General features: G+C 59.3%; 52 protein-coding genes (1 of these 52 running past the window's edge). 21 read left to right on the plus strand and 31 right to left on the minus strand.

Going from position 1 to position 57,553, the window contains the following annotated elements:
- The first annotated feature begins 11 nt into the window (after positions 1-11).
- The 7 genes from ACEN2R_RS03235 to ACEN2R_RS03265 all read left to right on the plus strand — a co-directional run bounded on the left by ACEN2R_RS03235 (position 12) and on the right by ACEN2R_RS03265 (position 6,763).
- Entirely contained in the window at positions 12-1,358 is a 1,347-nt protein-coding gene (locus ACEN2R_RS03235) for an MFS transporter (RefSeq protein WP_442039120.1), read from the plus strand.
- Positions 1,343-2,242: a penicillin-insensitive murein endopeptidase gene (gene mepA / locus ACEN2R_RS03240; protein WP_442039122.1), complete on the plus strand. Its 900-nt coding sequence runs from the start codon at positions 1,343-1,345 to the stop codon at positions 2,240-2,242. Before ACEN2R_RS03235 ends, mepA begins: the two co-directional genes overlap by 16 nt.
- A complete protein-coding gene (locus tag ACEN2R_RS03245) occupies positions 2,215-3,108 on the plus strand; it encodes an esterase-like activity of phytase family protein (RefSeq protein WP_442039124.1) in 894 nt (297 codons plus the stop codon). Before mepA ends, ACEN2R_RS03245 begins: the two co-directional genes overlap by 28 nt.
- An 88-nt stretch (positions 3,109-3,196) precedes the next feature.
- A complete protein-coding gene (locus ACEN2R_RS03250; RefSeq protein ID WP_442039126.1) occupies positions 3,197-3,817 on the plus strand; it encodes a queuosine precursor transporter in 621 nt (206 codons plus the stop codon).
- Between the two features lie 275 nt (positions 3,818-4,092).
- The gene (gene arfB / locus ACEN2R_RS03255) at positions 4,093-4,515 is read left to right on the plus strand and encodes an alternative ribosome rescue aminoacyl-tRNA hydrolase ArfB (protein ID WP_442039128.1); all 423 of its coding nucleotides are present in this window, start codon (positions 4,093-4,095) and stop codon (positions 4,513-4,515) included.
- On the plus strand, positions 4,512-5,786 hold the full coding sequence (locus ACEN2R_RS03260) for an aspartate aminotransferase family protein (protein WP_442039130.1): 1,275 nt from the start codon (positions 4,512-4,514) through the stop codon (positions 5,784-5,786). The genes arfB and ACEN2R_RS03260 overlap by 4 nt, the downstream gene beginning before the upstream one ends.
- A complete protein-coding gene (locus tag ACEN2R_RS03265; RefSeq protein WP_442039132.1) occupies positions 5,783-6,763 on the plus strand; it encodes a phosphotransferase enzyme family protein in 981 nt (326 codons plus the stop codon). The genes ACEN2R_RS03260 and ACEN2R_RS03265 overlap by 4 nt, the downstream gene beginning before the upstream one ends.
- Here the strand turns inward: ACEN2R_RS03265 and pncB are convergent.
- Positions 6,760-8,052, minus strand: coding sequence for a nicotinate phosphoribosyltransferase (gene pncB, locus ACEN2R_RS03270; protein ID WP_442039134.1), 1,293 nt, complete (start codon positions 8,050-8,052; stop codon positions 6,760-6,762). The genes ACEN2R_RS03265 and pncB overlap by 4 nt on opposite strands.
- A 79-nt stretch (positions 8,053-8,131) precedes the next feature.
- Complete coding sequence (pncA, locus tag ACEN2R_RS03275) at positions 8,132-8,731, minus strand: bifunctional nicotinamidase/pyrazinamidase (protein ID WP_442039136.1); 600 nt, start codon at positions 8,729-8,731, stop codon at positions 8,132-8,134.
- A gap of 99 nt (positions 8,732-8,830) precedes the next feature.
- Here pncA and trhO point away from each other — a divergent pair, with 99 nt between their 5' ends.
- Complete coding sequence (gene trhO, locus ACEN2R_RS03280; RefSeq protein WP_442039138.1) at positions 8,831-9,748, plus strand: oxygen-dependent tRNA uridine(34) hydroxylase TrhO; 918 nt, start codon at positions 8,831-8,833, stop codon at positions 9,746-9,748.
- Here trhO and ACEN2R_RS03285 read toward each other — a convergent pair.
- The 22 genes from ACEN2R_RS03285 to ACEN2R_RS03390 all read right to left on the minus strand — a co-directional run bounded on the left by ACEN2R_RS03285 (position 9,745) and on the right by ACEN2R_RS03390 (position 37,248).
- On the minus strand, positions 9,745-10,125 hold the full coding sequence (locus ACEN2R_RS03285; RefSeq protein ID WP_442039140.1) for a carboxymuconolactone decarboxylase family protein: 381 nt from the start codon (positions 10,123-10,125) through the stop codon (positions 9,745-9,747). The two genes, trhO and ACEN2R_RS03285, sit on opposite strands and share 4 nt — an antisense overlap.
- A 75-nt stretch (positions 10,126-10,200) precedes the next feature.
- The gene (gene urtE, locus ACEN2R_RS03290) at positions 10,201-10,896 is read right to left on the minus strand and encodes an urea ABC transporter ATP-binding subunit UrtE (protein WP_442039142.1); all 696 of its coding nucleotides are present in this window, start codon (positions 10,894-10,896) and stop codon (positions 10,201-10,203) included.
- Between the two features lie 3 nt (positions 10,897-10,899).
- Positions 10,900-11,640: an urea ABC transporter ATP-binding protein UrtD gene (gene urtD, locus ACEN2R_RS03295; RefSeq protein WP_442039144.1), complete on the minus strand. Its 741-nt coding sequence runs from the start codon at positions 11,638-11,640 to the stop codon at positions 10,900-10,902.
- Positions 11,637-12,806: an urea ABC transporter permease subunit UrtC gene (gene urtC / locus ACEN2R_RS03300; RefSeq protein ID WP_442039146.1), complete on the minus strand. Its 1,170-nt coding sequence runs from the start codon at positions 12,804-12,806 to the stop codon at positions 11,637-11,639. Before urtC ends, urtD begins: the two co-directional genes overlap by 4 nt.
- Before the next feature lie 3 nt (positions 12,807-12,809).
- Positions 12,810-14,762, minus strand: a complete 1,953-nt coding sequence (gene urtB / locus ACEN2R_RS03305) for an urea ABC transporter permease subunit UrtB (RefSeq protein WP_442039148.1) — start codon at positions 14,760-14,762, stop codon at positions 12,810-12,812.
- A 60-nt stretch (positions 14,763-14,822) separates the two neighbouring features.
- Positions 14,823-16,097: an urea ABC transporter substrate-binding protein gene (gene urtA / locus ACEN2R_RS03310; RefSeq protein WP_442039150.1), complete on the minus strand. Its 1,275-nt coding sequence runs from the start codon at positions 16,095-16,097 to the stop codon at positions 14,823-14,825.
- A 494-nt stretch (positions 16,098-16,591) separates the two neighbouring features.
- On the minus strand, positions 16,592-18,013 hold the full coding sequence (gene cysG / locus ACEN2R_RS03315) for a siroheme synthase CysG (RefSeq protein WP_442039152.1): 1,422 nt from the start codon (positions 18,011-18,013) through the stop codon (positions 16,592-16,594).
- Between the two features lie 12 nt (positions 18,014-18,025).
- On the minus strand, positions 18,026-19,000 hold the full coding sequence (locus tag ACEN2R_RS03320) for a glycosyl transferase family protein (RefSeq protein WP_442039154.1): 975 nt from the start codon (positions 18,998-19,000) through the stop codon (positions 18,026-18,028).
- Positions 18,997-21,603: a nitrate reductase gene (locus ACEN2R_RS03325; protein ID WP_442039156.1), complete on the minus strand. Its 2,607-nt coding sequence runs from the start codon at positions 21,601-21,603 to the stop codon at positions 18,997-18,999. Before ACEN2R_RS03325 ends, ACEN2R_RS03320 begins: the two co-directional genes overlap by 4 nt.
- Positions 21,600-21,935, minus strand: coding sequence for a nitrite reductase small subunit NirD (gene nirD / locus ACEN2R_RS03330; protein WP_442039158.1), 336 nt, complete (start codon positions 21,933-21,935; stop codon positions 21,600-21,602). The genes ACEN2R_RS03325 and nirD overlap by 4 nt, the downstream gene beginning before the upstream one ends.
- Positions 21,932-24,376 (minus strand): nitrite reductase large subunit NirB, encoded by a 2,445-nt coding sequence (nirB, locus tag ACEN2R_RS03335; protein ID WP_442039495.1) that lies wholly within the window; start codon positions 24,374-24,376, stop codon positions 21,932-21,934. Before nirB ends, nirD begins: the two co-directional genes overlap by 4 nt.
- Entirely contained in the window at positions 24,376-26,046 is a 1,671-nt protein-coding gene (locus ACEN2R_RS03340) for an ABC transporter ATP-binding protein (RefSeq protein WP_442039160.1), read from the minus strand. The genes nirB and ACEN2R_RS03340 overlap by 1 nt, the downstream gene beginning before the upstream one ends.
- Positions 26,047-26,051: 5 nt before the next feature.
- On the minus strand, positions 26,052-27,134 hold the full coding sequence (locus tag ACEN2R_RS03345) for an ABC transporter permease (RefSeq protein WP_442039162.1): 1,083 nt from the start codon (positions 27,132-27,134) through the stop codon (positions 26,052-26,054).
- A gap of 71 nt (positions 27,135-27,205) precedes the next feature.
- Positions 27,206-28,570, minus strand: coding sequence for a CmpA/NrtA family ABC transporter substrate-binding protein (locus ACEN2R_RS03350; RefSeq protein ID WP_442039164.1), 1,365 nt, complete (start codon positions 28,568-28,570; stop codon positions 27,206-27,208).
- Between the two features lie 249 nt (positions 28,571-28,819).
- Positions 28,820-29,995 (minus strand): CmpA/NrtA family ABC transporter substrate-binding protein, encoded by a 1,176-nt coding sequence (locus ACEN2R_RS03355; RefSeq protein WP_442039166.1) that lies wholly within the window; start codon positions 29,993-29,995, stop codon positions 28,820-28,822.
- Complete coding sequence (locus ACEN2R_RS03360) at positions 29,992-30,576, minus strand: ANTAR domain-containing response regulator (RefSeq protein WP_442039168.1); 585 nt, start codon at positions 30,574-30,576, stop codon at positions 29,992-29,994. Before ACEN2R_RS03360 ends, ACEN2R_RS03355 begins: the two co-directional genes overlap by 4 nt.
- Positions 30,577-30,748: 172 nt before the next feature.
- The gene (locus tag ACEN2R_RS03365; RefSeq protein ID WP_442039170.1) at positions 30,749-32,641 is read right to left on the minus strand and encodes a bifunctional sugar phosphate isomerase/epimerase/4-hydroxyphenylpyruvate dioxygenase family protein; all 1,893 of its coding nucleotides are present in this window, start codon (positions 32,639-32,641) and stop codon (positions 30,749-30,751) included.
- A gap of 81 nt (positions 32,642-32,722) precedes the next feature.
- On the minus strand, positions 32,723-33,571 hold the full coding sequence (locus tag ACEN2R_RS03370; RefSeq protein WP_442039172.1) for a shikimate dehydrogenase family protein: 849 nt from the start codon (positions 33,569-33,571) through the stop codon (positions 32,723-32,725).
- Positions 33,568-34,863, minus strand: a complete 1,296-nt coding sequence (locus ACEN2R_RS03375; protein ID WP_442039174.1) for a TRAP transporter large permease — start codon at positions 34,861-34,863, stop codon at positions 33,568-33,570. The genes ACEN2R_RS03370 and ACEN2R_RS03375 overlap by 4 nt, the downstream gene beginning before the upstream one ends.
- The gene (locus ACEN2R_RS03380) at positions 34,860-35,363 is read right to left on the minus strand and encodes a TRAP transporter small permease (protein ID WP_442039176.1); all 504 of its coding nucleotides are present in this window, start codon (positions 35,361-35,363) and stop codon (positions 34,860-34,862) included. The genes ACEN2R_RS03375 and ACEN2R_RS03380 overlap by 4 nt, the downstream gene beginning before the upstream one ends.
- 24 nt (positions 35,364-35,387) lie before the next feature.
- Entirely contained in the window at positions 35,388-36,383 is a 996-nt protein-coding gene (locus ACEN2R_RS03385) for a sialic acid TRAP transporter substrate-binding protein SiaP (RefSeq protein WP_442039178.1), read from the minus strand.
- Between the two features lie 202 nt (positions 36,384-36,585).
- The gene (locus tag ACEN2R_RS03390; RefSeq protein ID WP_442039180.1) at positions 36,586-37,248 is read right to left on the minus strand and encodes a GntR family transcriptional regulator; all 663 of its coding nucleotides are present in this window, start codon (positions 37,246-37,248) and stop codon (positions 36,586-36,588) included.
- Between the two features lie 155 nt (positions 37,249-37,403).
- On the opposite strand from ACEN2R_RS03390, the gene ACEN2R_RS03395 reads away from it, so the two are divergent.
- From ACEN2R_RS03395 to ACEN2R_RS03415, 5 genes are all read left to right on the plus strand, one after another.
- Entirely contained in the window at positions 37,404-38,117 is a 714-nt protein-coding gene (locus tag ACEN2R_RS03395) for a GntR family transcriptional regulator (protein ID WP_442039182.1), read from the plus strand.
- Positions 38,118-38,165: 48 nt separating this feature from the next.
- On the plus strand, positions 38,166-38,606 hold the full coding sequence (gene aroQ, locus ACEN2R_RS03400; RefSeq protein WP_442039184.1) for a type II 3-dehydroquinate dehydratase: 441 nt from the start codon (positions 38,166-38,168) through the stop codon (positions 38,604-38,606).
- Positions 38,603-39,640 carry a Gfo/Idh/MocA family protein gene (locus ACEN2R_RS03405; RefSeq protein ID WP_442039186.1) on the plus strand — a complete coding sequence of 346 codons (1,038 nt, stop codon included), beginning with the start codon at positions 38,603-38,605 and terminating at the stop codon, positions 39,638-39,640. The genes aroQ and ACEN2R_RS03405 overlap by 4 nt, the downstream gene beginning before the upstream one ends.
- A 77-nt stretch (positions 39,641-39,717) precedes the next feature.
- On the plus strand, positions 39,718-40,491 hold the full coding sequence (locus ACEN2R_RS03410; protein WP_442039188.1) for an HpcH/HpaI aldolase family protein: 774 nt from the start codon (positions 39,718-39,720) through the stop codon (positions 40,489-40,491).
- Complete coding sequence (locus ACEN2R_RS03415) at positions 40,488-41,210, plus strand: transporter substrate-binding domain-containing protein (RefSeq protein WP_442039190.1); 723 nt, start codon at positions 40,488-40,490, stop codon at positions 41,208-41,210. Before ACEN2R_RS03410 ends, ACEN2R_RS03415 begins: the two co-directional genes overlap by 4 nt.
- Positions 41,211-41,244: 34 nt before the next feature.
- On the opposite strand, the gene ACEN2R_RS03420 is transcribed toward ACEN2R_RS03415, so the two are convergent.
- The 3 genes from ACEN2R_RS03420 to ACEN2R_RS03430 are packed head-to-tail and all read right to left on the minus strand — an operon-like array spanning position 41,245 to position 45,302.
- On the minus strand, positions 41,245-43,365 hold the full coding sequence (locus ACEN2R_RS03420) for a GumC family protein (protein ID WP_442039192.1): 2,121 nt from the start codon (positions 43,363-43,365) through the stop codon (positions 41,245-41,247).
- Between the two features lie 15 nt (positions 43,366-43,380).
- Entirely contained in the window at positions 43,381-44,787 is a 1,407-nt protein-coding gene (locus tag ACEN2R_RS03425; protein ID WP_442039194.1) for an O-antigen ligase family protein, read from the minus strand.
- Complete coding sequence (locus tag ACEN2R_RS03430; RefSeq protein ID WP_442039196.1) at positions 44,784-45,302, minus strand: hypothetical protein; 519 nt, start codon at positions 45,300-45,302, stop codon at positions 44,784-44,786. Before ACEN2R_RS03430 ends, ACEN2R_RS03425 begins: the two co-directional genes overlap by 4 nt.
- A gap of 338 nt (positions 45,303-45,640) precedes the next feature.
- Here ACEN2R_RS03430 and ACEN2R_RS03435 point away from each other — a divergent pair, with 338 nt between their 5' ends.
- Positions 45,641-46,060 carry a hypothetical protein gene (locus tag ACEN2R_RS03435; protein WP_442039198.1) on the plus strand — a complete coding sequence of 140 codons (420 nt, stop codon included), beginning with the start codon at positions 45,641-45,643 and terminating at the stop codon, positions 46,058-46,060.
- A gap of 28 nt (positions 46,061-46,088) precedes the next feature.
- Here ACEN2R_RS03435 and ACEN2R_RS03440 read toward each other — a convergent pair whose 3' ends face one another.
- On the minus strand, positions 46,089-46,592 hold the full coding sequence (locus tag ACEN2R_RS03440; protein WP_442039200.1) for a hypothetical protein: 504 nt from the start codon (positions 46,590-46,592) through the stop codon (positions 46,089-46,091).
- 164 nt (positions 46,593-46,756) lie between these two features.
- On the opposite strand from ACEN2R_RS03440, the gene ACEN2R_RS03445 reads away from it, so the two are divergent.
- Genes ACEN2R_RS03445 through ACEN2R_RS03460 form a run of 4 tightly spaced genes read left to right on the plus strand, consistent with a single transcriptional unit; the run spans position 46,757 to position 52,404 of the window.
- Positions 46,757-47,665, plus strand: coding sequence for a glycosyltransferase (locus ACEN2R_RS03445; RefSeq protein ID WP_442039202.1), 909 nt, complete (start codon positions 46,757-46,759; stop codon positions 47,663-47,665).
- Positions 47,631-49,052: an O-antigen ligase family protein gene (locus tag ACEN2R_RS03450; RefSeq protein ID WP_442039204.1), complete on the plus strand. Its 1,422-nt coding sequence runs from the start codon at positions 47,631-47,633 to the stop codon at positions 49,050-49,052. The genes ACEN2R_RS03445 and ACEN2R_RS03450 overlap by 35 nt, the downstream gene beginning before the upstream one ends.
- A gap of 14 nt (positions 49,053-49,066) precedes the next feature.
- Positions 49,067-50,380: a lipopolysaccharide biosynthesis protein gene (locus ACEN2R_RS03455; RefSeq protein WP_442039206.1), complete on the plus strand. Its 1,314-nt coding sequence runs from the start codon at positions 49,067-49,069 to the stop codon at positions 50,378-50,380.
- Complete coding sequence (locus ACEN2R_RS03460) at positions 50,377-52,404, plus strand: glycosyltransferase (protein ID WP_442039208.1); 2,028 nt, start codon at positions 50,377-50,379, stop codon at positions 52,402-52,404. Before ACEN2R_RS03455 ends, ACEN2R_RS03460 begins: the two co-directional genes overlap by 4 nt.
- A 65-nt stretch (positions 52,405-52,469) precedes the next feature.
- Here ACEN2R_RS03460 and ACEN2R_RS03465 read toward each other — a convergent pair whose 3' ends face one another.
- Positions 52,470-53,423, minus strand: coding sequence for a phage head spike fiber domain-containing protein (locus ACEN2R_RS03465; protein WP_442039210.1), 954 nt, complete (start codon positions 53,421-53,423; stop codon positions 52,470-52,472).
- Complete coding sequence (locus ACEN2R_RS03470; protein WP_442039212.1) at positions 53,423-53,689, minus strand: spike base protein, RCAP_Rcc01079 family; 267 nt, start codon at positions 53,687-53,689, stop codon at positions 53,423-53,425. The genes ACEN2R_RS03465 and ACEN2R_RS03470 overlap by 1 nt, the downstream gene beginning before the upstream one ends.
- Positions 53,690-53,900: 211 nt before the next feature.
- On the opposite strand from ACEN2R_RS03470, the gene ACEN2R_RS03475 reads away from it, so the two are divergent.
- From ACEN2R_RS03475 to ACEN2R_RS03485, 3 genes are read left to right on the plus strand one after another with little or no spacing between them, the layout of a single operon-like run.
- On the plus strand, positions 53,901-54,854 hold the full coding sequence (locus tag ACEN2R_RS03475) for a Gfo/Idh/MocA family protein (RefSeq protein ID WP_442039214.1): 954 nt from the start codon (positions 53,901-53,903) through the stop codon (positions 54,852-54,854).
- A complete protein-coding gene (locus ACEN2R_RS03480) occupies positions 54,851-55,558 on the plus strand; it encodes an acylneuraminate cytidylyltransferase family protein (protein WP_442039216.1) in 708 nt (235 codons plus the stop codon). The genes ACEN2R_RS03475 and ACEN2R_RS03480 overlap by 4 nt, the downstream gene beginning before the upstream one ends.
- Positions 55,551-56,342 (plus strand): SDR family oxidoreductase, encoded by a 792-nt coding sequence (locus ACEN2R_RS03485; protein ID WP_442039218.1) that lies wholly within the window; start codon positions 55,551-55,553, stop codon positions 56,340-56,342. Before ACEN2R_RS03480 ends, ACEN2R_RS03485 begins: the two co-directional genes overlap by 8 nt.
- Here ACEN2R_RS03485 and ACEN2R_RS03490 read toward each other — a convergent pair.
- Positions 56,329-57,553 carry the 3' portion of a 3-deoxy-D-manno-octulosonic acid transferase gene (locus tag ACEN2R_RS03490; RefSeq protein ID WP_442039220.1) on the minus strand. 95 nt of this gene lie beyond the right edge of the window, so only the last 1,225 of its 1,320 coding nucleotides appear in the window; the start codon falls outside the window, past its right edge; its stop codon occupies positions 56,329-56,331. The genes ACEN2R_RS03485 and ACEN2R_RS03490 overlap by 14 nt on opposite strands.

Raw genomic sequence — 57,553 nt, forward strand, 5'->3', positions numbered from 1 at the left:
AGGGACGACAGATGGCCACACCGACATTGCGCAAGCGGATATGGGGCTGGTTCTTCTTTGACTGGGCAAGCCAACCCTACAACACCTTGCTTCTCACCTTCATCTTCGGTCCTTATGTGAAATCCGTGCTTGGCGACGGGTCGCAGGCGCAGGCGGCTTGGGGCTTTGGCATCGCGGGGGCCGGCATCATCATCGCCGTCCTTGCCCCTATTCTGGGCGCGATCGCAGACAACACCGGCAACCGGATGCGCTGGATTCAGGTGTTCTCTGTCCTTTACGTTGCCGGGTCATTCGGCCTGTGGTGGTCGGCCCCCGACAGCTTCAATCTGACCTTTGTGATGTGCAGCTTTGCCATCGGCCTGATCGGTATGGAATTCGCCACGATCTTCACCAATTCGATGCTGCCCGATCTTGGCCCCAAAGAAGAGATCGGCCGCCTGTCCGGCAATGGCTGGGCCTTTGGTTATGTCGGCGGGCTGATCGCCCTGGTGATCATGCTGCTGCTCTTCGCAGAGGGGCCGACCGGCAGAACCCTGATCGGGCTGAACCCGCTGTTCGGGCTGGATGCCATTACCCGAGAAGGCACGCGGATCGTCGGCCCGCTGACCGCAATCTGGTATGCGGTCTTCATGATCCCGTTCTTTCTGTGGGTCCGCGACCCAAAACCGACACGGCTGGAAAAGGGCATGATCGGTCGCGCGCTTGCCGATCTCAAGCGCACGCTGCGGTCGCTTCCCCGCACGCCCAGCCTGTTCGCCTATCTCGGCTCGTCGATGCTGTACCGGGATGCGCTGAACGGCATGTATACCTTCGGCGGCATCTACGCGGCGGGCGTGCTGGAATGGAGCGTGGTCGACACCGGCATCTTCGGCATCCTTGCGATCATCACCGGCGCGGTCTTTGCGTGGCTGGGGGGGCGCGCCGATGCGGCCTTCGGCCCGAAGCCCGTCATTGCCGCCTGTATCGTCATCCTGACCGCCGTCGCTATCATGGTTGTGTTCATCTCTCGCGATGCGGTGTTTGGCATCCCGGTCGAGGCAACCTCAAACCTGCCCGATATCACCTTCTACGTCATGGGTGCCCTGATCGGCGCGGCGGGGGGTGCGCTGCAATCCGCCAGCCGCACAATGATGGTGCGACAGGCCAACCCGAAGCGCATGACAGAGGCCTTCGGGCTATACGCGCTGGCAGGCAAAGCCACCTCGTTCATCGCGCCGCTGTCGATTGGCGTGGTCACAACTTTGACAGATAGCCAGCAACTCGGCATTTCCCCGCTCATTGCCCTTTTTCTTATCGGCCTCTTCCTGCTATTCTGGGTAAAACCAGATGGAGACCGAGCAGTATGGTCCGCTTCCTAACCTTTATAACCCTCGTTCTGGGGCTGGCCGCACCGGCCATGGCCCAGCAAAAGGCGAACACATTGTTCGGCGCGATGCGTGCCGGATCGTCGGGCAATACCGGCGCCATCGGCACCTATGCCAAGGGCTGCATTGACGGAGCGGTAGAGCTGCCAGAGACAGGCCCGACATGGCAGGCGATGCGCCTGTCGCGGAACCGCAACTGGGGCCATCCCGATCTTGTCGCATTTCTTCAACGCCTTAGCGTGACGGCGACGCGGCAAGGCTGGGCCGGTCTTTACATCGGCGATATGGGGCAACCGCGCGGCGGGCCGATGACATCGGGGCACCAATCCCACCAGATGGGCCTTGATGCCGATGTCTGGATGCTGCCGCCCAAACGCCTGAACCTCAGCAGGTCGGAGCGCGAGAACCTGTCGTCGATATCTGTCCGCACAGATGACCAGACCCGCGTCAACGCCAACTGGACCCCCGCGCATTACAACATCATGAAGGCCGCAGCGCTTGACCCCGCCATCGACCGCATCTTTGTCGCCGCCGCCGTCAAGGTCGAGATGTGCAAAACCGCCAAACGCAGCGACAAGAAATGGCTACAAAAGATCCGCCCGCTTTACGGTCACAACTTCCACTTCCATGTACGCCTGAAATGCCCCACCGGATCGGCGGTCTGCCAAACACAAAGCCCGACCGTTTCCGAATTGTCAAAGGGCGGGGATGGCTGCGATGATAGCCTGAACTGGTGGGTCACGACCTATCTGGACCAACTGCGTAATCCGCCCAAACCCAAGCCGGGGCAAAAACCGGCGAAACCCAAACGCGGCTCTCGCGACTACACGATGGAGGATCTGCCACGCCAATGTCAAAACGTCTTGGCCTCGCGCTGATCGCCGTATTCGGCGCAGGACTGGCATTGGCCTCTACCGCCCAGACGACGCTTAATCTCGACTATATCGGCAGCTATACATGGAACGGCCCGTCGGAAGATTTCGGCGGATTCTCTGGAATAGAGGTCATGCCCGACGGGCAGTTCTTTGTGGTCATCACCGACAAGGGCAACCTCGCAAAGGGCCGGTTCACACGCGACGGCAGCAAGATCACCGATGTGTCCCTCGGCCCCCTGATCCATCTCAAAAGTTCCAAAGGCGCCCCCTTACGCCCGAACGAGGGCGACTCTGAAGGGTTGGCCATGGCTGCGAACGGGGAAATCTACGTCTCGTTCGAAGGTATCCATCGCATCGCCCGACACAAGACACCCGCATCCCCCGCCGAACTTTTGCCCCGTCACCCCGATTTCGACAGCTTCCAGAACAACTCCGGGATGGAGGCGTTGGCCATTGATGCGGACGGCGCGCTTTACACGCTGCCCGAACGCTCCGGCGCTGTGACGCGACCCTTTCCGGTCTACCGGTTCAAAGACGGTGCCTGGACACAGCCGTTTTCCGTTCCGCGTCAGGGGATGTTCCTGCCAACCGGCGCCGATTTCGGGCCGGACGGTCGGTTCTACCTGCTGGAACGGCATTTGAACGGCGTCTTCGGCTTTCAATCGCGCATCCGCAGTTTCCGCCTCGACGGCGACACGCTAAGCGATGAAAAGCTGCTGCTGGTCAGTTCCACCGGAACCCATGACAATCTCGAAGGTCTCGCCGTCTGGCAGGACGAGGCGGGCAAAATCCGCCTGACGCTGGTTTCCGACGATAATTTCCAGTTCTTCCAGCGCACCGAGATTGTAGAATACAGCCTGATCAACTGACTTGCTCTCGTTTTCATTAGCCGTTACGACGCGCCGTCCCCAATAATGGGGCCAAGTGTCCGCTACCTTGTAAAAACGGAATATGAATATGACCCGACACCTACCTGGCATTCTTGCCATGGCGGCCATTGTTGTCGCCTCGAATATCCTCGTGCAATATCTGTTCGGCCAATGGCTGACATGGGGCGCGTTCACCTATCCCTTCGCCTTTCTCGTCACCGATGTGATGAACCGCGTCTACGGCGTGCAGGCCGCGCGGCGTGTCGTTCTGGTCGGCTTTGTCGTTGGTCTCGTCTGCTCGCTCATCGGCACCCAGATCATCGGTGAATTCGGCCCGCTTGTGACATGGCGCATCGCGCTTGGCTCCGGTCTTGCCTTCCTCACAGCCCAGATGCTGGACGTGACAATTTTTGACCGACTTCGGGGCGGAACCTGGTGGCGCGCGCCGCTGGCCTCGACACTGGTTGGCTCGTCGATCGACACAATCCTGTTCTTCACAATCGCGTTCTCGGCATCGCTTGCCTTTATCGAACCCGCGAATGATGTGTCCTGGGCCAATTACGCGCTACCGCTTCTTGGTTATGGTCCGGTTGCCCCGCTTTGGGTGTCGCTGGCAATCGCGGACTGGAGCGTTAAACTTTCGCTCGCAATTGTCGCACTTGTGCCGTTCCGCATCATCGTACGAAAACTTGTAGCAGAGATTGCGTAAAAAGTTTTGACAAACACAAAATATGTGCCAACCTTCTAATATCGGAAACAGTAGAAAGGAGGTGCCCATTGTCTAGAGAGCAACTGGAGCGAGGTGTCGGGACAAATCAGGAGGTGTGCGTCTAGGGCAGCCCTTGGACGATACGCAAACCTGATTGGGCCATCGGTCTAACCGACCCCAACCTCCTAAATCTCGGAAGGGTCGCCATGCTTGGCGGCCCTTCTTAGTTTGAAACCATGCTTATGATTTGCGCGTGGATTGTGTATGACATGTGCATGCTGAAAATCACCGAAACCATATCCATCGAAGACTGGGAACTGACCGAGAGCTTTATCCGCTCGTCCGGTCCGGGTGGCCAGAACGTGAATAAGGTGGAAACCGCCGTTGAACTGCGATTCGAGGCCGAACGCAGCCCCAATCTGCCCCCCGCCGTCAAGACACGTCTGCGCCGCCTTGCCGGGCGTCGCTGGACCAAGGACGGCGCGATTGTCCTTCAGGTGCAAGACACCCGTACCCAGACCCGCAACAGAGAGCTTGCGCGCGAACGTCTGGCAGAGTTAATCCGTCAGGCAACCATAAAGCCCAAACCCCGCATTGCCACCAAACCCACACTGGGGTCCAAGCGCCGCCGACTGGCCGCCAAGACCCAAAGGGCAGAGGTCAAGACCCTGCGCGGCGCGGTAAAGGACACCGAATGACCGACATGATCGCCCGCCGTGCCCGCCTGATGGGGCCGAACGTGCCCACCTTCTACGACACCCCCGTGCACATCGTTCGCGCCGCTGGCGTGCATATGTGGGACGCGGGTGGCAGGCAGTATCTGGACTGCTACAACAATGTTCCCCATGTCGGCCATTGTCACCCCAAAGTGGTCGCGGCGATTGCGCAACAGGCGGCAGTCCTGAACACGCACACCCGCTATCTGCACGACAATATTCTTGATTATATCGAACGGCTTACCGGAAAATTCCAGCATGATCTCAGCCAGATGATCATGGTCTGCACAGGGTCCGAGGCGAACGATATCGCCCTTCGGATGGCGCAGGCGGTGACCGGAAAAACCGGCATGATCGCCACCGACAACACATATCACGGCAACACCGCCGCTGTCTCTGCCCTGTCCACGCGGCGCCCGCCCATCGGCGGGTATCCCGGCCATATCCGGCTGGTTCCCGCCCCCGACAGCCTGCGCCCCGTTGGCGGAACGCTGCACGGGCAGGCGCAAGCCTTCGCCGCCAATGTCGCCCGCGCGATTGAAGATCTGGAGGCGTCAGGCTTTGGTTTTTCCGGTTTCATGCTGTGCCCTTCCTTCGCGAACGAGGGGTTTCCGACGTTGGAAAAGGGCTTTCTTGACCCGACCATCGACGTGATCCGCCGCGCGGGTGGCATCGTGATCGCCGACGAGGTGCAGCCGGGCTTTGGCCGCATCGGCAGCCATTGGTGGGGCCACGAGGCGCTGGGGTTCGCCCCCGATGTCGTGACCATCGGCAAGCCCATGGCAAACGGCCACCCCACCGCCGCGGTCATCGCGCGCCCCGACGTCATGGCCGCCTTCCGCGAGGCATTTGGATATTTCAACACCTTCGGCGGCAACCCCGTCAGTTGCGCCGCCGCCCTTGCCACACTGGATGTGATCGAAGACGAAGGGCTGGTTGAAAACGCCCGCATCGTCGGGGCCTATGCGCTGGACCGGATGAAGGAACTGAAGCATCCGATGATCGCCGAAGTGCGCGGTCAGGGTCTGTTCTTCGGGGCAGAATTTGTTCTGGACGACGCGATGACCCCAGCCACCGATTTTGTCGCCACCCTTGTCGAGGAAATCGTGAAACGCGGGGTTCTGCTGAACCGGATCGGTCGCCACATGAACACCCTTAAAATTCGCCCCCCGATGCCATTCAGCAAAGAAAATACAGACCAGATGATAGACGTGATCAAAGACGCGCTTGCCGCGACGCCGGTGCCCGCATGACCGACCTGACCCTGCGCGCAGTTCAGGCGTTGACCGCTTGGGGTGGTTCCGATGCGCCGCCCCGCCTGATCAGCCACCGCGAAAATGCCGTGTTCGAGGTTGTCCTGAAGACCGGCGAACGGGCCGCGCTTCGGCTGCACCGGCCCGGCTATGTGACGCGCAACGATATCGTCTCTGAACTTGTCTGGACCCAAGGACTGCACACCGCCGGATCGGGCGTGCCGACGCCCGTGCCAACCACCGCCGGCGATCTGGTGCACAGCCTGCCCGACGGCCAAAATGTGTCCGTCATTTCGTGGCTGGACGGCACCCCGATCGGTGCCGGTGAAACACCTTTGGCCGGAACGCTGGCCGATCAGGTCGCCCTTTATACAGAGGTCGGAAAGACCCTTGCGCAGCTTCACACCGCGACCGATGCGTTGATCCTGCCACCGGATTTCAGCCGCCCAAGCTGGGGCGTTGACGGTTTTCTGGGGCCAAACCCGCTATGGGGCAGGTTCTGGGATCATCCGATGCTGGACGAGGACGACCGCGAACTGTTGCAGGTTGCCCGGATGATGGCGCGGTCTTCGATGAAGGAATACCTGCCCAAGGCAGACTTTGGCCTGATCCACGCCGATGCTCTGCGCGAAAACATCCTTGCGACCGACAAGGGCCTAAGCCTGATCGACTTCGATGACAGCGGCTTTGGCTTTCGGTTGTATGACATCACCACGGCGCTGACACAAAGTCTGGAAGACGAAAACCTACCCGATCTTTATGCGGCCATCGTCGAAGGCTACGACAGCCTGCGCCCGCTATCGCCAGAGGACCGCGCAATGATGCCACTGTTTTCGATGATGCGGTCGTTCGCCAGCCTTGGCTGGATCGTGCCGCGACTGCCTGACGATCATCCCAAAATTCCGGTTTACTTCGATCGCGCCCTGTCAGCCGCCGAGGCGTTCATGGACGGGTATGACTTTCTGGCCGAAGGCTAGACAATCACTTCTATAGGCGTCTGTTCCCCGACGCCAAAGACCCGCTTGTAGCGCGCGATCTCGTCCTTTGGGCCCATCGCCTTTTCAGGGTTGTCGGACAGCTTCACTGTCGGGCGGCCATTTGCGCTGACCGCTTTGCAGACCAGACTGAACGGTGCAAGCGCGTCATTCGGAACAAGCCCGCGAAAGTCGTTGGTCAGCAAAGTGCCCCAGCCAAAGCTGGGTTTGACGCGCCCCTGAAACTGGTTTTGCAGCTCGACAATCTTGTCGACGTCAAGCCCGTCGGAAAAGATCACAAGCTTTTTCCGGGGGTCTTCGCCGCGGGATGTCCACCAGTCGATCGCAATCTCGGCCCCTGTCGCCGGATCGCCGCTATCAACACGGATGCCCGTCCATTTGGCCAGCCAATCGGGCGCATGTTTCAGGAACCCTTCGGTGCCATAGGTGTCGGGCAGGATAATCCGCAGATTGCCGTCATGCTCTTCCTGCCAATCCGCCAGCACCTTGTAGGGCGCCTGACGCAGCTCGTCGTCACTGTCGGCCAGCGCGCTATAGACCATCGGCAATTCATGGGCGTTCGTTCCGATCGCCTCGACCTCGCGGCGCATGGCGATCAGGCAATTCGAGGTGCCGACGAATTTCTCGCCTAACCCCTCTTGCATCGCCTGCACACACCAATCCTGCCACATGAACGAATGCCGCCGCCGCGTTCCGAAATCGGCAAGCCGCAAGTGATCGACGGTGCGCAGGGTCTCTACCTTTTGCCACAGCTTTGTCATGGCGCGGGCATACAACACCTGCAACTCGAACCGGCCCATATCGCGCAGAACCGCCCGCGAGCGAAGCTCCATCAGCACGGCAAGCGCGGGAATTTCCCACATCATCACCTCGGGCCATTTACCCTCGAACGTCAGTTCGTATTGGCCGTCGCGCTTTTCCAGATGGTAGGCGGGCAGGCGCATCCCCTCGAACCACTCCATGAAATCGGGGCGGAACATCTGGCGCTTGCCGTAAAAGGTATTGCCGCGCAGAAACGTGCTTTCGCCGCGCGATAGCGACAGCGACCGGATGTGGTCCAGCTGCTCGCGCAACTCTCCTTCGTCGATCAGATCGGCCAGACGGATGGATTTGGTGCGGTTGATCAGGCTGAAGGTGACATCGGTGTCGCGCTTGTTGCGGAAGACGGACTGGCACATCAACAGCTTGTAGAAATCGGTGTCGATCAAAGAGCGGACAATCGGGTCGATCTTCCATTTGTGGTTATAAACGCGGGTGGCGATGTCGACCATTATGCTCTCCTGACTGCCCGATGGTTAGACCAAGGGGGGCGGCGCATGGCAAGGGGCGGCGGCGTGTTAAATGCCGGTCCTAATCCTTAAGCTTTACCCCTGCGGCCCCCATCGCGGCCCGCGCGGCATCCAGCGATCCGTTCAAATCAATCGCGCGGCAGGCGCTTTGCAGAACAGCCACATCAAAACCCAGCTTGGCGGCATCCTGTGCCGAGTAGTTCACGCAAAAATCAAGGGCAAGCCCGACCAGCGTCAGCGAGGAAACACCGCGAGTGCGCAGATACCCGTCCAGCCCGGTGGGTGTGGTGCGGTCATTCTCGAAAAAGGCGGAATAGCTGTCGATCCGGGGCCGGAACCCCTTGCGCAGGATCATATCGGCAGGTTCGGTCAACAGCCCCTTGTGGATCTTGGCGCCCTTGGTGCCCTGAATGCAGTGATCGGGCCAAAGCGTCTGACGCCCATAGGGCATTTCGATCTCGTCGAACGGCACCTTGCCCTTGTGACTGCTTGCGAAGGACGAATGCCCCTTGGGGTGCCAGTCCTGCGTCAGGACCACGACCTCAGAGGATAGCATCAACGCATTGATCTCTCCGACAATCTCGTCGCCACCCGCCACAGCCAGCGCGCCGCCAGGGCAGAAATCATTTTGCACATCAATCACGATCAGGGCGTTGGTCATAGGGCTCTCCTTGGTGTCGGCATCGGGTCGATCGCGCCCGAAGGTGCGTCAACGGGTGGCACTTGCAGCAGGGGCACAGGATGGGGTAAACCGCGTCCCATGTATACAATCGCCGCCCTATATCACTTCACCCGTTTCGACGATCCTGCAACGATTCGCGGGCCGCTGTCCGACATTTGCATCGCCAATGGCGTCAAGGGGTCGTTGCTTCTGGCACGCGAGGGCGTCAACGGAACGATTGCAGGCACCCGCGCCGGACTGGATGCGGTTCTGGCCCATCTGCGGGCGTTGCCCGGATGTGCGACGCTGGAGCATAAGGAAAGCACGGCATCCGATGCCCCCTTTATCCGTATGAAAGTTCGGCTGAAGAAGGAAATCGTGACGATGGGCCAGCCCGATGTCGATCCGCGCGCGGCTGTCGGTAACTATGTGTCGCCTGCCGAATGGAACGACCTGATCACCGCGCCCGATGTGGCCGTTATTGACACGCGCAACGATTACGAGGTGGCGATTGGCACCTTTGACGGCGCCATTGATCCGCAAACCAGAACCTTCGGCGAATTCCCCGCATGGTGGCAGGCGAACAAACACCGCTTTCACAACAAGCGGATCGCGATGTTCTGCACCGGCGGCATCCGCTGCGAAAAGTCGACGAACTATCTTCTGGGTCAGGGCGTCGAGGACGTCTACCACTTGAAAGGCGGCATCCTGAAGTATCTAGAAGAGGTGCCAGAGGCGGCAAGCACATGGAAAGGCGACTGTTTCGTCTTCGATGCGCGGGTTTCTGTCGGTCACGGACTGGCCGAGGGTCCGCACGAACTGTGCCACGCCTGCCGCCGCCCGATCCTGCCAGACGACAAAGCACGACCCGAGTTCGAGGCGGGCGTATCCTGCCACCAGTGCATCGACCAACACACCGACGCCGACCGGGCGCGTTTCCGCGAACGTCAGAAACAGATGGCGCTGGCAGAGGCGCGCGGCGTCAAACACATCGGGCCAGAGGCCAGACCGGACTAAAGCAGCCCCTCTTCGGTCAGAACCTTGCGCGCCACGCGAAAGCATTCCAACGACTGCGGCACACCGCAATAAATAGCGACCACATGGATGATCGCGCGGATCTGCTCTTTTGTGACGCCGTTATTGATCGCCCCGCGACAGTGGATTTCCCACTCGTGCATCTTTCCCAGACCGCCGATCATCGCCAGATTCATCATGCTGCGGGTCTTGGCGTCGATAACCTCATCGCCCCAGCCAAAGCCCCAGCACCACTCTGTCATCGCCTCCTGAAACGGACGCGAGAAATCATCGGCGGCGGCAAGGTTTTTCTCGACGTAGTCAGCACCAAGCGTGGCCTTGCGCTGCGCAAGACCCTTTTCGAAAAGATCTTTGTCCATTGGTCTGCTTTCCCTGCTGCTGTGACACCCGATGCCGTGAACAGACATCAGCAACAAAGCGGGCGCAATGCGTTTCTAGACCGATACACCCGCCAGAAGTTTCTCGCGCGTGATCTGCGCCTTCGTTCCATCCAGCACGATTTCCCCGCGCTTCAGCACGTAGAACTGCTCTCCCAGCCCATAGGCGAAATCGAAAAACTGCTCGACCAAAATGATTGCCATATTTCCCTCGTCCCGCAGATATTCGATGACGCGGCCGATTTGCTGGATGATATTCGGCTGGATACCTTCTGTCGGCTCATCCAGCAGCAACAGCTTTGGCCGGGTGATCAGCGCGCGGGCGATGGCAAGTTGCTGCTGCTGCCCGCCGGACAGATCACCGCCCCGCCGGTTCTGCATCTCTTTCAGAACGGGGAACAGTTCGTAGATATGACCGGGGATCTTGTGCTCTGGGCCCGGCAGACAAGCGAAACCGGTTTGCAGATTTTCGGTGACCGTCATCAGGGGGAACACCTCGCGCCCCTGCGGGACATAGGCGACGCCTTTTTGTGCAAGCACATTCGGCGCGGCCCTGCCGATCTCTTCGCCGTTCAGGATCACCTTGCCCCCCGACCGCGGATGCCGCCCAGCGATGGCCTTCAGCAACGATGTCTTGCCGACGCCGTTCGTGCCCATCAGGCAGGTGATCCTGCCGGTTTCGGCGGTCAGGCTGACATCATGCAGGATCTGGCTTTGGCCGTAGTGCAGCGTCAGATTTTCACATTCGAACATTGTCTAACGCCCCAGATAGACGTCGATGACGTCCTGATTGCTCGTGACATGGTCCAGACTGCCCTCGGCCAGAACCGAACCTTCGTGCAGAACGGTCACCTTGCAGCCCAGCTTGCGAACGAAATCCATGTCGTGTTCCACGACCACAACGGCGCGGGTCTTTGCCGCCTCGCGCAGAATTTCGGTCGTGTGGTCGCGCTCTGCCGGCGACATGCCCGCGGCGGGTTCATCCACCAGCAACAGGCGCGGATCCTGTGACAATAGCATGCCGATTTCCAGCCACTGCTTTTGTCCGTGCGACAGTTCCCCCGACAGGCGGTGCAATTGATCCGACAGACCGACCTGCGCGGCAATCGCCTCGATCTTTTCGGCACCCTGTTTGTCGGGGCGAAAGAACAGCACATCCCAAGGGCTGCGCTTGTCCTTCAAGGCCATCGCCAGATTGTCATAGACCGACTGCTCCTCGAACACGGTCGGGCGTTGGAACTTGCGCCCGATACCCGCGCGGGCAATCTGGCTTTCCGACATCTTGAGCAGGGAAATGCTTTTCTCGCCCCAGATCACCACGCCCTCGTCCGGTTTTGTCTTGCCCGTGACGATGTCCATAAAGGTGGTCTTGCCCGCGCCGTTCGGCCCGATGATCGCGCGCATTTCGGCCTCGGCGATCTGGAACGACAGGTTGTTGATCGCCTTGAACCCATCGAACGAGACCGAGACGCCGGACACTTCCAGCAGCGTGCTCATGGCTTTTCCTTCCGCACAAGGTAGTCGAACAGCCCACCGATGCCTTTCGGTGCGAACAATGTGACGCAGACAAAGGACAGGCCCAGCAGCACCAGCCACCAGTCGGTCCACAGCACCGTGTAGACCCCAAGGTTGATATTCGGCGCTTGCCCGCCCGTGAACCAGCTGGACAAAAGCGACACCAGCGCCGCGCCGATGACCGCGCCGTAAAGCCGCCCGCGCCCACCGATGGCAACCCAGACCACAAGGTAGATCGAGGCAATCGGCGCGACCTCTGCGGGGTTGATGATGCCCGCCTGCGGGTAGTAAAGCGCACCTGCGATGGCCGCGATAATGGCCGTCAGGGTAAAGACGAACAGTTTGTAACCTTCGACGTTGTAGCCCAGAAACCGCACGCGCGCCTCGTCGTCGCGGATGCCACGAATGACGCTGCCGAACTTGCCCGACATGACCCAGGCCGCCAGAATATAGCCCCCGCCAAGCGCCACAGCCGAGGCCCAGAAGAACCACAGCGAGACGATGGATTGCGGCACAAGGTCCGCACCGGGGATGTTTTGCAACCCCGACAGACCGTTGTTGCCGCGCAGCCCGCTGTCGTTCTGGAACAGGTAAAGCGACAGCGCCAGCGTCATCGCCTGCGTCAGGATCGACAGGTAAACCCCCGTCACCCGACTGCGGAATGCCAGCCACCCGAAGACCAGTGCAAGCAGGCCGGGAACAAGAATGACAAACGCCAGTTGCACCGGCAGACTGCCCGCGAAAGCCCAGATCAGGGGGAAGTCATTGCCGCCAACGACGCCGAAGATCTGGCTGCCGATGGCATCGCTGATTTCCTGCGGGGTCGGCGGAAGATCGGCATTGGCAAGCGAGGCGATGACGATGCCTTTGGTGCGGGCATACATCAACCACATGCCGACCATATAGCCCCCCAGCCCGAAGAAGGCGAAATGCCCCAAGCTAAGGATGCCGCAATACCCCCAGACAAGATCCATCGCGATGGCGATCAGGCACAGGCAAAGGGTCTTTCCAAGCGTCTTGATGAAGCTGGTCGAGATCAGATCAAGGCCAAGACCCTGCGACATTACGGTGATGCCAAGGGTGAACAGCGCCAGAAGGGCAAGAAAGATCAGGACAGACGGGTTGGTGGCGATAAAGGATTTCCGCATGGTTCAATCCCCCGCCGCGCGGCCCTTGAGGGCAATGATACCCTTTGGCCGGAACTGGATGAAAACGATGATGAAGACGATCATGTAGGTTTGCGCGGCCAGCGTGTTGCTGGGGTTCATGAACTCGATCCCCTTTTGCAGGAACCCGATCAAGGATGCGCCCGCAAGCGTGGCCCAGATGTTGCCGACCCCTCCGACAACCACGGTCATAAAGCTTTGAACGATGTAGTCCGACCCCAGCTCTGACGTGACTTTGGCGAACAGACCGATGGCGACACCGGCGATGCCCGCAATGCCGGACCCAAGGCCAAAGGTCAGCATGTTGATCTTGTCTGGGTTAATGCCCATCGACGCCGCCATACGGGGGTTCTGGGTCACCGCGCGCACCTCTAGCCCAAGACGGGTGCGTTTCAGGATGAATAGCAATAGCGACAGGAACATCAGCGCAAGCACGAAAATCGCAATGCGGATATAGCTGATCGACACGATATCATTCAGCACCCACGCCCCGTCCAGCCAGGCGGGCGATGTCAGCGGCCGCGCCTGTGTGCCAAAGATATTCTTGGCAAGTTGTTGCAGCGCGATAGAGATACCGAAGGTCGCCAGAAGCGTTTCAAGCGGACGGTTGTACAGATGACGGATCACCAGACGCTCCATCGCGACACCCGCGGCAAAGGTGACGGCAAAGGCCAGCGGCAGCGCCACCAGAATGGACACCGTATAGTTCGGGATGAACTGCTGCACGACATAGCCTGTATAGGCGCCCATCATGATAAACTCGCCATGGGCCATGTTGATGACCCCCATGACGCCAAAGGTGATGGCAAGGCCGATCGCCGCAAGAAAGTAGATCGAGGCGAGTGACAGCCCGTCAAGTGCCAGATCGGCAGCGCGGTTCAGCCCGACGATGGTGTCGATAGACCGCAGCGCCGCCGTGGCGGCATTAGTCACGGCAGGCACCGGTTCGGCGTAGGTTTCAAAGAAAACATGCTGGCCAAGGATGTCCTGTTTTCGGGTTTTCGTCACCAAGGGCGGCACCGTGCCATTTACGGCAAGCCTGATATAGGCCGCGTCACGGGCATCCTGCGTGCCAAGGTCGGCCACAGGAACACCGGCAACCTGACCCTCCTTGATATTGGCAATCAGAACCGCCTTCTGGTCCGCAGCGGTGACCAATGGCGGCACCAACTGCCCTGCAACCAAAAGCGTGTAGGCTGCATCGTCGGGCAGGGCCACAGACCCGGGTTTGATCTGTCGCGCGATATTTGCCCCATCGGGAAGCGAGACCGCACCCTGAAGCCTTGTCGCAAGGATCGGGTTCAAGGCCGCACGCACATCAATCGCAAGATCGCCGTGAAAACTTTCGATCGCCGCGACCCTCGCTGCCGGATCCGGATCGAAACGGATGGTCAGCAAACGCTCCAGCCGGGATTTGCGGGCCAGAAGCGGCGCGTCGGGTTCGGCGTTGATCGCACGGCGCAGGGCGGCCAGATGCGAGGCTTGCGGGTCACGCTCGATTGCGGCAAGCGCATCAAGGCGGCGCGCGGGATCGGGATCGGACAGTTGGAACTGCACAAGGGCAGCACCGATCACACCGCGCACACCACTGTTGGGCTTTAGCTGGTTCAGGTCGGAACTGGCGGCCTGCCCCACCTCGGCCCCCGTCGAAAGATCGACAAGCGTCAGGTCGGCGCCCGCCCCCTTGCGTATGAAAAAGAACCGGCCATCGGATTTGCGCTGCCACACGTCTTTCTCGCGCCATCTCTCAAGAAATACGGGAACCTCTGGCAGGGCGCTTTCCAAAAGGGCGTCAAGCAAGGGGTCAATCGTCTTGCGAGAGGCGCTTTCAACAGCGCTGCGATTGTCCTGCAAAACGGCTTGAAGGTCGCGGGCCTGGGCGAACAGGGATGTCGTCAGACACAGCAGCGCGACACTGGCAAAGATGATGCGAAACATGGGCGTCCAATTGGCAAGAGGAAAAGGGGGGCGCGGATGCCCCCCTTCGGGATGCAACGATCAATAGTTGGATTTGATCTGAACGCAGGATTTGGTTTCGGTGTTGTACATACCGCAGCCAAGGGTCTTCCAATCGCTTTCCAGCACAGCCGATTCCGGCAGGAAGTCTGTCCAGGCGTCGCCGGGAACCTCTGCGGTCTTACTGATGATGTCGAACTGGCCATCCGCCCGGATTTCACCGATCAGGACCGGCTTGCCAAGGTGGTGGTTCACCAGCATTTCAGCAGTGCCACCGGTCAGGTTCGGGAACGTCTGGCCATACATCGCATCACGAACGACGTCGACATCGGTTGTGCCGGCTGCCGTCACGGCGTTCACCCACATGTTGAAACCGATATAGTGCGCTTCCATCGGGTCGTTGGTTACACGCGCGGGTCCGGCAAAAGCGTGCCATTTGTCGATGAACGTTTTGTTTTCCGGCGTGTCGGCGGACATGAAGTAGTTCCATGCGGCAAGGTGGCCAACAAGGTTCGAGGTATCCAGACCGGACAGTTCTTCCTCGCCAACAGAAAAGGCGACGACAGGGATGTCATCGGCGGACACACCTGCGGCAGCGAGTTCCTTGTAGAAACCGATGTTCGCGTCGCCGTTGATCGTAGAAATCACGCCGACCTTTTTGCCGTCCGCACCAAGCGCAACAACATCAGCCACGATTTTCGACCAGTCAGAATGGCCGAAGGGCGTGTAGTTCACAAAAATATCGCTTTCGGCGATGCCTTTGTCTTTCAGATATTGCTCGAGGATTTTGTTTGTTGTGCGCGGATAGACATAGTCGGTGCCCAGCAACGCAAACTTTTCGACACCCAGTTCGTCAAGGAAATAGTCGGTCGCGGGGATCGCCTGCTGGTTCGGGGCAGCGCCGGTGTAGAACACGTTCCTGGAGCTTTCCTCGCCTTCATACTGAACCGGGTAGAACAACAGGCCGTTCAGTTCTTCGATCACCGGCAGCACGGATTTGCGCGATACCGATGTCCAGTTGCCAAAGATCACGTCGACGTTCTGCACGGTCAACAGTTCGCGCGCCTTTTCCGCAAACAGCGGCCAGTCAGAGGCGGGGTCGACAACCACGGCTTCCAACTGCTTTCCAAGCAAACCGCCCTTGGCGTTCTGCTCGTCGATCAGCATCAACATCGTGTCTTTCAGCGTGGTTTCCGAAATCGCCATCGTTCCGGACAAAGAGTGTAGAACACCAACCTTGATGGTGTCCTGAGCGGCAGCGGGCAGCGCAGCGCAGCCGAAGGCAAGCGTCGCGAAAATGGTGTTTCTGATGGTCATGGATGTCCTCCAAGCAGGAATGTCCAAAAGCGTCCCGATATTGCGCATACCGTGGATCGGCCCTAAATCATTCCGTGCAGCATTAGTGTTGCAAACAGTGTGGCGGCCTTTCGGATTTCCACGTCAGCCTGGCCGTCACACACCCTTGAACGATGTTACCCGAAGGTAACGTTCGCCCCCAAAGCAACTACAGCAACGCCGCATTGCAGCATTCACACAATCTTGAACGCGTGAATTTCGTGTCGGCGGCAGCGCGTTGTCTATTTCTTAGGCGCTTCACACGCGCGCGCTCAAAAAATAGCCCCTATGATATGCCCTTACGTCACCGCGCACCCCTGCCCCCGGGGGGAGATGGATGCAGCCGGACAGGTTTGGATGATGCTAGGGCAGGAGTCTTGCCAAGGGTAAGCCGAATGCGCAGTATTCGCCTGACCGCACGAAAAATCACCGCTTCGCCTTAAGCGTGTGCGATCTGTCCGGGCAGAGTTCAAAAATTACGCGGCAAAAGGTGCCTTCGCAACATCCACAACCGCCCCGCCGTCAAGGCGCACACAAGCGACGCCAGAGACCTTTGGCGAACGGATCAGGATCATCGCCGGGTTTGACACCTTCGCCCGCTTGATATCGGACGCCATGTTCAGAACCGTCGTCGAAAGTTGCACCTGATCAGGCGTGCAGGCAGACCCGACAACCTCTACTACCGTATTCCCAGCCACGCCGGCGTTCCGCAAGTTCTGCGCAATTCCGGCTGCATTTCCGACCCCCATATAAAGGGCCAGCGTGGTTCCCGGCCTAAGGTATTGCCCCCAATCGGGGGCCGCATCCCCGGCGCGACAGGTGCCCGTTGTCAGAACCAGCGTGTCTGTCTGCCCGCGCGTCGTCAAAAACTGGCCAATGCTTGCCGCGGCACCCGCTGCTGCGGTCACGCCCGGAACAATCTCTACCGCGAAACCGGCCTCGGCCAGGGCGGCGGCTTCCTCTGCGCCGCGTCCGAAGACACCCGGATCGCCGCATTTCAAACGCACGACGCGCTTGCCCTGCCGCGCCGCCAACACCAGAAGCGCGTTGATCCGGTCTTGTGGCCAAGCGGTCGTTCCGGGGGTTTTGCCGACATAGACACGCTCTGCGTCCCGGCGCGCCAGTTCCAGAATGCCGTCGTCGATCAGACGGTCGTAAAAAATGATATCGGCCTCTTGCAAGCGCTGGACCCCGCGCAACGTGATCAAATCCCGGCTGCCCGGCCCGGCCCCGACCAAAGACACCAACCCGGCGTCGTCCAGAGGGGCGCGCCCAGCCTCTATCGCCTGTTTTATCTGGCGGGCGGCGTCCCGTTCCTGCCCTGTCGCATGTGACAGTCTGGGTGCGCCGCTGAACACCCACCGCCAAAGCGACCGCCGGTTGGCGGGCGTCATTCGTTGCGCCGCCGACGTGCGCAGCCGCCCGGCAAGTGCTGCCAGATCACCAAGGCGCGGCTCCAGGGATTCCTCGATGCGGGTCTTGATCTGGCGGGCCAGAACGGGGGCCGTGCCTTCGGTTCCGATTGCCACGACCACCGGGTCACGGTCCACGATCGACGGGGTAAGGGCGTCACAAAGGGCCGGCTGATCTACAACATTTATCAATGCCCCCGCGACTTTCGCCAACGCATGCAACGCCGCATCCGCACCTTTGCACCCTGTCGCGATGAAAACCAACGCGGTATCCGCAAAAATACCAACGGTAGGACGGTCACGATACCAGTCGATCCGCTGCGCGGCGACCAGCCCGGCAAGCTCGTCTTCAAGCTCTGTCGCGACGATGACGACCCGTGCCTCGGTCTTCAGCATCAGGCGGCATTTCTGGGCGGCCTGCTCGCCTCCGCCTGCGATCACAACGCGACGATCCGTCATGGTCAGAAACATCGGAAAAGTTTTCATGCGTCAGTCCTTTCAGGCTGCAAGTGCACGGTCACGCCGCGTCCACAGATCTTCGGCAATCGTTTGCCCGGTGACCAGATCAGGTGCCTGCCCCGCGATAAGCAGCGCCAGGGCTGCCGTTCCGGTGACACAGGCGATCGCCTCGGGGTCAGACGTGACGCCCGACCAAAGCGAAACAGGGTCAGACCCGATCTCGGACAGGCGGAACACCTCTTCGCACAACGCAGGCGCGGTTTCGGTAAAGGGCTGTCCGGCGCGCAGACCGAACAGCGTCACATTCTTGTTCGGCACGCGCTCGAACTCGCCGCCTGCACCCTTGATGACAAGCTGATTACCCTGCCCGATCAGACCCGCCGCCTGGTGTTGCAAGCCGCGATAGGACGGATGAAACACACCCTGAACCGTGGCCATTGCACCGGCAGGGTTCAGCATCCGCAGGCAGGTATTCACAATCGACCTAAGCCCCAGTTTTTCCCGCAGCCGCAATAGCCCAAGCGCCTTGGGAGACAGGGCATCCAGCGGCGCATAGCAGATCTTGCCTTCGTGCAGATGCTGCGCCGCCTCTGACGCGGTCCCGGCCACCCCGATGCCCAGACCGGGCAAGGCCCCCCGCACAGAGGCGGTAAGGGTCTGGTGCGAATTCCAACCATGGAGGAGCACCGGAACCCCCGCCTGCGCGACCAATTTGGCGGACAGCAGAAACCACGGATGACCGCGCGTTCGGCCCGCCGCATAGCTTGGCCAGTCAAGCTGCGCACCGATATCCGCCCACTCCGGCATACCCTGACGCAGCGCCTGCACGAAACCGGCCACTTCGTCTGCTGTCTCTCCGCGATAACGCATCAGCATAAGAAGAGCACCAACCGCCTCTGGCTCGGCCTCTCCCGACAGGATGATCGACATCGCCGCTTGCGCCTCGTCTTGCGTCAACGACCGGGATCGACCCGGCCCGACCCCAAGAATGCGGACATAAGGCGCAAGGGTCATTCCGCCGCCATCGATTGCAACGACGCAGAAATCAGCGCCTGAATTTCGGGGCGGCACGACCCGCAGTTGGTTCCCGCATTCAGCCTTTTCCCGATGCTGTCGAGATCCGACGCGCCTTTTGAAATCGCTGTCCGCAAGGTGTTGACGCCGACGTTGAAGCAGGAACACACAACCGCCCCGCAATCCGGTTGATCAATGCCCGGACGCCCCGCAAGCGCTGACAGCGCGTCAGCCGAAGTGCCTATCAGCGATACCACATAGCTGCGCGCGACCGCAGTCGGGCCAGCGGATGCAAAAAACACGCCCTGCAAGATTACGCCATCGTGAATGGCCACACGCGCGGTTCCTCGCACAGGGTCTGACAAAACGCTGGCGGTTCCCCCCGAAAGGTTCAGGACGGTTCGCGCCTCGGACTCCCAGTCTTTGGGCAGTTTGCATCCTGCAACCTCGGCCTGCCAGCCGGTTCTTGTTTTGGCGATCGCTGCGAACGGGCGCGTCGGTTCCATCACCGCCGTCGAGGCCGCAAACCCATACCACCCCACTTTGAACCGAGAGATTGCTACAAAGCCGCCCTTTAGCGCCGGTTGCCCCGAAACGGGATCAACGACAGGCGCAACCATGGCATTCGACAAGCCCGCAGGCGCGATGGCGCGCGTCCAATGCATCGGCACAAAGACGCTGCCCCTTTGGGCGCGTGTTGTGATCAGCACCCGAAAGACACCGCGCCCCGATGGGCTGGTCAGCTCTGCCAGTTCCGCATCGTGCAACCCGTTGGCCAGGGCATCCTCGGGGTGCATCTCGACAAACGGTTCTGCAATATGCTGGCTAAGGCGCGCGGATTTTCCGGTGCGCGTCATGGTGTGCCAATGGTCGCGCACCCGACCCGAATTCAGGCGATACGGAAATTCGGCCTGTTTTTGCACAGCGGGCGGCACAATCGGCAGCATCCGCGCCCGACCATCCGTGTGATAGTATCCACCATTGGCAAAGAACCTGCCGCCTTGGTGTCCTGCCTTTGGAACGGGCCAGACCGTCGGGCGCAGGTCGTCATAGGCTGTGTCGGTCAGGCCCGACAGGCCGCTGATGTCAAAGTCACGCCCGAACTGCGCGGCAACGCCGGACAGGGCCGCATACTCGCGAAATATCTGCGCCGGAGAGGTGTAATCGAACGCCTCTTTCCACCCCATGCGCGCCGCGACATCACAGATGATCTGCCAGTCAGCCCGCGTTCCGTCAGGCATCGCCATGAATGGCCGTTGCCGACTGATGCACCGTTCGGAGTTTGTGACAGTGCCGGATTTCTCGCCCCAGGCGGCGGCTGGCAAAAGCACATGCGCCAGATCGCCGGTGTCGGTCCGCGCCATCACGTCGCTGACGACGGTGAAGGGCACGTTGGAAATCGCGCGAGCAACGGCGTCTGCGTCCGGCATGCTGACGGCGGGATTGGTCGAAATCACCCAAAGCGCCTTTATTTTCCCCGACGCGCAGGCCTGAAACAGATCGACGGCCTTCAGCCCCGATTGCGTCGCCATTGTGGGCGCGCGCCACGCGGCCTGAACCGCGTCGCGGTGTTCGGCGTTCTCGATATCCAGATGGCACGCAAGCATATTAGCCAGTCCGCCAACCTCGCGCCCACCCATTGCGTTGGGCTGGCCGGTCACGGAAAACGGGCCCATCCCCGGTTTGCCGATGCGGCCCGTCGCAAGGTGGCAATTGATGATCGCGTTCACTTTATCTGTGCCGCAAACAGACTGATTGACCCCTTGGGAATAGATCGTAACAACCTTTTCCGCCCCGATCCAAAGATCGCAAAACGCGTCGATCTCGGCGCGGCTTAGCCCGCTGTCCACAGGATTGCTGGCGTGTGCCGCTTGCAGGGCGGCGTCGAACCCGCTGACATGGGCGGCGACATAGGCCTTATTGACCGCGCCCCGATCTGCGATCCGCGCCAGCACTGCGTTGAACAAGGCCGCGTCGCCATCGGGCCGGATGGAAAGGTGAATATCCGCCAGATCACTGGTCGCCGTGCGGCGCGGGTCGATGTTGATGACCTTCAGCGCGGGGTTCCGTTTCTTGGCAGCGACGATGCGCTGATACAGAACCGGATGGCACCACGCCAGATTGGACCCGACAAGCGTGATAACATCCGCCTGCTCGAGATCCTCGTATTGACCCGGCACCGTATCGGCCCCGAAGGCCCGTTTATGACCGGCAACCGATGACGCCATGCAAAGCCGCGAGTTGGTGTCTATATTGGCAGACCCGATGAAGCCCTTCATCAGTTTGTTGGCAACATAGTAGTCTTCGGTCAGCAACTGACCTGACACATAAAACGCAACGCTGTCAGGCCCGTGTTCGGCAATGGCCCGACTGAACGTCGACGCGACAAGATCAAGCGCGCTGTCCCAGTCAGCCGGTTCGCCGTTGATCACCGGATGCAGCAAACGCCCGTCCAGATCAGTTGTTTCGGCAAGCGCCGATCCCTTGGAACACAAACGTCCCCTGTTCGCCGGATGATCCGGATCACCCTGCACAGCTTGTGCCGTGGCAAGCACCCCGCAACCAACTCCGCAGTAGGGGCATGTGGTCCGAACCTGTGTCATGCGGCGTTACGCTTTGCCATGCGCGACGCGTCCAACAGGATACGGCCTGCCTCGACCCGCGCGGCATAGCTGGCGACGCCACCCTCGTCTGCGCCCTGCGCCATACCGGTTTCCAGCGAGAAGACCCAGTTGTGCAGCGGGCAGGTCACGGCCTTTCCATGCACAATCCCTTCGGACAACGGCCCGCCCTTGTGCGGACAGGAATCGTCAATGGCAAAGACCTCATCCTCGGCGGTGCGAAACACCGCAACGCACCCAAGAACGGTTTTGACCACACGCGCGCCGCGCAACGGGATTTCGCCCAGCGATCCGATGTCGATCCAATTGCTCATTCTGCAGCCTCCAGTGTCAGGTCTGCCAAGGGGGCGAAGGCACGTTTTGCCTCGGCGCTGGACAGCGCATCCCAAGGATCGATTTGATAAATGGTTTGCGAATGGTCGAACCTTGCGACCAATGCCGCGCGCTGCGCCTTGTCTGCCACGATCTGCGCCCGCACCCAGTCCAACCCGACTTTCGCAAGCCATTTATAGGGGCGGTCAAGGTATTTGGCATGTTCGCGGTATAGCTGCACAAAGGCCACTGTCAGCTCTATCGCCTCGGCCTCTGTCGCGACTTTCGCCAGCGGCTGGATTTCTTTCAGGTCCATGCCTGCCGCACCGCCAACCCCGATTTCAAAACCGCTGTCGACGCAGATGATACCGACATCCTTGCAGGTTGCCTCGGCGCAGTTGCGCGGACACCCAGAGACAGCCAGCTTGACCTTATGCGGCGTCCACGAGCCCCACAGGCGCTGTTCCAGCTTGATGCCCAGGCCGGTGCTGTCCTGCGTGCCAAAGCGGCAATGGTCGGTGCCCACACAGGTTTTTACGGTGCGCAGGCCTTTGGCATAGGCATGGCCGGACACCATGCCAGCGGCGTTCAGGTCGGCCCATATATACGGCAGATCGGCCTTTTTCACGCCAAGAAGGTCGATGCGCTGCCCGCCGGTCACCTTGACTGTCGGCACTTTGTATTTGTCGGCAGCATCGGCAATCGCCCGCAATTCTGCGGCGTTCGTAATGCCGCCCCACATGCGGGGCACAACGGAATAGGTGCCGTCCTTCTGGATGTTCGCGTGGTTCCGCTCGTTCACAAATCGCGACTGCGGGTCATCGGCATAATCGTCGGGCCAATCCGCCAGAAGGTAGAAGTTCAGCGCAGGGCGGCAGGAATGGCACCCACAGGATGTCTTCCACCCCAGTTCCTGCCAGACCCCCGGCATTGATTTCAGTTCCGATGCCTTGATCAGGCGGCGCACGTCCTCGTGGGTCAGGTCTGTGCATCCGCACATCGGCTGCGCCGCTGGCGCGGCATAGGCATCGCCCAACGAGACAGCAAGAACCTGTTCAACCAGCCCCGTGCATGTGCCGCACGACCCCGACGCCTTGGTCACGGCCCGCACCTTGCCCAGATCGATGGCTCCCGCCCCGATGGCATCCACGATTGTTCCCTTGCAAATGCCGTTACAGCCACAAATTTCCGCGTCACGCGGTAAGGCTGCAACGGCCGCCATAGGGTCCACGGGGGATCCTCCTGCAAAGGCGGGCCCAAAGATCAGGGTATCGCGCATCTCGCTGATGTCAGTGCGATCCTTTATGTGGTTGTAGAACCATGTGCCATCTGCGGTGTCGCCATACATCACCGCGCCGATGATACGGTTGTTTTCCAGCACCAGCCGCTTGTAGACGCCACGGGCCGGATCGCGGAACACAATGTCCTCGCGGCCCTCGCCTTCGGCAAAGTCACCGGCGGAAAACAGATCGCATCCGGTCACTTTCAGCTTGGTCGACACCTCTTTGTTCACAAAGGCTGCGGGCTGCCCCAGCAGGGTTTTCGCCACAACCTTTGCCTGATCGTAAAGCGGGGCAACAAGGCCGAAGATCGCGCCGCCATGTTCCACGCATTCCCCCAGCGCCAGAATGTCGGCGTCAGAGGTTTGCATTGCGTCGTCCACTTGCACACCGCGCCCGACGGCCAGATCAGCCGCCTTTGCCAGCGCCACATGCGGGCGGATACCGACAGCCATAACCAACAGATCGCAGGGCAGTTCGGTGCCATCGTCCAGCATCAAGGCGCGGACCTTGCCGTTCTCGCCACGGATTTCCCGTGAATTCGCCTTGCACAGAACGGTAATACCCTTATCCACCAGCGCCTTGCGCAACAGGTATCCTGCGGCCTCGTCCAACTGACGTTCCATCAGGTGACCCATGATATGCACAACGGTCACATCGACGCCCTGCGCGGCCATGCCTGCGGCGGCTTCCAGCCCCAGCAGGCCACCACCGATCACCACAGCCTTTGCGCCGGATACCGCGCCAAGCTGCATCATCCGCTCGGTGTCTTCCAGATCGCGGTAGGCGATGACGCCTTCCAGATCATGGCCTGGCAGCGGGATCATGAACGGGGTGGACCCGGTGCCAAGCAACAGCTTGTCATACGGAACCTCGCCATTCTCGCCGACGACCACCTTGCGGGCGCGGTCGATGCTTATCACCTTTTCACCGAACCGGCAGGTGACGCCATGGGCCTCGTACCACTCTGCGTCATGCGTCACGATCTCGGCGTAGGTCTTGTCGCCCGACAGAACCGGCGACAGCATCAGGCGGTTGTAGTTGCCGCGCGGTTCGGCATTGAAAAGCGTGACGTCATAGGCATCGGCCTGCGCCTCCAGCAGATGCTCCAGCGCGCGGCCCGAGGCCATGCCCGCGCCGACAATGACAAGTTTCTGCGCCATCATGCCGCCTCCTTCTTGGATGTCTTGGGGTCTTTTCCGTGCTCATATTCCTCAAGAAAATCGAGCACCTCCTGCCGGTAGTGGTAGTAGTCCGGATGTTCCAGCAGGGCCTTTCGGGTGCGGGGGCGGGGCAGTTTCACATCGACGATCTTGCCGATCGTTGCCTGCGGGCCATTGGTCATCATCACCACGCGGTCGGCCAACAAGATCGCCTCGTCCACGTCATGGGTGACGCAAACGGTTGTCACCTTGGTCCGCGACCAGACCTCCATCAGAACCTCTTGCAGCTCCCAGCGGGTCAGGCTGTCCAGCATGCCGAATGGTTCATCCAGCAGCAACAGCTTGGGCGACAGGGCAAAGGCCCGTGCGATACCGACGCGCTGCTTCATGCCGTTCGACATATCGACGGCCTGTTTGTCCATCGCATCACCTAGCCCGACGCGCTCCAGATAGTATTCCACCACATCCTGACGCTCCGCCTGACTGGCCGTCGGGTAAACGCGGTCAACGCCGATGGCGACGTTCTGTTTGGCGGTCAACCACGGGAACAGGCTGGGCGACTGGAACACAACCGCACGTTCCGGGTCGGCGCCCTGAATATGCGTGCCGTCCAGTTTGATCGCGCCAGAGCTGATCTCGTTCAATCCCGCCGTCATCGTCAGAACAGTTGACTTGCCACATCCTGAATGACCGATCAGGCTTACAAACTCGCCCTTCTTCAGTTTCAGGTCGAAATTCTCGACCACCGTCAGCGGCCCTTTCGGGGTCGGGTAGACCTTGTTCAGCTGGCTGTAGTCCAGATACCGATCCTCCAGCCCGCCTTCCATCGCCTTGGCAACAACCGCAGGAACCGAGTGGATCGCTGTGACATTGGGCAGGCTGCGGGTTTCTTCGACTTTGGCCGCGATCCCGACATCCATCAGATATTTGGTGACCTCTGCCCGCAAGGTCTTGAACCGCGCATCGCTGTTCATCGCCGTCCGGTCGCGGGGGCGTGACAAAGTGACGGTAAATTCCGCCCCAAGAGTGCCATCGGGGTTCAGTGCGATAATGCGGTCGGCCAGAACAATGGCCTCGTCCACATCGTTTGTGATCAGAACCACCGTCTTGCGCTCTTGCTCCCAGATCGCCTCGATCTCGTCCGCCAGGTTCGCGCGGGTCAGGGCGTCAAGCGCCGAAAGCGGCTCGTCCAGCAGCAGAACCTCCGGGTCCATCGCAAGGGCGCGGGCGACAGAGACGCGCTGGCGCATCCCGCCCGACAGTTCAGACGGGCGGCGGTCTGCGGCATGTGACAGGCCAACCATACCGATGTAATGCGCAACCTTTGCCGCGCGCTCTGCCCGGCTCAATCCGGGAAAAACCGAATTCACCGCAAGCGCAACATTGCCGGCCACCGTCAGCCACGGCATCAGAGAATAGCTTTGAAACACCAGCCCGCGTTCCGGCCCCGGCCCGGTGATAGGCTGCCCCTTGAACAGCGCGGCGCCTTTGTCTGGCGTCTCCAGTCCGGCCATCAGATTGATTAGCGTCGTCTTGCCGGTGCCAGAGAAGCCAAGAATGGCCACGAACTCGCCGTCTTTGACCTTCAGGTCGATACCCTTCAGGATATGAGAGACATTTGTGCCCACCCCGTAGGATTTGCAGGCGCCTTGAAGTTCCAGAATATCCATGATGCCTACCTGTTCGTCGAGAAGGTGAAAAGCGACTGGATCGCAAACATCATGCGGTCCAGCATGAACCCGATGATGCCGATGGTCAGAACCGCGACCATGATTTTTGCCAGCGACTGCGACGATCCGTTCTGGAATTCGTCCCAGACGAATTTCCCCAGACCGGGGTTCTGCGCCAGCATTTCTGCGGCGATCAGCACCATCCAGCCAACGCCCAAAGACAGACGCAATCCGGTAAAGATCAACGGCAGGGCCGAGGGCAATACCAGCTTGGTGATCTTGGTCCATGTGCCCAGTTTCAGAACCTTGCCGACGTTCACCAGATCCTTGTCGATGCTGGCAACGCCCAGTGCGGTGTTGATCAGCGTCGGCCAAAGAGAGCAAAGCGTGACGGTGATGGCCGAGGTCAGGAAGGATTTCGAAAACATCCCGTCGTTGGTGACATAGGTGGCCGATACAACCATCGTGACGATCGGCAGCCAGGCAAGCGGCGAGACCGGTTTGAAAATCTGGATCAACGGATTGAATGCCGCGTTGGTCGTTGGCGAAAGCCCCATGGCAATGCCCAGAGGAACGGCAATGGCTGTGCCGATCAGAAAGCCGAAAAACACGGTTTTGATCGAGGTCCAGATCTGGTCGTAATACGTCGGCTTGCCGGTGAATTCGCGGAATTTCACCTGATCTTCGTTGCCGGCGGCAACCAACTTTGCGTTGCGGTCATCCTGACGTTCCATGAACGCCGCCTTTTTCGCCCACTCGCGATTGGCGTCCGCATGCAGGTTTTCAACCTGTTCCCACACGGCCAAAGGACCGGGGATCGCACCAAGAGAGGTCTGGACCGTGGGTGCCAGCACCGACCACAGGGCCAGAAAGCCCGCGATAGACATCATCGGCACACCCAAAAGGCGCCATATGTCCTTCAGCTGTGCCCGCGGATTGTCGCCCGCCGTTGCCTTCAGAAGCGGCGTGATCCAGGCGATGCCAAAAACTTTGAACCAGGCGTCGGCCTTGTTGATGCGGGTGAACAAGCGGGCGCGGCGAGCATCCTTGGCCGCTTGCGTTGCGAAATCGGGGTCGACGGTGGTCATTTGGATATCCTCGGATGGGGGATTTGGCAAAGGGGCCAGCCCGCCGATAAATGCGGACTGGCGGCAGCGTTTCAGCCTTGAACCTTGTTCCCAACGACGGTCTGGTTGCCCTTTAGGCCAATCGGCAGGCTGTCGATGTAGGCGTTGGGCGTGCGGCCATCATAGGGGATGCCGTCGATGATATCGGCGGTCACAGGGCGGTAGCCGTCTGTATCCCAGGGAAAGTCCGCCTCGTTCGCCATGCCATCCTCAACCAGCAGCTTTGCGGCCTCGATATAGATGTCGGCGCGGTAAACCGATTTGGCGACATCGTCATACCAGGTGTCGGGCTTGCCTTCGGCAATCTGGCCCCAGCGGCGCATCTGCGTCAGATACCAGACCGCGTCAGAGGCATAGGGATATGTGGCAAAGTAACGGAAGAAGACGTTGAAATCGGGAACGTCCCGCGTGTCGCCCTTTTCGTATTCGAACGTGCCGGTCATAGAGTTCGCGATCACTTCGGCATCGGCCCCGACATATTCCGACCGGGCCAGAATCTCGACCGCCTCTGCGCGGTTCGCGTTCTGGTTTTCATCAAGCCATATCGCCGCGCGGATCAGTGCCTTTGTCAAAGCCAGCGTGGTGTTCGGGTTTTCCTCGGCAAAGGCCTTGGTGATGCCGAACACCTTTTCGGGGTTGTTCTTCCATATCTCGTAATCTGTGACCACAGGCACACCGATGCCCTTGAACACCGCCTGCTGGTTCCACGGCTCGCCCACGCAATATCCAAGGATTGTTCCGGCTTCCAAAGTCGCGGGCATCTGTGGCGGTGGCGTGACCGACAGCAATACCTCTGCGTCGATCTGGCCACTGACATTTTCGGTGCTGTAGTAGCCCGGCTTTATCCCGCCAGCCGCAAGCCAGTAGCGCAATTCATAGTTGTGGGTGGAAACGGGAAACACCATGCCCATGTTGAACGGCTTGCCCTGATCGCGGTAGCTGTCAACGACGGGCTTCAGGGCGGTCGCGCTGATCGGGTGCACCGGTTTGCCGTCCGCTTGCGACGGGATATTGGGACGCATCTCGGCCCAGACCTCGTTCGAGACGGTGATCGCGTTTCCGTTCAGGTCCATCGAGAAGGGCGTGATGATGTCCGCCTTTGTGCCATACCCGATTGTCGCCGCCAGCGGCTGGCCGGCCAGCATATGCGCCCCGTCCAGTTCGCCGTCGATGACACGGTCCAGCAGAACCTTCCAGTTTGCCTGAGGTTCCAGTGTGACGAACAGCCCTTCGTCCTCGAAGTAACCGTTTTCATAGGCAACAGCCAAAGGCGCCATATCTGTCAGCTTGATAAATCCGAACTTCAGTTCGTCTTTCTCAAGATCCAGAATTTCGGCCCATGCCGGCAATGCAACGCTTACCGACATCACCAAGGCCAGTTTCAATGTCTGTTTCATTTCGGTTTCCTTTTGCGGCGCCTGAAATCAGGCCAAAAAAAAGCCGCTCGATCCAATCCGCTGGGAGGCGCGGACAGATCGAGCGGCTTTGCTCATTTTCTCTCGTCATCGAGAGGATTACCGTATCAGACCAACATCGCCCTGACCGTGTTAAGATCAATAAACAGGAATTGCTGCCGTGCCGCGAGAACTTTCGCAGTTGCAGCAATTGCACCGGCGAAGGTTTCTTTGTTGCCCAAAAATGAAGCGCTAAATTTGGGCGATGTCGAAGATTTGGCCATCAAAAAAGGCATCGGGGCCCAGAATCATGTTCCCCCGCAAGGACGCGACCGGCTGCGCGACTTTCATCACACCTTCTATTTTCTCAGAGGCTCCGGGCATATCGGCGCCGATGCCGGTCAGGGCATCACGGTAAAGATCGGACCGGAAACAGGCCCGCGCAGTCGCAATCGCGGTCTCGCGGTCAATACCGTTGCGCGCGGCGATTTTCGTCGCGATCCACGCCGCCTGTGACCGCCACGGAAAGGTGGCTGCCCCGTCAAAGAATGTCAGGAACCGGTCAACCTGTGTTCCAAGACCCCTTGGTTTGGTTACGATATGGCCCAACAGCGCGCGTTCGATGATCTGATCGGAAATATCGACATACTGGCTGCGGCCCAACAGATCCGAGGCGACGCCGCGATTGCCGGTCTCTGCCAGCCACCTGCTGGCCCGCCAGACCGCCCGCATCAACGCGCGGGTGGTTGTGGGGTGATCCTCGGTCCAGTCGTGGCGCACCGCCAGAACCTTTTCCGGCGCAAATCCCCAGATCGCACAGCCGGGCAGGACAAGCTCTGCCACACCCGTCTCGACCGCGATTGACCCCCAGGGCTCGCCGACGCAAAACGCGTCGATCTCTCCTGCGGCCATGGCATCGGCCATGCGCGGCGGCGGAATGGTTTTCACATCCAGTTCATTCGGCGTGCTAAGGCCCAAGGCTCCCAGCCAGTGATACAAAAGTTCGGCATGCATCGAAAACGGGAACGGCACGCCAATGCGCAGCCGCCGCTTTGTGGCGTGGATCAGGTGTTGCCCGGTTCCGCGCGGGTCCAGGAACCCGCCTTGCCAGCCGCCCTGCCGCATGGCTGCGGCCAACTGCGGTGACACCCCGATCACGTTGCCGTTCACCGACAGGACCATCAGCGCGTCAAGCCGCGTCGGCAAGCCACCCAGACCAAGCGACATTGCAATAGGGACCGGTGACAGCATATGTGCCGCGTCCAGTTGCCCAAGCGCCAGCATATCGCGCAGTGCCGACCATGAGGGATGCTTGACCAGATTCAGGCGCAGGCCTTCTTCCTCGGCAAAACCCAATTCGTGGGCGACCACCAAGGGGGCGCAGTCAACCAACGGCATGAACCCGCATGTCACTTGTGTCAGGCTCATTTCAACAAATCCGCTGCTGTAACCAACGCCTCGGCCACGTCGGCCACCTTGCGGCCCTGATCCATCGCCGTCTTGCGCAACAACCCGTATGCCTCTTCCTCCGAGCATCCCTTTGCTTGCATCAAAAGACCCTTTGCGCGGTCGATTGTCTTGCGCTCTGACAGGGCGGCCTTGGCGGCCTTCAGCTCTGTGCGCATCTGCGAATACATGTGGAACCGCGCAATCGCGGCATCAAGGATCGGCTTGATCCGTTCCGGTTTCAGCCCGTCGACGACATAGGCGCTTAGCCCCGCCTGAATGGCGGCTTTGGTCAGCTCGTGATCAGACCGGTCGACAAACATCGCCACGGGGCGCTCGAACGCGCCGGATGCCAGCGTCAGCTCTTCAAGAACATCGCGGTTCGGATGCGCCACATCGATCAGCACCAGATCGGGGTTCCGGTTGGCGATCTGACGCGCAAGGCCGGTATCTTCGGCAATCACAAAGATAGAGTAATCACCTGCCTCGTGCAGACTGTCGACGATCAGCTTGGCACGATCGACGTTCGGCTCGACAATAACGATGGAAAGTTTGGGGTGCATGCTGTGCCGCCTGATACGTGCGTCCCTTTGACATCCCGCTCTGCGCAGGCTCAACGGAAAACCTGCACAAAACGCGCCTGATCCAACGGTATTGCCCTTAACGAGCCGTTATTTCGGCAATTGCCCTTGAATTAGGCGTTTCGTAAAAAGTTCGGGAATATCACAGCGCCTCCTACTTTCGTGGCATATCGCTGTTTCGTTGCGCACGCCGCTGCGCCGCAATGCGGTAGGGTGCATTGGGGGCGCCATATCCACGATAATCCCCGCGACGTTCGACGATTTCAAAGAAATGACCATCGCCATGAGACTGGCTGTAAAGCTGGTAAAAGGCGCCGCGTTCGTCACAGTCATACAGGATATTCGCAGCCTTCATCGCGGCGACATCATCTTCGGGCAAACCGAAACGGGCGGTCAGGTCGGCATAGTAATTGGCCGAAATCTGCAAGGTCGCGAACCCGTTCTTTGCCAGCTTGGCCGCCGTCGCAAAGATATCGTCGGTCGCAAAGGCCACATGCTGCACGCTTGACCCGAAGCTGTCCGCGATGAACCGACCCGCCAAGGTGCGGTGTGTTTCCGCGCCGTTCAATGTCAGTCGCAGTCCGCCATCGGGGCTTTCGATTGCTTGCGACCGGACAAGCCCGCCCGGATCGACAACATCCACCATCGGTGATTTTCCAAGGTCAAAAATCGACGTGTAGAACAAAGCCCAGGTCAGCATTTCATCGTAGTTCATCGTTTGCGCCAGATGGTCGATCCGGTGCAACCCTGCATCCTTGCCGGTGCTGGCGGCCTCGACCGGCTTGAATTCGATGTCCCATACCTTTGACAGATCGGTCTTGTCGTCGATGAAATGTATGACCCCACCCCCGACACCACGGATCGCGGGGATAGACAGTTCTCCCGGCCCCACGGGCTGCGTGAACGTCGCAGCCCCCAACGCCTGTGCGCGTTCCACGGTTGCCGCGGCGTTTTCAACGCGCAGTCCGATGTCGCAGACCGATGTTCCATGCGTCAGATACGATGAATGGGCAAAACCCTCCGGCTCGGTGTTGACGACGATATTGATTCCGCCCTGCCGCCACAGCGTCACGTCCTTGTGGATATGCTGCGCCGCGCGATCGAACCCCAACGTCTGCAACGTCAACCCAAGACCCTCGGCATCCTGCGGCGAGGCGGCGAACTCTATAAACTCTACCCCTTCGGCCCGAACGCGGTCCGGCATCGCGGGAACCTCTATCGCGATGCCCGGCTCCAGGCGCTTGACCTGATCCATCAGGAACAAAAGCGAGCGATGACCATCGATGGCAATCGCCCTGGGGCTGCCGCCGCGGAACTGGTCATTGAAAATCTCGAGGCTTAGCGGGCCGTCATAGCCGGTTGCCGCCACGGCGCGCATGAAATCCACGACGGCTAGGTCGCCTTCTCCGGGCATATTGCGAAAGTGACGCGACCAATAAAGCAGGTCCATTTCGATCAGGGGCGCGTCTGCCAGCTGGACAAAGAAGATCTTGTCGCCCGGAATGGACCGGATGCTTTCCGGCGACAACTTGCGCCCCAGCGTGTGAAAACTGTCAAGGATCAGGCCGATGTTCGGGTGATCGGCGCGGCGCACGACTTCCCATGCATCACGATGATCATTGATGTGCTTGCCCCAGGCCAGCGCCTCGAACCCGACCCGCAGACCACGGCTGGCCGCGCGTGCGCCCAGTTCGGCAAAGTCATCGGCGGTGCGATCTATCCCGCCAAGGCTGTCGGGGTGGACGGTGGAACAGACCAACACCAGATCGGTGCCCAGCTCCTGCATCAGGTCGAATTTGCGCTCTGCGCGATCAAAGGCACGGGCGCGCAGCGGGGCGGGCAGACCTTCGAAATCGCGGAACGGCTGGAACAGCATGATTTCCAACCCGTGATCGCGCACCATGCGCCCCACATCCTGCGGAGAGCCATCGAAGGCGATGAAATCCTGCTCGAATATCTCGATCCCATCATACCCGGCGGCGGCAATGGCAGTCAGCTTCTCGCGCAGGTCGCCAGCAATCGAAACGGTGGCTATAGAGGTCTTCATGATACTTCTCTGCCTTGCATTATGGGGATCGACCCCTTCATTGGCGCGCGCTCAGACGAAAGGTATCGGGTTACTTGCAAATCAACCCGGAGCGGCGAGAGTCAACAACCGTTTACGCAGCAGGTCCAAATCCTTGGGCCTGTGACCGGTAAAGATTTCGAACGCATCAATCCCCTGATGGAAGAACAGCTCGTAGCCCGAAAGGAACCGTGCGCCCGCCGCTTCGGCCTGCGCCTTGAACGGGGTTTCCACAGGGGTATAGACGGCATCGAATGCCCAGCCCCCCTTGGGAAATGCGCCCGAAGGCACCGGGCTGCCGTCATATCCGACCATGCCCAGCGGGGTGCAGTTTATCACGCCATCCGCATCGGTCAGCGCCTGAACGCCGTCCACGCGGGCGCGGGTTTTTCCCCCGCTCGCCTCGATGACCGCCTTTGCCAATGACACGGCCTTTGCAATATCATGATCCACGAATACGATCTCTTCGGCGCCAAGAACGGTCAAACCAAAGGCGATTGCCTTACCCACGCCACCAGCCCCGAACTGCACAACGCGCCCCGGCGATGTCGCACCGAACGCCGCCCGATAGGCCGACACAAAACCCGAATAGTCCGTGTTGAAGCCACGCGGCCCGTCTTTGGCGAACAAGACGGTGTTCACCGCCCCGATGCGCCCGATATTGGGGTCATCGACCTGAACCCGGCGGACCACGCGCTCTTTATAGGGCAGGGTGACATTCACACCCTGCAACCCGTCTGCACGGCAGCCATCGAACACCTGATCGAAATCCTGACCGATGAACGGCGGAATAAACAGATCATAGCTGACAGTCAGTCCCGAAAGCTCTCCGCAGAGGCGGTGCAATGCGGGCGAACGGGACGCGCGGATATTGTCGCCGATCAGGCCCAGTCTGAACGTATCGGTTTTCATCCGGGATACCCCATCAATCGTGGCAGCCACAAAACAATTCCGGGCACAAAGATCATCAGGATCAGCGCAGCAATCAGAACCGCAAGAAAGGCCCATATCTCGGCAATGATGTCGCGTAGCGGGATGTTGGTCACCGCGTTGATCACGAACAGCAGAATTCCGTAGGGTGGCGTGATCAGGCCGATCATGCAGTTCACCACAATGACAACCCCGAAGTGGACCAGATCAATTCCCAGTTCCCGGCAGGTCGGAATGAACAGCGGCACGATCACAAGGATGATCGTCGTCGCATCCAGCACACAGCCCAGCAAAAGAACCAGAAGGTTGACGCCCAGAAAGAAAACGATGGGCGAGACATCAAGCCCGACAAGCGCGCCGGCCATCATGTTCGGAATATTTTCCGAGGCGACGATATAGTTCAAGATCAATGCGCCACCGATCACCAGACCAACAGCCGCCGACGACCGCGCAGACGAAACAAAGATGTCATAAAGCGCCCGCAAAGAAACGGCGCGGTAAAAGACCGAAGCAAGGATCAGTGCGTAAAATGCCGCAACGGCGGCAGCCTCTGTCGGGGTCGTGACCCCGCCATAGATCCCGTAAAGCAGGATCGCAGGCATCAACAGCGCCGGAAAGGCATTGATCGTTTGCTTGGGCAGCTCGCGCAGCGGCACGGGTTCTTCCAGGGCAAAGCCGCGCTTCGCCGACATGTAGTAATTCATCGTCATCAGGACGACCCCCATGACAAGGCCCGGCACGATGCCGCCAAGGAACAGGTAGCCAATCGACGAATTTGAGACGAGAGCGTAAAGAACCATCGGAATCGATGGCGGAATGATCGGGCCGATCGTGGCAGATGCCGCCGTGATTGCCGCCGCATATCCCGCAGGATACCGCCCGCCTTTGGTCATCATTTCGATGATGATTTTGCCGATGCCCGCTGCATCTGCCACGGCAGAGCCCGACATCCCGGAAAAAATCAACGACGCGACGACATTCACATGCCCAAGACCGCCGCGAAAGCGGCCAACAGCCGCCACGCAGAAATTCAGCAGGCGTTCCGAAATGGTGCCCGCGTTCATGATGTTCGCGGCGACGATAAACAATGGCACGGCCAACAGAATAAAGCTGTCGTAAAGACCGGCCAGAATTTGCTCTCCCGCAAGGGCGATATCCTGCCCGGCGACCGCCAGATAGACGATGGCCGAAAGGATGATCGCAAAGGCGATAGGTGCCCCTATGCCCGCGAGAAAGAACATGGCCGCAAGGCAAAGTGTCAGCTGAAGGCTCATTCGTCCATAACCTCCAGATGGTGGTGCTCGTCCGTCACGCCATGACGCAAAACCTGAACAAAGTAGACAGCGTAGCGAACAACAACCGCCACCAGAAAGAGCGCATAGATTGAAAAGACGGTCCGCATGGGAATGTGAAGCGTCGCGCTTTTCTTGATTTTCAGAAAGTCGATGTAATCCCAGGTGGGAAGGATCGACAGGCCCAGACCGATAACAATCGCCGCCGAGGAGATAAGCGCCATGATCCGCCGCGGCCCCTTGGGAACCGCAAGATAAAGCAGGTCGAAGGTAACGTGGTCCTTATCACGGACAATAAAGGCGTTGCCCCAAAATACGATCCAGATCCAGAGGGTCAAACACAGCTCCAGCGTCCAGCCGAACGGCTCTGCCAGAACGTAGCGCGCAAAGATTTGCAGAAGAAAGGTAAGAAACATGGCGGCAAGCATTGCCGCCGCCACGCCCTCAGCCCCTCTATTCAGCCAGCGTAAAGCAAACTGCATGAGATGACCCTCTGATTCAGTGCTTTAGAGCGAGTTGATCTTGTCCAGAAGACCGGCGGGCCAATCTTTGGCAAAGTCGGATTCCAGATACATGGTCTGCACCCGTGTGCGGAACGCATCAAGATCAGGCTCGTACACCTTCAGGCCCTGCTCTTCGAGGAACGACACAAGATCGACCTCTTTTTGCAGCTGGTTCACGCGCCCGAACTCTGCGGTCTTGTCTGCCGCATCCTGCACGGTGGCTTGCTGCTCTGGTGTCATCGCATCCCAGGACGCCTTGGAAAGGGCGAGGTAGTTCAGGTCAACCAGATGCGACGTCAGAACGACTTGCTTGGTCACTTCGTAGAACTTCGCATCGACAACGGTTGGCAGCGGGTTGTCCTGACCGTCGACCGCGCCGGTTTGCAGCGCGGTGTAAACCTCGGTAAAGGCCATGGGAACAGGGCTTGCGCCCAGCGCCTTACCCAGGAACTGCCATGCGTCGGTGCCGGGCATCCGCAACTTGACGCCGGCCAGATCTTCAGGAGTTTTGACTTCTTTGTCGGTGCGCAGGTTCACCTGACGACGCCCCAGATACATCACGGTCAACAGCTTGATGCCAAGCTCGTCTTCGGCTTTTTGCTTGAAGCTATCCATCAGGGGGTCATTGAAAACCGCAACCTGATGCGCCGCGTCGCGGTGAACGTAGCCTGCCGTAAAGATCGAGAATTCAGGGAAGAAAACGGCCAGTTCCTGTGCAGATGTGATCGACATTTCCAGGTTGCCGCGCGCGATCGCTTCCAGCTCTGTGCCCTGCTTGAACAGGGTGGCGTTCCAGTGGGGTTCGAAGTCCGCGACCTCGGCCACGGCGGGGCCAAACACCTCTAGCAATGCGACAGAGCGTTGGTCGGTTTCAGACCCGACGGCAGATAGCCGCAGCTTGATCTTGTCAGCCGCAAAGGCGGGCATGCCAATAGATGCGGCCATCGTTGCAACTGCGGCGCCAGCAAGAAGCGCGCGGCGTGTGTGATTAATAGGCATGAGGTTTCCTCCCAATTCAATGCCGGAACGGGCGCTGATCGTTGCACGCCGCTGTCGAAACGTGGCATATAACTATTTTTGGATCAACCAATAATATCTTTATTGACCCCTATAGTCCATTTCATAGGTTTAACTAATAATAATCGATTATTTTACGGCCTTCCTGTGCCACGCCCAAAGTGGCCAGCTAGATCGCCCCCCCCTAGGTGGGGTTCTCCAACGAATGCTCCACTCCGCCCCTGATATGCACACGCAAGATCGTCTGGGCCTTTTCCACGTCCCTTGCCAGGGCCGCATCAAGAAAGGCGCGGTGCTCGATCGCGGCTGCATTGCCCCGAAAGGTCAGTGTCCTCATCTGATAGCGAAGATATTTGTCGAATACAGTTCCGTGGACCTTCAAAAGTTCTGCGGACCCGCAGGCCAGAATAAGGGCCTGATGGAATTCCCAGTCATAGCGCTTCCACTCTTCCCGGATGCTTGTATCGCCCGCCAGCATGCGCTGTTCCATACGGGACAGTTTGTGATGCGCGGCAACAACTTTGCCTTCCCAATCGGTATCCCCCGCCTCGAATGACAGCTTCAAGGCGTGGCACTCCAGCAAAATGCGCAAATCGGCAATCTCGCGCAGATCTTCAGGCGACATCGGTGCAACAAAAAACCCGCGCTGCCCTTCCGCAACCACAAAACCGTCGCTGGCAAGGCGGCTCAGGACTTCTCGCAAGGTCGAAACGCTGGCATGATAGCGCTCTTTTAGCGTGTCGAGCTTCAGCTTCTCATCCGGCTCCAACCGGCCAAAAATGATATCTGTTCGGATGGTTTCATAGGTATAGGTTCCGATACTTGGAATCGCGCTTGATATGGTCATGCCCTGTTGTTCTTATCCCGGATGATACGTCGCATGACACAGTGACCCAATTCTGCGAATATGTCCAATGACCTCTCAGGTAAATTATTTCATATCATCTTGCATATAATCGATTATTAACGCAAACTTCGCGCAACAATGCGGGGGGCGTCGGGGTGTCGGACAGTCAGGCCATAGGTGTTTCATCAACGAATCACAAAAAGACGACCATTTCCGGTCGTCTGTCAGGCCTGCTTCGGCTGCAAATTCTGAATGGCACATTGCCCCCCGGATCAAAGGTCAATCTGGACCGTCTGCGCGAAACGCATGGCGTCTCACTTTCGTCCGTCCGCGAGGCCGTATCGCGGCTGACCGCAGACGGGTTGGTCGAGCTTGAGGAACAGCGCGGCTATCGGATTGCCCCTGTCACGCTTGCCAACCTGATCGAAGTGACGCGGCTGCGCGCCGATATGGAAACGCTTGCACTTGGCTATGCGATCACGCAGGCCAATCTGGAATGGGAGGGCGATGTGATGGCCGCGCTTCACCGGCTTGGCCGTGCCCTACATGACCCCGCCCAACCAGACGCGATTGCCGTCTGGGAAGAGGCCCATGCCGATTTTCACATGACGCTTGTTCAGGGCAGCGGTATGAAAAATCTCTATCGTTTCTGCATCACCCTGCACAATCTGAACAGCCGCTATCGGCGGATATTCGGATCGGACGATCTCAGCGATGGGACTGTCGAAAGTGAACACAAACCAATCGCCGATGCCGCCCTTGCGCGGGATGCCGATCTGGCCTGCGCCCTGCTTCGGGGGCACATCGAACGCACGGGCGCAAAGCTGGTGGCGCGGATCGGCGATCACCTTCCTGCGGACACCCGGTAAGCCATGAAAACCCGCATCAACTTTGAAGCAAAATCTAAGGAATGATCAGTGACCAACCTTATCTACATCCTGAACGGCCCAAACCTGAACCTTCTTGGAAAACGCCAGCCCGAAATCTACGGACATGACACACTTGCCGATGTCGAGGCGAATTGTGCAGTTGTGGCCAAGGAATTCGGTCTGGAAGGGCGGCTTTTGCAGTCCAACCACGAAGGCCAGATCATCGACTGGATCCACGAAGCCCGCGAGAATGGTGCCGGCATCATCATCAACCCCGGTGCATTCACACATACCTCTGTGGCGATCTTTGACGCGTTGAACACCTTTGAAGGGCCCGTGCTGGAGGTTCATATTTCCAACGTGCACAAGCGCGAAAGCTTTCGTCACCATTCCTATGTCAGCCTGCGGGCCGAGGGCGTCATCGCCGGTTTTGGCGTCGAGGGCTACGCGCTGGCCATGCGCCGCATGGGTTCATTGGTCGGCAAATGAGCGCACCCGTTCGGATCGCCGTCGCGGGTGCCGGGATGATCGGGAAACGCCATATCGAGGCGATCAACGCGGCGCAGGGCGCGGTTCTGGCGTCCATCGTGGACCCGACGGATATGGGCCGCGACCATGCCGCCGCACTGGGCGCACCATATTTTCGGTCGCTTGCCGAGATGATCCAGTCTGGAACGGCGGATGGCGTCATTCTGGCGACACCCAATCAGGTGCATGTAAAAAACGGGCTTGAATGTGTGGCCGCCGGTTTGCCCACGCTGGTGGAAAAGCCTTTGGCAACCGATCTGGCCGGCGCGGAACGGCTGGTCGCATCCGCAAAATCGGCAGGCGTTCCGTTGCTGACCGGCCACCACCGGCGCCATAATCCGCTGATCCAGAAAGCGCAGCAGATCATCGCCAAGGGAGAGCTGGGCCGGATCACAACCGTGCAGGCGCAGACCTGGTTCATGAAGCCAGACGATTATTTCGAGGTGGACTGGCGTCGGAAAAAGGGAGCGGGGCCGGTTTATCTGAACCTGATCCACGACGTGGATCTGTTGCATTTTCTGTGCGGCGATGTGGTCAGCGTTCATGCGATGGACTCCAACGCGATCCGGGGCAACGAAGTCGAAGAGACAGCCGTTATTATCCTGCGCTTTGCCAACGGCGCATTGGGGACAGTCAATGTTTCCGACACGGTCGTCGCCCCATGGAGCTGGGAACTGACCGCGCGGGAAAACCCCGCCTATCCCGCAACAACGGAAGATTGCTATTGGATAGGGGGCACCGAGGCTTCGCTTGCCCTGCCCAATCTGGCGATGTGGAAAAACCCCGGCAAGCGAAGCTGGTGGGAGCCGATCAGTTCGACGAAGATGATCTTTGATTTCGAAGATCCGCTGATCCGTCAGATCCGCCAGTTCGCGGCTGTGATCCGTGGAGAGGAAAAACCGTTGGTGTCAGGCGAAGATGGCCTGAAGGCATTGCGGGTAATCGAAGCGGTCAAAACATCTGCCGCCACCGGAATGACGGTAAACATCGCATAGGGTGCGGCGGTCATGGTGCATGCCGCACCATGGACAATCTGGAATGACCGGCACCGGTCTTGAATGAGAGAGTGAAAATGGAACTTCCCAAGAATACGTTTAAAGCCGCGATCAAGGCGGGCAAGCAACAGATCGGCCTTTGGTGCTCGATCAACGATAGCACCATCGCGGAAATGCTGGCGGCGTGCGGCTATGACTGGGTGATGTTCGACACCGAACATGCAGCGATTGACGCGATCAGTATCGTGCCCCTGCTTCAGGCTGTTGCACCTTACCCCGTGTCGCCGATTGTACGGCCCGGATCGCTGAACCCCGTCGAAATCAAAAAGCTTCTGGACAACGGCGCCCAGACGCTTCTGATCCCCTATGTGCAAAACGCCGACGAAGCACGCCTTGCCGTTTCATCGGTCACCTATGGGCCCGACGGCATCCGCGGCGTTGCCGGCATCACCCGCGCCAGCCGTTTTGCGCAGATTCCCGATTATCATAAACGCGCCCGCGAAGAAATTTGCCTGCTGTTGCAAGTTGAAACAGCCGAGGCCCTGAACGAGATCGAGGCGATTGCCGCCGTTCCCGGCGTCGACGGCATATTCGTCGGCCCTGCAGATCTGGCCGCCAGCATGGGCCATCCGGGCAACCCGGATCATCCGGATGTAAAGGCTGCGGTTCTGGATGCCATCCGCCGTATCCGCGCGGCGGGTTTGCCTGCAGGCGTTCTGACACTTGACCCCGCCTTCCTGCCCGAGGCGATCGCAGCGGGCAGCCTGTTCACCGCCGTCGATGTCGATTCGGCTATTTTGTTGCGCGGTGCCTTGGCGCAGGCCGCAAAATGGAAGGCCCACACCGCATGAATATCGGGGAAATGCGGTCTATTCTGGCACCAAGCGGTGTGCTGCGTGTCGCGATCAATCTGGGCAACAAGGCGCTTGTTCAAGAGACGGATGGCACAGTGGGCGGCGTTTCCCCGACACTGGCGGTCGGGTTGGCAAACCACCTTGATCTGCCGATCGAATTCATCACGTTTCGTGGCGCTGGCAAGGTTGTCGATGCCGGAAAAGACGACATCTGGGATCTGGCCTTTCTGGCGATTGACCCTGCCCGGATGGACGTTGTGACCTTCACCAAGCCCTATGTTTTGATCGAAAGCACATTCGCCGTTCGAAAGGACGGGCCCGTCAGCAGCCTGGCTGATGCGGACCAGCCCGGTCGCACCATATTGGTGGGCAAAGGATCGGCCTACGACCTGTATCTGACGAAAACCGCAAGGCACGCGACGATCCTAAGGGCTGAAAATCCGGGCGCGTCCTTTCAACGGTTTCTGCAGGGCGAGGCGGATAGCGTTGCGGGCGTACGTCAAAGCCTGGAGTCGGCTTTTGCGTCACATCCCGGCATCACGATATTTAACGACAGCATCGGGACCATAGAACAGGCCATGGCTGTTCCTGTGGCAAAGGCGGGTGTTATCGGGCAGATAAACGCCTTTCTTGACGCCGCGATCAACGACGGGACGGTGCGTGCTGCGTTGGATGCGTCGGGCAAGGCAAACCTGATGGTCGCCCCCCGAGGCTGACGCAGCCACGCGACCGCGCCGCGTTTGGATTGCGTCACGCAACAATCTCGCCAGCGCCGTAGCCATTATAGTGATAGCTTTTTACCTTTGTTTCATCACGGTTCAGCACGACTATGATCGGGGTGCCCCTGCGGGCACTGTCAACCAGATCGGCATGGCCATGACGCACATCGCCCACGCTCGTCGTCACATAGCCGACGCATTGAACAATCACGTCGGCACGTCGGGCAATGTAACGCGCATCGACGATCGGAATAACAGGCGAGGTATCGACAATGACAATGTCCATTCCGTTGCAGGCGTCTTGCAGAATGTCGTCAAAGCGTTCGGAATCCAGCAGGCAATCCGTCGGCATATCGCTGCGCTCGCCACCCAGCACGACCTGCGCATCGGACAGGGGATCACCGATGTAATGAACCGGACCACCGGCCTGTTCCTTGAGGTGGTCAAGCAGCCCCGTTTGCCGTGGCAGCCCAAGATGATTGTGCAAACTCGGTTTTCGAAGATCCGCATCAATCAACAGGGTGCGCCTGCCCGCCATGGCATAGGTTCGCGCCAGGGCAAGGGCGATGGTCGTCTTACCCTCGCCCGGTATGCTTGACGAAACCATGATCACCGTGCAGGGGCCCTTGGCGTTGTGCATCTCGCCGTCGATCCTTGACCTGACCCGCCGCAGGCTTTCCGAAAAGACGCATAGGGGCGCATTCACGACCCTGTCCGCAACAGAAAGCATACCCCGCTTTTCCCGCAGTGCAGGAACCGATGCAGGCACGGTTCCGGGCACAATATTCGCCAATTGAAGGGTCGAGGTGACGCCGCCGAAATAATATTCGTTTGCAAACGCCAGCCCGACCCCGAAGCCAAGCGAAACGATCACGGCCATCCCCAGAATAGCCCCTGCCTTGGGGAAACTCGGGTCAGCGGGGGCCAGAGCACGGGACACGATGCGGCCGTCGGCAACCTGCACCAACGCCTGACTTTCTACGTCGCGAAGACGGGACAACAGCATGCTATACTGGCGCTGGGCAACATCCGCCTCCTGTTGCAGGGCGTAAATCTGGGCGACTGTGGCCGAAGACAAACTTCCCCCCAACACGGCCTGCCGGATTTGCGCGCGATAGTCGCCCGCCTCGTTCGTCAGCAGGCGAACATCGTCTTCCAACGCGCCGATCGCCACGGTTGCATAGCCCGAAATACTGTCGCCGATATCGGCAAGACGGGCACGCAGGTCGATGTCATCAGGGGTGCCCGCAACCGAAGCGCCCAGCCTGACTTCCAACTGAAACCGTTGCTGCGCCAGTTCGGCCAATGCGTCATCCCCCAGCGATTGCACCAAAGACGCAACGTCATCGCGGGCCATTGCGCGCTGTGCATTCGCCGCCGTGCTTTCGGCGGTCTGGCGGGCCTTGTTTGCCCAGGACAGTTGCTCGCGCAGATCAACCAGATCGGAACTTCCTGTTTCAAGCTGCAATCGGGTCAGATTGGCGTCGATATAGGTGTCCAGCGTATTTTCGGATGCGGCCAGTTCGCTGCGCGACCGCTCAATCTGATCCCGAAGCAGTTGACCGGCAACAAGGGAGGCATCAATCTTGGACTGGACCTGAAGATCAATGTAAGTTTGCGCAAGCGTATTGGCCAGCTCTGCCGCGCGATCCGGCAGGCGCGAGGAAACCGAAACCGCCAAAATATAGGTCAGGCCGCGCCTGCGGATCGTGGTTGCCTTGTCAAACCTGTCCAATGTCTGGCGCACCAGCATTGCGCCATCGCGGTCTTCCGGCCCCCACCCCCCTATCGCATGCATCAGCTTTTCGCCCAACCCAAGCTGTGGCCCGAATTCGGGGTCACGCATCAGATCAAGCTTTTCGGCCGTTGCCAGCGCCACGGTATCGGATCTCAGAATCTCGACTTCGCTTTCGACGCGGGCATTCTCGACAGAGCTTTGCGCAGAATACTGATCGTCGGCGCGCAGCAGGTTCTTTTGCGAAGGATCGGCAAACAACAGCGCCGTCGCAGTATAAATCGGCGGCACAACAGAGACGTAAATCAGTGCCCCCCCCACGCCCAGAACCACCGACAAAGCGATCAGTCGCGCCTGACGCCGCACCAGTGAAGCGGCCTCATACACGGTGGGAAAGGTGTTCGGAAGTTGGTCCATAAAAGCCCTCTGATACTAGACAACGTGGTTTTTTGGATGCCCTGGAACACCCGTCGGCTGCTGTGCTGGCAGGCGCGATAGACCAAGGGCGATCAGGGTCAGGAACAGGAAAACATTCGCCTCTATCTCAAGGCTGAAATCGACCATGGAATGCAACGCCGTCAAGGCGATCACCCCCATCGCGGCGACAATCTGGCCCTTGCCAGTCTCTGACCTTTGCACCGCTCGACGCAGGCGGACGGCAACACAGACCAACACAATGACCGGCAGCGACCCGAAAAGGATCCCCATCTCGACCCAAAGCGTCAGATAGCTGGAATGCGCGTAATCCCAGATCACGTCGCCGGGCAGGGATCGCTGGTGGAACAGCTCGAACGCGGGCGCAAACGCATCCAGCCCGTATCCCGACAGGGGCCGCTCGCGGATCATTGCGACAACCTGACGATACAGGTCCAATCGCGTTTCACTGTCCTTCATAATAAAGATGGATCGCCCCAGAACGCTGGTCCAGGTGCGGGTTGCCATCAAGGTCAGAACCACCAGCACCGCAATACCTGCCCGCCACATCGCCGGGCGTTTTCCGCGCAGGGCCACGACACAACCAAGGGCCGCGAATAGGCTGGCGGCGATGCCCATCCGCGATTGCGTTGCCAGTAACGCCAAAAGCATCGCCAACAGACACAACCACTGCACCAGAATCCCGACGGTTTCGGCACGCAAAAGCCGCACATCCCCGCCGCGTTTTTCCCGTGCAGACCAGCCATGATCGAAGGTGGTGCAAACACCAAGGACAAGCCCCATTCCCATGAACGTCGCAAAGGAATTGCGGTTGATAAATGTGCCCGTCGCCGACCCCAGATATGCGGTCTTGGGCCCCCAAAAGAACCCCTCGCCCAAAACGGTCAGGGACAACAAGGCCCAAAACCCGTGCGCCGTTAGCCCGGCAAACAGCCACCATGACATCCACCTGACGCGCGATGCGTTCCCCGCCACCTCTATCACCAGCACAAAAAGCGCCACGTAGGAAAACTGACGCAAAGCGCCAAGCAGGCTGGCCGTCGGCACAAGGCTGATCGTTTCCGGGAAAAGCCCGGCTGGCAAAGGCAGACGCACCCAGTCCGGTGGAAGAAACCACGCCACGGCAAGGGTTTGGAACAGCGCCGCGACGGGTATCAAAAGCGCTGGCAAAAGGACGTTGTAATGCCGTGCAATCTGCATCGGGCGTGATGGCGCGAGCCACAGCATCGCCACCACATAGCCCGTCAGAACCATGCCCAGAACTGGCGCGAACACCATCCAGACAATCGGCCTGTTCGACCCCATCGGTATCGGGGCAATCAGCACAATGGCAATCAGGACAACGGCAATCACATCATGAACCCTGCCAACGACAGCCACGCGGGAATGGGCGTTGGCCGTCATGTCTTTGCCTTGCGCGCCTGCGCCAGATCTTTGACGCTATCGACAAACCGCCGTTTCAGGGCAGGGGTCTGCCGTTCAACCACTTGCAGGATCAGGTCGCGCGCCGCAGATGTGCGAAGATATGTTTCCGCAATATATCCGGCGGTGCCGTCAGCCACCAAAAGTAGCGAAATATCCGATGCAAGGTGCGCCTTGTTTTCCGCCGACAAGGCCGCCCGCGCCGATAGGGCTAGATCCATACGCCGCGCCGCCAGCCAGCCTTCATTCGGCGCAGTAATCCATGCGCGGTCCAGCGCCTTCTGGAACCCGCCAACGGCGCCCGATTGAAAAAGGGACACTGCCACCGCATAATGCGCGACGGCAAGGGTCGGGCTGTCGGCCAGCACCGCGCGGGCAAGCCGAAGGCAATCATCGGCAAGATCCCGGCGGATTGCTGTGGGATAGACCAGAACACGCAGCGACGTCTGACTGTTCGCGCATCGTGACATCCGGGAATAGATGGATCGAACCGACAATGCCTTTCCATCCACCGGAGGCGTCTCCGCAACATCAAGGTGATGCGGCGTAACCAAGGTTTTATATTCGGCCCAGCCCGCTTTGCCCGAAACCCCTGCCAAAACAGATGCACAGACAAGTATCGCGGCTTTTGTGCATTGGTTGCGAATTGGAAAACCCCGCCATGAAAAATACAATTGTTCCGGGCCGACCTGCGCCGACACCCACAGGATTTTCACAGCAACTTTAACAAAATCTTAATTACTATAAAGCCACCTTAAGTTGTGTGAAGAAAATTGAAAACGTTGCAGCCTGTTTGTTCACTTTGCACAGGCAGCACAGCGTCCGGGAGCGTCAGATGAGAAACATTTTTGCGCCGATCACCCTGGCCGTAGGCCTTTCAGGTATCGCCGCCGGCCCTTCTTTTGCTCAAACTGCAAGGTTTGACATCAGCGAACTGGAAGCAGGCTGTGCCGGTGCCGCAAGCGAGTGCCAAGCGGTCATTGTCCGCATGATTCAGCAGTTGCAGGCCGATGCATTGGCGCCAGAGCAGTTGAACACCCGGCTTGGCATGCTGGCGTCCGGCATTATCACCGCAGCGCAGACATCACCGGGAACATCTGCCGTGCAACGGCTGGCCGGGGCCCTTAGGGCCGTTGCCGCCGCCTCGACCGACGCCGCGCAAACGGCTTCTATCCGCAGCGTGGCGCAAGAGGTCGCGCGCGGCAACGCCAGCCGGATCGACATTATCACCGCCTTTAGCGCCAGTCCGGCCTAGGCGGCGACACCAATGGCCCGAGATACAATCACGCCGGACACTCGGTCACGCCCATATGGATCAGTTCCAGACCCGAAATCGCGAAGAAACCGACAGTTACAGTTCTGCCTGTTTGCAAATACCACCGCCGCAAAGGTTCAGGGTAATAAGTGGCGATCAGCCGCGACCAGTGTTCAAAATCGGCCGTGGGTAATGCAATTCCATAGCTGCCAGAGCTTGGCCCGTGAAACCCGAATTGCGCGTCCGGTGCGACACAGGTTCGATCCAACCCCAGATACAGGGTGCATGCAGACACGCAATACCCCGCCCGGATTTCAACAACCTGCCGCGATGCCCGAAGGCGCTCGATCTGCTGCATTCTGTCCAGAACATTGCCGCCGCGGTCGTCTACAACCACGATCCTGCCAAGGCGATCAACGGCCTGTGCTGGCCCAGCCAGAAATACCGCCGCAAAAAGCGTGGCGGCCAGTCTTGTCCTTGCAGATCCGCGTAAATCGCGCGGAACCGCACCGAAAACCCGGTGACGTTGCATGACTATTCCCCAAATTGACGTTCCAACCAATGGCTGGATAAACGGCAAGCCCACCTCACCCTTTAGATTGATGACACCGCAAACCGGTAAAAGAATACTTGCCGACGGGTGCGCATTCTTCGGTGGATTTAACTGGAACTTTACGAAAATCGTGAGGGCACTGGATGTCAGGTAAAAGAAACGCCGCCAAAGCGCCAAAGCCCCCGATCTATGCCGTGCTGATGACGCTTTATGAAAAGGATAACCCGGCCCATTTCGAGATCGCGGTCGCGTCGATCGAGGCACAGGACACTGCTACAGCCGCCATCCGCATTTATCTATGTATCGACGGGCCGTTGCGGCCCTATCAAGACGACTGGATATCCGCGAACAAGGTGCGGTTTTTCAGGATTCTGCGCAATCCGAAAAACCTTGGCCTTGCCGCATCACTGAACATCCTTATCGAAAGCCTGGGGAACGAAACCCTTGTTTTCCGCATGGATAGTGACGATTTCTCCCTTCCTGACAGGTTCCGAAAACAGGCCGAATTCCTTGAAAACCATCCCGATGTTGCCTTGGTCGGGTGTCAGGCGCACGATATGGACGCAAATGGTAACTGCACCGGAACCCGCATTTTTGCAACGAACCCCGATGCGGTTGCCGACCTTTTGTACCGGATGACGCCCGTGCTGCATCCAACGTTCTGCATGCGTCGCCGCATTCTGCGCGACCCGGTCATCCGCTATCCGAAGGCCTATCTGACAGAGGATCTGGCCTTTCTGATCACCTTGGTCCGGCAAGGCCACGCAATCGCCAACCATCCCGAGATCCTGTTCCATTGGCGGACAGGGCCACATTTCTTTGCGCGGCGCAGTTCTGTTCGCCGTGGCCTTGTTGAATTGCTTTGGTTCACGCGGGCGCTTTGGCTTCGAAAAGGGGTCTTCACGCCGCACTACATTTTCCCCCTTATGCGGTTCGGGCTTCGCTGTATTCCGAACGCGGCAATGCGCCTGATCTATCGATCGGGGTTACGAGAGATTGTGATGCGCAGCGCAGACATTGACCCTTCAAACGCCGATGCCCTTCGTGAATAGCGCCAGTCACGTTCAGGCAAAAGACCCCGGTCTTCTGCTTTGTTTCCTTTGTGGGCTGTTCATTCTGACCGTTCCCTTCAGCGGGATTGTCAAAGCTGGTTTCTTTGGAAATTTCGACACTAATCTGGCGCTTATTCCCCTTTTTCTTGCCCTTCCCGCACTGGGCATATCGGGCAGGCTTAGCCATGCCTTGACCTGTGGCAGCACCCCCGCGCAATATCTTCGATGGGTGTTGGGGTTTTTTGTTCTATGCGCGCTGCTGACCGCCCTGAACGGTGTACGGCTTAGTGCGCAAGGCCTGTCCGCCTATGGCCTAGATCCGCTCTCGAAGTCATTGGTCACCATGATCGCCCCCCTGTTTATCGCAACGCTGGTGCTGGTGTCTTTCACAATAGGCACAGCCCTGCCGACGCGGGTTTTTCAGCGGCTGATCGAAGCCTGCTTTGCCCTTTTCATCGGCTACACGATCCTTCAGCTTTGCTCTGCCCTTGCGCCCAACCCGGTCTATGACGCCTTGCGCGGTTTCTTCGAGGGCGCGCGCGGGATCACGACACAGGCCTATTCGGTTCAGTTCCAGCGCCTGAACGGCCCAACCATGGAACCTGCGGAACTGGCAAAGACAGTTCTGTTGTTTTTCATTCCGTGGCTGGTCTTTCCCGCCTATGGGCCGCCCCGCACCCTGCGCCTTGTTCTGGCAATTCTGATCGTAATCGCATCTGCATCCCTGATCGGGATTTTGTCTCTGTCGCTTGTCTTCGCGCATCTTCTGTTCGCCAACGGCTCTGCACGGCGCACACGGACGTCAGTGTTTCTGGCGGCCTTTGTCATGGTTGTGACCCTGCCGCTGTATCAGGATCTGATATTTGGCAGGATGGCCGAACGGTTTGGGTCCGGCACAATCGACGAATCCGCATTGATCCGCTATTCCTACAACAAGGTTGCCCTGTCCCTCGTCCTGCAAAACCCGTTTGTCGGTCTGGGCTGGTCCAACGAGATCTTCTTTTTCCCGGACCGGATCGGCGACATCGCTGGCCTGTATGAGGTGCAACAGGACATCGCGACCGGAAACGCACTGACCGCCAAAAGCCTGGTTCTAAGACTGATGATGTATTCGGGGCTGCCGGGCTTTCTGACCCTTATCGCGGCGACCTTTGCAATGCTTCGCATGCCCGCGCAGGCATACTCGTACGACGTCAGGCGCTTGCGACTGGTGTTTCTGACGTTAGCGGTTTCGGGCACACTGGATGGCGGAATCCTCACGTCTTTCTACCTGTGGGCCGGACCGGCGCTGTGCCTTGGTGTTGCGTCAAAACAGGCGCTTCAGGCAAAGGCCGGCATGCGGGAACCAACCCAAGCGCGGCACCCGATTTTACAGGCCATCCAATAAAACCGGATCGCGCCTTGCCCGCCAAACCGCGTCTTGTCCTTGGCGCAGCCTACATGCTTGCCCTAAGGGCGGGATCAGCCGTCGCAAGTTATCTGAGCATTGTTCTGCTCGGGCGCTGGATGGCCCCGTATGACTACGGTCAATTCGCAGCGACCCTGTCGGCTCTTGCCCTGCTCACATCAGTTTTATCGCTTGGAATGCCCATGACCATCCTTCGGTTTCTGGGAGAGTATTCTGCCCGAAAAGACTTTCTTCTTGCCCGTGGGTTAATCTCTGCCGGGCTACGGCTTTCTTGGGGTGGCGGCACGGTCTTTGCTGTGGCGGGCGGAATTTCGATCAGCCTTGCCTATTGGATCAACACCCCGGGCGCCGACCCGGGTGCGGCGCTTTTGGGGCTCTTTCTGCTTCCGCCAGCAATCGCGATAGATGTGCAGGGCGCGGTTCTGCGGTCGCGGGGCGACATGTTCTGGGCCATTACCCCCAGAGACCTGATCTGGCGTATCGTTCTGATCGGATTGGGCTGGTGGGTGGCGCAGGCCTATGGCCCCGGTGCCCAGTTCATACCGCTTGTCATTGCGGCAACCCTTGCCCTTTGGGTTCTGGCGCTGGGGCAACTTCTGCTGCTGTCAAATCGCAGCCCCCTGCCCGTCACAAAGGCGAAACCGCAAAAAGACCTGCGGCTTTGGGCCAGTGTTGCCTGGCCAATCTGGATGACAAATATCGCCGGTATCGCCAGTGCCAATCTTGATACAATCTGCGTGGCCCTTCTGATGCCCGTCGAAATTACCGGCCTCTATTTCGCGGCCTCCCGCACAGCGGCGCTGCCGTCTTTTTCCCTGAATGCGGTGAACCTGATGATCGGCCCAATGATTCCGCGTGCCAATTACGCCCGGGACAGGGTCACGCTTCAGCGGCTGTTGGGCTTTGGCGCCGTTATGGCATTCGTGCCTGCGGTGCTGGCTGTTCTGGCCTGCGTGCTTTACGGCGCGCAAATCCTGAGCCTGTTCGGCAAGGGTTTTGCAGCGATGAGAACAGAGCTGATCCTGCTGTCCCTTGCCCAGATGATCAACGCTGCGACAGGCAGCGCAGAGCTCTTGCTCAACATGACCGGTCATCAACGCCAAAGCGCGCGCATCGCGGGACTGTCTATCGCGGTGGGTTGCCTGACTGTCCCCCCCGCCGTCTTGGCCTTTGGAACACTGGGCGCGGCCAGCGTCATTTGCGGCATTGTGACGACGGTCAACATCTGCCTTTGGCGATCGGCACTACGCCATACTGGCTATGATACCTCGATCATTCCCCTTCTCAAATCGGGCGCAAAACCATGACACTCATCCGCGGTATCGTCGCGCACGCCGGCCTGAATCCCTACCGCACACGCAGGCTGTCTGTGCGATCACTGATCGGTCTTACCCGATACGCTGTCGCCTCGGCACAGATGTTGGCGGTCCTGTCCGTACCGGGATATGCGGGTTTTATCCGCCGGAACATGCCCCGCCCGGTGGATATGATGGTCATCGGGGCGCAGAAATCCGGCACCACTTGGGTCCACGCGCAATTCCAGACAAACCGGCTGGCCGTTGTAAGCGACATCAAGGAATGCCACCACTTTGACCGTGGCAGACTGGGCAGCCTCCGTCACTATCTGCGGCAGTTCGGCGACCTTGCAGACGACAGGCCCATCATAGAGGTGGCACCCGACTATGGCCCGTTGTCGAAATGGCGGATCAAGGCCATTCAGCGCCTGTTCCCCGAACTGCGGCTGGCGTTCATTGCCCGCAATCCGGTGACACGGGCATGGTCGGGAACACGGATGGAAACGTCATTCGATCGTGGCATGCCCGTTGATGCGGTGCCGCAACGCGACCTGCTGGATCACCTCGGCCTTCCCAGATCGCTGCGCTATGCGGATTATGCCAAATGCCTGCAGGGCTGGGTGGATATATTCGGCTCGGACCGGTTGCGCATCTTTCCGTTCGAAATGATAGAAGGCGCGCCATCCGAATTGATCGCCGATCTGGTCGCGCACGCGTCCCGGAAAACGACACATCAACAACAGCCCCAGCAGACAGGCGGAGCAGTTTTCAATGGCAATGCCGCCAACATGCACGATGCCATCCGCCAGAAACTGCGCCGCGACTACCTGCCCTATGTGCCGTCATTCACGGCATTCGCCGCACCCATTGATGCAAGGTTCGCTTGGTCACAAATTGCACAAGACTGGACATCGGACGCTTTGGCACCGCAAGATCAACCGGAACAAAACCGTCACGCTTTGGTCGTCTGCGGTTTTTGCCCGAACCCCGATGCCAATTCCTCTGGCCAGAAGCTCGCATTTCGCCGGATCGAAGAGATTGCCGCGCGATTTGCAAGGGTCGACGTGGTCTATTTTGTCAATCGCCTTGACCGGCTTGACCACAAAAACGCCGGACCCCATTGGCCGGAAAATATCGGTACCGTCACCGCAATCAATCTGACATGGCGGCACAGAATGGCGGGAGTGATGGCCCATCCCCGCCTACCGGTGTTTGCCGCATCCCGTCGTTGCGCCGGACGAAAGGTGATCGAACGCCACCTGTCCAACCCCCGTTACAGCGACTTTTTTGCGGACTTTTCGCAGGGCCTTGCGGCAATTCCATCGCGGTCCTTTGGATTGTTCAACTTTCGCCAACACGACATCGTATCGCGGCTGTATGATCGCAAGGCACAGCACGCCACAGGCCTGCGGCGTGCGATCAACCGGATCGAATCGGCCCGGTCCCGCAGATGGGAAACGAAAGCATGGGCTGGCGCATTGCGGATTGAGACTCTGTCGGTCGATGACGCCGCGTTCATTCAACAGACATGTCCCGCCGCAGAAATCAATGCTCAGGCGGCACAGGGCACTATTACGGTTCCAGCGCACCTCAGGACATGTGCCACAATCATTCCCGGCAGATTGATCTTTTGGGGCAACCTGTCGCGCGCTGAAAATATCGATGCCGCAGTCCGCATGGCACGCGATCTTCTGCCCGAAATCCGCAAGACAATCCCCGTTGCCCATCTCTGGATTGTGGGGGCCCATCCAGCCAAAGACGTCATCGCGCTGGAAGGTGACGCCGTGCATGTGACCGGCTTTGTCGACAATCCGGTCAACGCCTTTTGCGCCGCTGCGGCGGCTGTTGTGCCGCTTCGGTTCGGGTCAGGCGTCAAGATCAAGGTGATTGAAACATTGGACGCAGGCATTCCGACCATCACATCAGAGGTTGGCTCTGAAGGAATAGCCGAAAATAAACTTCTGATCAGCACGCGCACTGACGAACAGTTTATTGCCGAAACCTGCAAGGTTTTGTTGCGGACTTTGCCGATGTAGCGCGCAACAGGAAACCGGGAATGCGACTGCAAACAGATTACCCGTTTGCAGCCGCACCCCTTGGATCAGACCAGGGCTCCTGACGGATACAGCGCAATGGATCGGATGCCGTCGCTGTCAAGGGCCGGTACCCAAGGCGCGTTGATCTGTACGGCAAAGCCATCCGCGAACGACCCATCAAAGCGGGTAATCCGGACATCAAAGGCACCATTTGGCGGTGACAGTTCCAGAACATCAGCGGCTCGCGTCGCAGCCGTCCCCGCAGTCGGAATAAGGCGGGTCGCCTTTGTCCCAACTTCGATCTGGGCACCCAGAACAACAAGTGTTTCCCCGAGAACCACACTGTCGGGTCCGATCCCAAGGCTGAGAGTGCCACTAAAGGACGGCGTGAACACAAACGCCAATCGTGTGGTCACGCCATCGGGCTGCAACACCCGCGACAGGTTCGAAACACCGCCCGCAGCGCTGGCTTCAGCCGTCATGCCGCTGACAGCACCCGCAATATGCGTTTCGGTCGACCCCACGTTATCCCGCAGAATAATCCGCGCCCTGCCAGAGCTACCCGCCCTGAGCCAGACCGTTATGGCAAGCGGACTGCCACTGCTACAGGGTGGTTTGTTCGAGTGAAGCAGCCTGTTCCACGCCGCGCCGTTGCCAACCACAGAGACACCCGGAAAGACCCCCATTGCCGCCAACGCAAGACCGGTCGCCGCCGCACCGGACGCGGTCCAACCCCCGGATACCCCTGCGACAGAATTCACCAGCAGGTTTGTGCTGGCGGCCTCAAGAATGGCGAAACGTCGCCCCTGTGACCAACCAAATCGCAGCGTATCAGGGGCGGCAATATCAAGGGTGCCCTGCTGCGACAGAAACGAGGCCGGCGACGCGCGGGACACCGAAAACGGGCGGTCATATTGACCGCTTTCAAAATCCCAAAGCGCCACAGGCACCAGCCCCGACGGCACGATATTGTCGACCTGTCTTGCCCTGTTCGATATAAATCGGACTGCGGTTTTCATCACCAACCCACCATGATGCCCGATGCCGTGGTGCCCGTCGCAAAGACGCGCGCAACTTCCATCAGATGCCATCCGGTGGCCATCTCGGGTGTGGTCAGGGTTTCGCCGCCGTTGGTCGTGATCCGCAACGTGCCCGCGACCGCAACATAAACCCAGTGCGCAACATGAGGCAGGTCCTGCGCATCATCAGGGGTTACGTTCTGCAAGTGCATCGGCCCACCAGGAAGCGTGCGCGCGTGTTTCTTGAAGGCATCAAGTGCTGGCATATTCAGATCCTTTTTGTCGAATGCTCAACCAGAGCGGATAGGCGCTAGGACTAGAAAGAAATCCTTAAGGCTTTTGAAACCGAACGTGCGCCGCTTTGGAGCCCGCCTTTGTCAGGGCTGCTGGCAGTATTGATCTGGGCTGACATTCAAACCTGCCCAATGTATGGGTTTGGGACAGGACAAAAAACGCAGTTCCAAAGGACTATATAAAATGCGGATCATGGTCGTAGGTGCAGGGTCGATCGGCAAGCGGCACCATGAAAACCTGACGTCGCTTGGCGTTGACAGCGTCCTTTGCCCCTACCGCGACTTTGCGTCGGGCGCGGGTAAAAAGACGTTGGAAAGCGGAGAATTTGACGCAATGGTCATCGCCACCGCAACGCAAATCCGGATGGAGCTTGTCGCATGCTGCGCCCGTCTTGGTCTGCCGTTCTATGTTGAAAAGCCGCTGGCCTATGACGCTGATGCACTTAGCAAAATTCTGACCTGCGCCCAGCCCGTTGCAGAGCGGTCCATGGTCGGTTTCATGATGCGGTATCACCCCGCATTCCGGTCGCTGGCACAAATGGACCTGTCCGATATTTACAGCTTTTCGTTCGTGATAGGGCATGACGTCCGTCAGTGGCGGCAGAACTGGCGCTTTTCCGAAAGCTATGCCGCCAAGCCCGAAGGCGGCGGCGTTCTTTTGGACCTGTGCCATGAACTGGATATGGCGACGACCCTGTTCCACGGCGCCACGATCACCGCCACCAATAGCCTTGGCCATGCCGCCTATCCCGGCGTCGATTTCGCCACCCGCATTTCGCTATGTGGCGGGGCCAACCGATCCGGCGTGACCGGTAACGTCGAGATGGACTACCTCTCGCCCGTCAGCACCCGCAGCGCCACCCTTCGCGGTCTAGGCAAGGTGATCCAGTTCGATTTCATCCGCGGCAGCTATAGCGTCGATGACGGAAAGGGCCCGACCCACCTGTCCCTTCCGCACAACCGGAACGACATGTTTCTGGCCGCAATGCGCGATTTCCTCGCGCTTGTCGCGGGCACGCCAACGTCCAAAGTAGAGCATTTGCCAAGGCTCGATCTTGCCGCAAAGTCTTGCGCGATCATTGCATCTGCTTGGGAGGGGCGCAAATTTCAGGGCAACATAACAGGAGAGTTCGCATGATCATCGGCCATATCGGCGCACGCAAGGGGTCCAAGGGCGTCCCGCGCAAGAATTTTCGCATGATCTGCGGCAAACCGATGATTGACTGGTCCCTTGACCAGTTGTTCGAAAGCGCCGAGGTCGACGCCGTGGTTGTATCCACTGACGACGAAGAAATCTATGAACACGCCATCGCCAAAGGTGCGTTGGAAATTGGCCTGCGCCCCGATCATCTGGCAACGGACTCGGCCGGAAAGTGGGGCGTCTGGCAACATGCCCTTGCCGCATCCGAGGCTTTGACAGGCTCCGCAACCGCGTTTCTCGACCTCGACTGCACCTCGCCACTTCGCCTGCCCGAAGACATCACAAACGCATTGGCGCTGTTTCGGTCGGATCGGCCCGATATGGTCATGTCCTGCTGCGAAGCCCGCAAGAATCCGTACTTCAATCTGGTAGAGCCCGACGCAACCGGCGCCCTGCACGTCTCGAAACCCTTGCCAGGCGGTGTCGTCGCGCGCCAACAGGCACCGGTTGTTTACGAACACGCCGCCTCTACCTATGTCGTCGCCCCCGACTATCTGCGGCGCGCCAACGCCTTGTTCGAGGGGCGCGTGATCCCCTATCTTATGCCCGCCGAACGCTGCGTCGATATCGACAGCCCCTTTGATTTCCAGCTGGTGGAATTCCTGCTGACCAACCGCCTGAAGGAACAAGCCCATGGATAAACAACTGACCGGACGCACAATTTTCATCACCGGATCGGGTGGTGTTCTTGGGTCCACCTATGTCCGGCGCATGTTGGACGCGGGCGCGCGCGTCGTCGCATCCGACCTTCAGGGGCACCGCGCCGACGCACTAAAGGCGACGCACGACGGCAATGACAATTTCCGCTTCTACGATCTGGATGTTGGCGACGAAACCGCCGTCGAAGGCATATTCAAACGCATCATCGGCGACGGCTGGGAACCGAACGTGGTTCTGAACAACGCCGCGATCACCGGCGAAATGCTGATGGGGGCCGGCAAGCCTTTTCCGGATTTCGCCAACACCTCGGTCAGCGACTGGGAGCGGACGATGCGCACAAACCTGACAGGCGCCTTCATGATCGCCCGCCAGATGGACCGCGATATTGTGGGCCGCTATCCGGCAACGCTGATCAATGTCGCCTCGATGTATGCCCTGAACGGCCCACACCACCAGATATACGAAGACATGCCGTTCAAATCCTTCTCTGCCTATTCCACCACCAAAGCAGGCATTCACGGGCTGACCCTGTGGCTGGCCGGCTATTGGGCAAAGCGGCAGGCCACGGTGAACACAATCGCGCCGGGGGCCGTGTTCAACAATCACTCGGAAGAATTTCAGCGCCGTGTCTCCGAACTTATCATGGCGGGACGGATGGCCAAACCCGACGAGATCGCAGACGCGATGCTGTTTCTCTGCTCTGCCCAATCGGGGTATATGACCGGCCAACTCGTCAACGTCGACGGCGGCTTTAGCGGCTGGTAGACGCCAGCAATTCCGGTATCGCCGCCAATGTCCGCGCCACACCGCCGGAATGCGCCTTGAAAAACGCATTTATAGCGTTGGCCGGCACAGGTTCTTCGCGGATCAATGCCTCAATCAACGCCGCTGGCGTCTGCACCTGCAAGCACACGCCAGCGGCAATCGCATCCATCGCGGGATATTCGATCGTCCATATCTGCGGCCCGACAATAACAGGCTTTTTCAACGCCAAAGGCTCGATCACATTATGTGCGCCTTTGGCGTTGAACCCACCGCCCACAATCGCCCGATCCGCCAGTTCAAGGTAGAAATACATCTCTCCCATACTGTCACCAAGGATCACGTCGGGGTTCTGCGGGTCCGCTTTCAGCGCCAACGCCTCATCGAAAACCTCGGACCGCTTCTCCAAACGCAGACCTGCCTTCACGATCATCTGCCCGACCTCGTCGAACCGCTCTGGCGCACGCGGCACGTAAATGAACAACGGCGCATCCGCACCTTTCGCGGCAATCGTCGCACGGATGGCGTCGATATAGGTTTCGTCCTCGCCCTCAACAGCGCTGGCAATCGTGACTACCGACCGACCACCGGCAATCCCACGGCGGGCCGCACGCGCCGCCGCCAAATGCAAAGGCGGCACAGCTTGGTCAAAGCGCAGCTCGCCCGTGACAGCAATGTTCCTCACCCCGACAGAGGCGAACAACCGGCGCTGCGCCTCGGACTTGACCAGCGCACCGGCAAAGCCCTGCATCAACTCAGCGCGAAACGGTGCGCGTTCCTGATCGCGTGCAAAACTTTTTGCGGGATACTGCGCATTGCACATGAACAGCGGCACGCCACTCGCCCGCGCCGCCATAATCATTTGCGGCCAGATCTCGATCTCCATGACCAGCCCATATTTCGGCGTGAAGGCACGAAAAAACCGGCGGAACGCAAAGCCGAACTCAAACGGCACCCAGACTGCACGAAACCTGCCCCCGGCCAGATCTGCCGCGAACACCCGCTCTGCCTCGCGGCGTCCGGCTGGCGTGAAATGCGTGGTCACAACCCGCTCTCCGCGGTTCAGCATTGCACGGATCAAAGGTGTCGCTGACCGCATCTCGCCCAGCGAAACCGCATGCACCCAAACCGCATCTTTCAGCCCGTCCACATATCTGCCGAACCGCTCGCCCAGATGCGCGCCATAAACCGGATCGCGCCGTGCCCGCCGGCGC

Origin of the sequence: Pseudogemmobacter sp. W21_MBD1_M6, assembly GCF_052119585.1 — a bacterium.
Lineage (GTDB): Bacteria > Pseudomonadota > Alphaproteobacteria > Rhodobacterales > Rhodobacteraceae > JBGQOJ01.

Bases quoted from the DNA above. Each gene is read 5' to 3' on its own strand.
- ACEN2R_RS03375 (WP_442039174.1), bottom strand. From the start codon at position 34,863: ATGAGCCTTCAGCTGACACTTTGCCTTGCGGCCATGTTCTTTCTCGCG.
- ACEN2R_RS03460 (WP_442039208.1), top strand. From the start codon at position 50,377: ATGACACTCATCCGCGGTATCGTCGCGCACGCCGGCCTGAATCCCTAC.
- urtB (WP_442039148.1), bottom strand. From the start codon at position 14,762: ATGTTTCGCATCATCTTTGCCAGTGTCGCGCTGCTGTGTCTGACGACA.
- trhO (WP_442039138.1), top strand. From the start codon at position 8,831: ATGTATACAATCGCCGCCCTATATCACTTCACCCGTTTCGACGATCCT.
- ACEN2R_RS03350 (WP_442039164.1), bottom strand. From the start codon at position 28,570: ATGAAACAGACATTGAAACTGGCCTTGGTGATGTCGGTAAGCGTTGCA.
- ACEN2R_RS03420 (WP_442039192.1), bottom strand. From the start codon at position 43,365: ATGGACCAACTTCCGAACACCTTTCCCACCGTGTATGAGGCCGCTTCA.
- ACEN2R_RS03285 (WP_442039140.1), bottom strand. From the start codon at position 10,125: ATGGACAAAGATCTTTTCGAAAAGGGTCTTGCGCAGCGCAAGGCCACG.
- ACEN2R_RS03390 (WP_442039180.1), bottom strand. From the start codon at position 37,248: ATGACCATATCAAGCGCGATTCCAAGTATCGGAACCTATACCTATGAA.
- ACEN2R_RS03385 (WP_442039178.1), bottom strand. From the start codon at position 36,383: ATGCCTATTAATCACACACGCCGCGCGCTTCTTGCTGGCGCCGCAGTT.
- nirD (WP_442039158.1), bottom strand. From the start codon at position 21,935: ATGAGCAATTGGATCGACATCGGATCGCTGGGCGAAATCCCGTTGCGC.
- ACEN2R_RS03475 (WP_442039214.1), top strand. From the start codon at position 53,901: ATGCGGATCATGGTCGTAGGTGCAGGGTCGATCGGCAAGCGGCACCAT.
- nirB (WP_442039495.1), bottom strand. From the start codon at position 24,376: ATGGCGCAGAAACTTGTCATTGTCGGCGCGGGCATGGCCTCGGGCCGC.
- ACEN2R_RS03380 (WP_442039176.1), bottom strand. From the start codon at position 35,363: ATGCAGTTTGCTTTACGCTGGCTGAATAGAGGGGCTGAGGGCGTGGCG.
- ACEN2R_RS03485 (WP_442039218.1), top strand. From the start codon at position 55,551: ATGGATAAACAACTGACCGGACGCACAATTTTCATCACCGGATCGGGT.
- ACEN2R_RS03360 (WP_442039168.1), bottom strand. From the start codon at position 30,576: ATGCACCCCAAACTTTCCATCGTTATTGTCGAGCCGAACGTCGATCGT.
- ACEN2R_RS03325 (WP_442039156.1), bottom strand. From the start codon at position 21,603: ATGACACAGGTTCGGACCACATGCCCCTACTGCGGAGTTGGTTGCGGG.
- urtD (WP_442039144.1), bottom strand. From the start codon at position 11,640: ATGAGCACGCTGCTGGAAGTGTCCGGCGTCTCGGTCTCGTTCGATGGG.
- urtC (WP_442039146.1), bottom strand. From the start codon at position 12,806: ATGCGGAAATCCTTTATCGCCACCAACCCGTCTGTCCTGATCTTTCTT.
- pncA (WP_442039136.1), bottom strand. From the start codon at position 8,731: ATGACCAACGCCCTGATCGTGATTGATGTGCAAAATGATTTCTGCCCT.
- ACEN2R_RS03370 (WP_442039172.1), bottom strand. From the start codon at position 33,571: ATGAAAACCGATACGTTCAGACTGGGCCTGATCGGCGACAATATCCGC.
- ACEN2R_RS03345 (WP_442039162.1), bottom strand. From the start codon at position 27,134: ATGACCACCGTCGACCCCGATTTCGCAACGCAAGCGGCCAAGGATGCT.
- mepA (WP_442039122.1), top strand. From the start codon at position 1,343: ATGGTCCGCTTCCTAACCTTTATAACCCTCGTTCTGGGGCTGGCCGCA.
- urtA (WP_442039150.1), bottom strand. From the start codon at position 16,097: ATGACCATCAGAAACACCATTTTCGCGACGCTTGCCTTCGGCTGCGCT.
- ACEN2R_RS03405 (WP_442039186.1), top strand. From the start codon at position 38,603: ATGAGCGCACCCGTTCGGATCGCCGTCGCGGGTGCCGGGATGATCGGG.
- ACEN2R_RS03465 (WP_442039210.1), bottom strand. From the start codon at position 53,423: ATGAAAACCGCAGTCCGATTTATATCGAACAGGGCAAGACAGGTCGAC.
- ACEN2R_RS03410 (WP_442039188.1), top strand. From the start codon at position 39,718: ATGGAACTTCCCAAGAATACGTTTAAAGCCGCGATCAAGGCGGGCAAG.
- ACEN2R_RS03480 (WP_442039216.1), top strand. From the start codon at position 54,851: ATGATCATCGGCCATATCGGCGCACGCAAGGGGTCCAAGGGCGTCCCG.
- ACEN2R_RS03245 (WP_442039124.1), top strand. From the start codon at position 2,215: ATGTCAAAACGTCTTGGCCTCGCGCTGATCGCCGTATTCGGCGCAGGA.
- ACEN2R_RS03425 (WP_442039194.1), bottom strand. From the start codon at position 44,787: ATGACGGCCAACGCCCATTCCCGCGTGGCTGTCGTTGGCAGGGTTCAT.
- ACEN2R_RS03340 (WP_442039160.1), bottom strand. From the start codon at position 26,046: ATGGATATTCTGGAACTTCAAGGCGCCTGCAAATCCTACGGGGTGGGC.
- ACEN2R_RS03265 (WP_442039132.1), top strand. From the start codon at position 5,783: ATGACCGACCTGACCCTGCGCGCAGTTCAGGCGTTGACCGCTTGGGGT.
- ACEN2R_RS03415 (WP_442039190.1), top strand. From the start codon at position 40,488: ATGAATATCGGGGAAATGCGGTCTATTCTGGCACCAAGCGGTGTGCTG.
- ACEN2R_RS03250 (WP_442039126.1), top strand. From the start codon at position 3,197: ATGACCCGACACCTACCTGGCATTCTTGCCATGGCGGCCATTGTTGTC.
- ACEN2R_RS03435 (WP_442039198.1), top strand. From the start codon at position 45,641: ATGAGAAACATTTTTGCGCCGATCACCCTGGCCGTAGGCCTTTCAGGT.
- pncB (WP_442039134.1), bottom strand. From the start codon at position 8,052: ATGGTCGACATCGCCACCCGCGTTTATAACCACAAATGGAAGATCGAC.
- ACEN2R_RS03355 (WP_442039166.1), bottom strand. From the start codon at position 29,995: ATGAGCCTGACACAAGTGACATGCGGGTTCATGCCGTTGGTTGACTGC.
- ACEN2R_RS03320 (WP_442039154.1), bottom strand. From the start codon at position 19,000: ATGACCCTTGCGCCTTATGTCCGCATTCTTGGGGTCGGGCCGGGTCGA.
- ACEN2R_RS03365 (WP_442039170.1), bottom strand. From the start codon at position 32,641: ATGAAGACCTCTATAGCCACCGTTTCGATTGCTGGCGACCTGCGCGAG.
- ACEN2R_RS03440 (WP_442039200.1), bottom strand. From the start codon at position 46,592: ATGCAACGTCACCGGGTTTTCGGTGCGGTTCCGCGCGATTTACGCGGA.
- ACEN2R_RS03235 (WP_442039120.1), top strand. From the start codon at position 12: ATGGCCACACCGACATTGCGCAAGCGGATATGGGGCTGGTTCTTCTTT.
- ACEN2R_RS03470 (WP_442039212.1), bottom strand. From the start codon at position 53,689: ATGCCAGCACTTGATGCCTTCAAGAAACACGCGCGCACGCTTCCTGGT.
- ACEN2R_RS03260 (WP_442039130.1), top strand. From the start codon at position 4,512: ATGACCGACATGATCGCCCGCCGTGCCCGCCTGATGGGGCCGAACGTG.
- urtE (WP_442039142.1), bottom strand. From the start codon at position 10,896: ATGTTCGAATGTGAAAATCTGACGCTGCACTACGGCCAAAGCCAGATC.
- arfB (WP_442039128.1), top strand. From the start codon at position 4,093: ATGCTGAAAATCACCGAAACCATATCCATCGAAGACTGGGAACTGACC.
- cysG (WP_442039152.1), bottom strand. From the start codon at position 18,013: ATGAAAACTTTTCCGATGTTTCTGACCATGACGGATCGTCGCGTTGTG.
- ACEN2R_RS03445 (WP_442039202.1), top strand. From the start codon at position 46,757: ATGTCAGGTAAAAGAAACGCCGCCAAAGCGCCAAAGCCCCCGATCTAT.